Source organism: Rhizobium sp. 18055 (assembly GCF_902706285.1).
GTDB lineage: Bacteria > Pseudomonadota > Alphaproteobacteria > Rhizobiales > Rhizobiaceae > Rhizobium.
Genome location: NZ_CACSKD010000016.1, coordinates 55,472 through 111,580, shown reverse-complemented (window position 1 = coordinate 111,580; position 56,109 = coordinate 55,472). Strand labels below are relative to the sequence as shown.

The following is a 56,109-nucleotide window of genomic DNA, read 5'->3' as shown; positions in this document are numbered from 1 at the left end:
TCATGGCGGCACTTGCGGGCACGCCGTTTTCGATCGAGATGCTGATGACCATCGCCGCCGTCGGCGCCGTCATCATCCATGCCGGCGAGGAAGCGGCAACCGTGGTCTTCCTGTTTCTCGTCGGAGAATTGCTGGAGGGGGTTGCAGCAGGCAAGGCGCGTGCCAGCATCCAGTCGCTGACGACGCTGGTGCCAAAAAGCGCCCTGCTCGAAGACAACGGCACCACCCGCGAAGTCCCGGCCGAAACCCTTGCCGTCGGCGCCACCATCCTTGTCCGCCCCGGTGACCGCATCTCCGCCGACGGCACCATTCTGTCTGGCGAAAGCGCCATCGACGAGGCACCGGTCACAGGTGAAAGCACGCCGGTCCGCAAGGGCGAAGGCGACACGGTGTTTGCCGGCACGGTCAACGGCGACGCGGCACTGCGTGTGAAAGTGACCGCCGCTGCCGCTGACAACACTATTGCCCGTGTCGTCCGTCTGGTCGAGGAAGCCCAGGAGAAGAAGGCGCCCACCGAACGCTTCATCGATCGCTTCTCGCGCTATTATACGCCGGGTGTCGTCGTCGTCGCCGCTCTGGTCGCCATCCTGCCGCCGCTGCTGGCCGGCGGCTCATGGAACGAGTGGGTCTACAAGGGCCTGGCGATCCTTTTGATCGGCTGCCCCTGCGCACTGGTCATCTCCACTCCCGCCGCCATCGCCGCATCGCTGTCGTCAGGCGCCCGCCGCGGCCTGCTGCTGAAAGGCGGCGCGGTGCTGGAGACGCTTGACAAGATCAATGCGGTAGCGCTCGACAAGACCGGCACGCTGACGCAGGGCAAGCCTGTTGTCACCGACATCCTCAGCTTCGGCCACTCCGAGACAGAGGTTCTGACCAATGCCGCAGCGCTGGAGACCGGCTCCAGCCACCCGCTGGCGCTCGCCATCCTCAGCAAGGCCGCCAAGGATGCCATCACCATTCCCACGGCCAGCAACGCCAAGGCACTCGGCGGCAAGGGCGTGACCGCGACCGTCGAGGGCCGCGACATCTTCCTCGGCTCACCGAGAGCCGCAGCCGAACGCATCGCGCTGTCGCCGGAACAGCTGGCACAGATCGCCACGCTGAACGACCAGGGCAAGACCGTCTCCGTGCTGATCTCAGGTGGCGTGCTCTCCGGCGCCATCGCCATGCGCGACGAACCGCGCGACGACGCCGAGGCCGGCCTCAAGGCCCTCACCGACGCCGGCATCAAGATCGTCATGCTGACCGGCGACAACAGCCGCACTGCCAACGCCATCGGCCAGGAACTCGGCATCGAGGTCCGCGCCGAACTGATGCCCGAGGACAAGCAGAGGATCGTCGGCGAGTTGCAGCGTCAGGGCCTTAAGGTCGCCAAGGTCGGCGATGGCATCAACGACGCCCCGGCGCTGGCTGCGGCCGATATCGGCATCGCCATGGGCGGCGGCACCGACGTGGCGCTGGAAACCGCCGACGCCGCCATCCTGCATGGCAGGGTCGGCGATGTCGCCGCGATGATCGCGCTCTCGAAGCGCACCATGCGCAACATCACCCAGAACATCACCATCGCGCTCGGCCTCAAGGCGGTATTCCTGGTCACGACCATCGCCGGCATCACCGGGCTATGGCCGGCAATCCTTGCCGATACCGGCGCCACCGTACTGGTCACGATCAACGCCCTCAGGCTTTTGCGGCCAAAGTCATAACAGGCTTACCGATGTCTTAATTTGACCCATGGCGCCGCTTTTTCCCCTGATATTGTCGGGGAATCGGCACAACCATCCGCAGGGCGTGTATTTACCAAGCAATTCAACTAGATGCAAAATTAGGCATATAAACTTATCTTAAAAAGCAACGGCTGATTGAGAAGATTGCGAAACAGATGAGCTTCTAAGGGGGCGCTGTGCATTAAATTCGCAAGGCTCTCACATCATGCTCGAAGGCATCCTCCCAGGAACGACCACTTCATCCGGCAGCAGCGCTGCGAGCTCAGGCTCCTCTGCAAGCTCCGGCCAGACATCGACGACCCAGCCCGAATCCACATCGTCGCCAACGCCAGCAGACGATCCGGCCGCCTATCCGCCGGAGGAAACAGACGACGAAACCTACTCGGCCCAGGCGACAGCCACCGACGGCGACGAGACCCAGGAAGCCGGATCCGGCCAATCGGCGGACCAGACAGAAGCCACTTCCGGATCTGACCAGCCCTCAACCGGCGAGGCGCCATCCACCGAACAGCCGCCTTCCTCACCCACGACAACGCCTGACAGCAGCGAGCCGCAGGCCGCCGCCGGGCAACAGCAGGCCAGCCAGCCGGAAGCGAGCGATCAGACGGGAACGTCTGGCGCAGAGGATGCGGACGAGGCGACCGGGAAGCCGTCAAGCGACGTAAGCGCCAGCACCCCGACGGACACGCAGCAGACCACATCGGCCAATTCGGCCACCGGCAGTGGCTCCACCGCGCCCGCATCCGGCCACACCACAGACAGTGCCGCCACAACGCCTGCCGTGACCCCGACCGTTCCGCGGCAGACGACGAGCCCATCGTCCACATCGACGGCTGCCAGCAATTCCAAGACCGAAACCGACGAAGACAGCATCGACGTGACCGACCTGTTGAAGAAGCAGGCCGAACAGCAGCTTGAAGCGCAGCGCCTGACATCCCTGTTCTCGCAGTCCTCCAATGGCAACGCATCGCCGTTCCTGTCGCTCTTCGGCGTCCAGAGCGGCAGTGACGAGAGCCGTGTCGATATGGTGACGCTTCTCTACCAACAGTTCTGAGCGGGCCGGCTCGGCGCGCCGACACCGCCGAGCAGCACATCGCTTGCCGCCGCAAATAACAGAACCCGGCACGTCACCCTGTGCCGGGTTCTGTCGTCTTCACCGGTAGATCACAGGCGCGCCAGACGCGCTCGCATGGGCAAATTGCCGGCATTCTGGAACTTGCCGCCGGCTGACGAGTTAATGGCTTAGGAGGAGGAGTATCATGACCAATGATTTCAACCGCCCAGATGCGCTGGGCAGCAAGCCACCGAAGGGTTCGTCGAAGACCATGTGGGTCGTCGTTGCCCTTTTGGTCGTCATCGTCGCTTTGGCTGCGACCTACTGGCCAAGAGGTGGAACCGGTCCGATGGCAACCGCGCCGAAGACCACCGCGCCGGTCACCGAACCAGCCGCGCCGCCAGCCATGCAGGCCACCCCACCGGCCGCAACGCCGCCTGCAGCAGCCCCGGCGCCCGCGACTCCAGCACCTGCGACCCCGGCGCCTGCAACCCCGCAGTAAGCCTCGGTCAGATACGGACGCAAAGAACGAGCTCGCCAGATCTGGCGGGCTCTCTTTTGCATCAGAGAATCAGTTCTCCTGGAAGTCTCGTGAGCAAACCGCTGCCCCCTGCCTGATCCCTCCGCTGGTAACAGGAGCGAAGGCAGCGACGGCGCATCCTGTCACAGCCGTCTTGGCGCCGCGCCGGGCAATCAGTTCTGCCCGGCTTTGAGCACGCGGTGGGTGCTGTCATCAACGGCGTTGCCCATCTGGCGGCCGTCCTTGGCAAGACCATTGGCCGTATTGGCGCAGGACGACAGCGCCAGCAGCGATGTCAGGGCAATGGCAACGGCAAATCGTGTCATGAAAATCTCCTCGGGGATGGGCCGGAATGGCAACGCCCGCAGGTAGATAGCGCCCCGTCGCGAGCGATCAACGGCCTCGCCCGCGTCCAGAAACAGAAAACCCGGCACAGTTACCTGTGCCGGGTCTCTTCAATGCTTCCTTGGGAGGAATGCTCAATCTACAGCAAATACGAGCGGCTTGGCCTGTCGGATTGCTGCGTTGGCAGTTAATTTTGCCAGCACGTCGACGCCGAGCGGACCATCGACGTAGAGCAGCGCGATCGCATCGCCGCCCTGCTGGTCGCGACCGAGCTGGAAGTTGGCGATGTTGACGCCGGCGGCACCGAGCGTCGTGCCGATGAAGCCGATCATGCCGGGAACGTCGGTGTTGGTGATGTAGACCATGTGGCTGCCGACATCGGCGTCGAGATTGATGCCCTTGATCTGGATGAAGCGCGGCTTGCCGTCGGAAAACACCGTACCGGCGACCGAACGGGTCATCGTTTCGGTCTTCACCGTCAGCTTGATGTAGCCGTCATAGACGCCGGTCTTGTCGCGCTTGACTTCGGAGAGCACGATGCCCTTTTCCTTGATCATCACCGGCGCCGAAACCATGTTGACGTCGGAGACCTGGCTGCGGATCAGACCGGCCAGCGTTGCCGATGTCAGCGCCCGGGTGTTCATGCCGGCGGTGACGCCGTCGTAGAGGATCTCGATTTCCTTGATCGGCTCGTCGGTGACCTGGCCGACGAAGGCGCCGAGAACGTCGGCAAGCTTGATGAACGGCTTCAGCAGCGGCGCTTCTTCAGCGGTGATCGACGGCATGTTGATGGCGTTGGAAACGGCACCCTTGATCAGGTAATCCGACATCTGCTCGGCAACCTGCAGGGCAACGTTTTCCTGCGCTTCCGTGGTCGAGGCGCCAAGATGCGGCGTGCAGACGACGTTCGGCAGGCCGAACAGCGGGCTTTCCTTGGCAGGCTCGACTTCGAACACGTCGAAGCCGGCCCCGGCAACGTGGCCAGACTTGATCGCTTCGGCAAGCGCTGCCTCGTCAACCAGGCCACCACGGGCGCAGTTGATGATGCGCACGCCGGGCTTGGTCTTGGCGAGGTTTTCCTTGCCGAGGATGCCGCGGGTCTTGTCGGTCATCGGGACGTGCAGCGTGATGAAGTCGGCCTTGGCCAGCAGCTCGTCGAGCTCGACCTTGGTGACGCCCATCTCTTCGGCGCGTTCCTTCGACAGGAAGGGGTCATAGGCCAAAACATGCATGCCCAGCCCGATGGCCTTCTTGCAGACGATGCCGCCGATATTGCCGGCACCGATGACGCCGAGCGTCTTGCCGGTAATCTCGACACCCATGAACTTCGACTTTTCCCACTTGCCGGCCTGCGTCGAGGCATCGGCCTGCGGCAGCTGGCGGGCAACGGCGAACATCAGCGCGATGGCGTGCTCTGCCGTGGTGATCGAGTTGCCGAACGGCGTGTTCATGACGATGATGCCGCGGCGCGAGGCGGCCGGAATATCGACGTTATCGACGCCGATGCCGGCGCGGCCGATGACCTTGAGGTTGGTCGCGGCAGCAATCAGCTTTTCCGTCGCCTTGGTGGCGGAGCGGATGGCCAGACCATCGTAATTGCCGATGATTTCGGCGAGCTTGTCCTTGTCCTTGCCGAGCTGCGGCTGGAAATCGACGTCTACGCCGCGATCACGGAAGATCTGGACGGCGGTTTCCGACAGTTCGTCGGATACGAGAACGCGAGGTGCCATTGGGGGCTTCCTTCAAAAAGTTCAGCGATGGATGAAATCAGCGATGCGTGGCTCCGCCCGTTCGGCGGAGCCCTATGCGATCAACTCAGGCCGCAGCCTGGGACAGCGTTGCCTTCTGGGTCTCGAAAGCCCAGGTCAGCCACGGCATCAGCGTCTGCATGTCTGCCGTTTCGATGGTGGCGCCTGCCCAGATGCGAAGGCCGGACGGCGCGTCGCGGTAATGGCCGATGTCATATGCGACACCTTCCTTGTCGAGCAGGGAGACGAGACCCTTGGCGAAGTTCGCCTGGCCGTCGGCGTCGAGTGCCGCCACGTCCTTGTCGGTGATCTTCAGGCAGACCGAGGTGTTCGAAGCCGTCTCGGCCTTCACCGCCAGGTTGGCGATCCAGTCGTTGGCAGCCACGAAGTCGGCAATCACCTTGGCATTGGCGTCGGCACGGGCCATCAGGCCCTTCAGACCGCCGACCTGCTTCGACCACTGCAGCGCATCGATATAGTCCTCGACGCAGAGCATCGACGGCGTGTTGATGGTTTCGCCGGTGAATATGCCCTCGATCAGCTTGCCGCCCGAGGTCATGCGGAAAATCTTCGGCAGCGGCCAGGCCGGTGCGTAGGTCGTCAGACGTTCGACGGCACGCGGCGACAGGATGATGACGCCATGCGCGCCCTCGCCGCCGAGAACCTTCTGCCAGGAGAAGGTAACGACATCGAGCTTGGCGAAATCGAGGTTCTGCGCGAATGCGGCAGAGGTCGCATCGCAGATCGTCAGGCCCTTGCGGTCGGCAGGGATGAAATCGGCGTTCGGAACGCGCACACCGGAGGTGGTGCCGTTCCAGGTGAAGACGACGTCGCGGTCGAAATCGATGGTCGAGAGGTCAGGCAGCTCGCCGTAATCGGCTTCGATCTTGCGGACATCTTTCAGCTTCAGCTGCTTGACGACGTCGGTGACCCAACCGGCGCCAAAGCTTTCCCAGGCGACCATATCGACGCCGCGCTCGCCGAGCAGCGACCAGAGTGCCATTTCGACGGCGCCGGTATCGGAGGCAGGAACGATGCCGATGCGGTAGTCCGCGGGCACTTCCAGAATTTCACGGGTAAGATCGATGGCCTGCTTCAGCTTCGTCTTTCCGACTTTCGCGCGGTGCGAACGGCCAAGCGGCGCGTCGGAAAGGGCTTCAAGCGACCAACCGGGCCGCTTCGAGCAAGGGCCAGAAGAGAAATGGGTATTGTTCGGACGGAGGTCCGGCTTTGCGGTCTGTGTCATCTGCTATCCTTCCAGATAGATAGCCCTTCGTTGGGGAAGGGTGTCCCGCCGCCGTAGATACAGCTGTGTTCCGTCATCGTCAACGGAGAAGTGTCGCGGGCAGAGGAACTTTTGACGCAGGCGCGACGCAAGTGATCACGCACGAAAGCCGCCCGGTGGGGCGGCTTTCGATGATATCTAATATAACGAGCTGATCTTACTTGTAGACCGGCTGCTGCAGCGGAATCTCTGGCGCAGGCTCGTAGGACGCTGTCTGGCAGCCGCCGAACATGTAACGGGCGCCGACGCGTGCTTCGTGAACGTTGAAGCCCTTGTCGCGGCCTGGGCCGCCATTTTCGTTGTAGCCGAACATGTCGCCGCTGCCGACGTGCAGGAAGCGATAGCCGACGTCGGCCTTGACGTTGCAGGTCACATCGATCGATGCACCGGCCATCAGGCCGTAGCTGAAGCGCCAGCCGCCCTGACCGCCGTGGATGACGGTGTCATCGCAGCCATTGCCGCTGCCGCTGGTGTCGCAGGATGTGTTGCTCAGGTCTTTCCACTTCACGTAGGTGCCACCGATACCGGCGCCGACGTAAGGCGTGACATAGCCGTAGGTGCCGAGATCGACATAGGCGTTGGCCATCAGCGACCAGGCCGTCATCGACGAAAGATCGGTCGAGGAGCAGGTCACCTGGCAGGCGCCGAAGTCCGAGCCGCCGCCATTGGTCGAGCCATGGAAATCCGACTTGCCGAGATAGTCGAGTGTCAGGTCGGTACGGAGGTAGCTGTTGACCTGGTAACCGACACCGACGCCGGCCGTCCATGCGTCGTCGAGATCCGCCCTGTCGAAATCCGCTTCGCTGGCATTGCTGCCCTGGAAGTATTTCGCACCGCGAAGATCGTTGAAGCCATAGCCGACATCGCCACGAAGATACCAGCCGGTCGCTTCGGTCACGGCGACCTCAGGCGGGGCTTCGGCAATCGGTTCCGCAGGCATCAGGTCCGCGGCATACGCATTCGAGGTAATGAGCAAAGCGGCAAGAATGCCGGACAAGCTTCTCTTCATGGATCCCACTCCAAAGTTCGTCACGTGGCAGGACCAATCGCTGCCAGCTGGATACGTTTCGGTAAGGATAATGAAGTGGAAACGTTAAGGGCGGCTTAACCGTAATTCGCAAATATCAGCACCAGCTGGATTCTACTCCAAACCATTGAAAATACGCCATCTTATTTACAACCACGACGAGAACAACCAGGAAGAAGCCAAGCGCGCGGGCCGCCATGCGCTAAAACGAAATTTCGCCCGGGTTAACAAAGTTAATAGCGCCGCCCACGCTGCGGCCCTAGAATCAGGCATCGGTCGCATTTGTCTAGGCGACGACCGCTTGGAAGTTGGTAAGCGCTTCTGCCCTAGAGGAGGTGTGCAGATGTCGAAGCTCAACAGAGCTATTTCGTTCCAGGATGACCTTTCGCCGGTTTTCGAAGCCCTGTCCGCATGGTGCAGGGAACAGAAGTTCGGCCCCGACAGCCTGCAGGGTTGCGCCGCCGCTTCGCGCCTGCTTGACCTATTCGAAGACGGCTTCCTCACAACGCTGGCGCTGCTGGACGCCATGCGCCGGGAAGCCACCCGGTAAGGCAAATGCCCAGCCGAGGGCTGGGCATTGTAGAACCTATGAAGTCGCGGTGCGTGTTGGTCGCCGCGTCTGCGCAGGAGACAAGCTCTTACGCCGCCGTGCGAACGCTCGAGATCGTGCCGATCAGATCGTTGACGATCCGCTCGATCTGGCCGCGATCGTCGCCTTCCGCCATCACGCGGATCAGCGGCTCGGTGCCCGAAGGGCGGATCACCAGACGGCCGCTCTTGGCAAGCTCGGCCTCCGCCTCGGCAATCGCCTTTTGCACATGCATGTCCTCAAGCGGCTTGCCGCCGGAATAGCGCACGTTGCGCAGAAGCTGCGGCACCGGCTCGAACCGGCGGCAGATTTCGCTGACCGTCTTGCCGGTGCGCTTGACTGCCACCAGGATCTGCAGCGCCGCCACGAGGCCGTCGCCCGTCGTGCCGTAATCCGACAGCACGATATGGCCGGACTGTTCGCCGCCGACGTTGAAATTGTTCTGGCGCATATGCTCGACCACGTAGCGGTCACCGACTGCGGTCCGCACCAGGTCGAGACCCTTGCCCTGCAGGAAGCGCTCAAGCCCGAGATTGGACATCACGGTGGCAACGATGCCGCCGCCGCGCAGCTGCTGGTTCTCGGCATAGCTTTCGGCAATGACAGCCATCAGCTGGTCGCCATCGACGACAGCGCCGTTCTCATCGACGATGATCACCCGGTCCGCATCGCCATCGAGCGCAATGCCGATATCGGCGCGCACTTCATCGACCTTCTTCTGCAAGGCCACCGGGCTGGTGGAGCCGCAATTGAGATTGATATTGGTGCCATTGGGCTCGTTACCGATGACGACGACCTCGGCACCCAGCTCCCAGAGCACCGCAGGCGCCACCTTGTAGGCAGCACCATTGGCGCAATCGATGGCGATCCTCAGGCCCTGCAGCGTCACGTCGCGCGGCAGCGTGCGCTTGGCATGCTCGATATAGCGGTCGTGAACGCCATCGACGCGCTTGGCGCGGCCGATATCGTCGGACTTGGCCAACTGCGAGGTCAGGTCCTTCTCAAGCAGATCCTCGATCTGCATCTCCAGCTCATCCGACAGCTTGTAGCCATCCGGTCCGAACAGCTTGATGCCGTTGTCTTCGTAAGGGTTATGCGAGGCCGAGATCATCACGCCGATATCGGCGCGCAGCGAGCGCGTCAGCATGGCAACGGCAGGTGTCGGGATCGGGCCGAGAACGAAGGCGTCGAGGCCGGCGGCGGTGAAACCCGCGACCATGGCGTTTTCGAGCATATAGCCCGACAGACGCGTGTCCTTGCCGATAACGACCCGGTGGCGGTGGTTGCCGCGGCGGAAGATCGTGCCTGCCGCAATGCCGACCCGCATCGCGAGATCGGGTGTCATCGGGAACACGTTGGATTGACCGCGAATGCCGTCCGTGCCGAAGTAACGTCTTTTCATATGCACCCCTGTGCCTTGAGCGCGCCTGAGGCTGCGCATCACCGTGTCAGCAATTATGCACGCCGTGGCGTGTTCCCTCGCTATCGAGGCCTCCTGTCGAGGCCATCTTGTGACAGCGGAATGCCACAAATCGCGGCAAGCATCACGTCAATTACCGAGAAAACTGATTACATCCCGTTACCGTTGAAAAAGGCCGGACACCATCTCTGATGTCCGGCCTTTTGATGATTTCCAAAGAAAATCAGTGTGGTTGCGGCTCCAGGCCACCTTCCGGCTCGTCGCCCTTGGCAGGACGCGTGCCGGTCTTCGGCACTGCCGAGCCGCGGGTCGGTGTCGAGTCATCGCCAAGATCACGCGCCGGCTTTTCGCCGCGAATCAGGCCCTTGATCTCTTCGCCGGTCAGCGTTTCGTATTCGAGCAGCCCTTCGGCGATCGCCACGAAACCATCGTGGTTCTCGGTCAGGATGCGGCGCGCTTCCGTATAGGCCTCGTCGATCAGCTTGCGCACTTCCGTGTCGATCGTCATCGCCGTTGCTTCTGAGACGTTCTTCGACTGCGACACCGAGTGACCGAGGAACACTTCCTGCTGGTTTTCACCATAGGAAACCTGGCCGAGCGCATCCGAGAAGCCCCACTGCGTCACCATCGCACGGGCAAGCTTGGTGGCCTGCTCGATATCGGACGATGCACCGGAGGTGATGTTCTCCTTGCCGAACGTCAGTTCTTCGGCAACGCGACCACCCATCATGATGACCAGGCGCGACACCATCCACTTGTAGCTCATCGAGTAGCGGTCGCCTTCCGGCAACTGCATGACCATGCCAAGCGCACGACCGCGCGGAATGATGGTCGCCTTGTGCAGAGGATCTGCGACAGGCACCTTCAGGGCGGTGATGGCGTGACCGGCTTCGTGATAGGCCGTCAGCTTCTTTTCGGCTTCGGTCATGGCGGACGAGCGACGCTCGGCACCCATCATGATCTTGTCCTTGGCGTCTTCGAATTCGGCCATGGTGACGACGCGCTTGTTGCGGCGTGCTGCCATCAGCGCGGCTTCGTTGACGAGGTTCATCAGATCGGCACCGGAGAAACCGGGCGTACCGCGCGCCAGAACCTTGAGATCGACATTCGGTGCCAGCGGCACGTTGCGGGCATGCACCTTGAGGATACGCTCGCGGCCGACGATGTCAGGGTTCGGAACCACGACCTGACGGTCGAAACGGCCCGGACGCAGAAGCGCCGGATCGAGAACGTCGGGACGGTTGGTCGCCGCGATCAGGATGATGCCTTCGTTTGCCTCAAAGCCGTCCATCTCGACCAGCAGTTGGTTCAGCGTCTGTTCGCGTTCGTCGTTACCGCCGCCGAGACCGGCGCCACGATGGCGACCGACGGCGTCGATTTCGTCGATGAAGATGATGCAGGGTGCATTCTTCTTGGCCTGCTCGAACATGTCGCGGACACGGCTTGCGCCGACGCCGACGAACATTTCAACGAAGTCGGAACCCGAGATCGTGAAGAACGGCACGTTGGCTTCGCCGGCAACAGAGCGGGCGAGCAGCGTCTTGCCGGTGCCGGGAGGCCCGACCAGCAGCACGCCGCGCGGAATCTTGCCGCCGAGACGCTGGAACTTCTGCGGATCACGCAGGAATTCGACGATTTCCTCAAGGTCGGCCTTGGCTTCATCCACGCCTGCGACGTCATCGAAGGTGACGCGGCCATGCGCTTCGGTGAGAAGCTTGGCCTTGGACTTGCCGAAGCCCATCGCACCGCGCGAGCCACCCTGCATCTGCCGCATGAAGAACAGCCAGACACCGAGGATCAGCAGCATCGGCAGAAGCGTGCCGAGATAGCTCAGGAACCCTGAAGAACCGTCTGTCTCAGGCCGAGCCGAGACGAGCACGTTCTTGCTCTGCAGCCGATCGAGGAGATTGCTGTCGACCACGGGTGTATAGGTCTGGAAGGTGGTGCCGTTTTCAACATAGCTGCCGGAGACGCGGTTACCCGTGACGACGACTTCCTTGACACGGCCCGCATCCACTTCCCGCAGGAACTGCGAATAGGGGATATCACGCGAGCTGGTCTGCGCCGGCGACGTCTGGAACATACTGAAGAGGGCAATCAGCAAAAGAGCTATGATTGCCCACAAGGCGAAATTACGTAAATTAGGGTTCATCGAACTCCCCAGCACTGGCACGACCGCCTCATGGCGACCGTCTTATTTGGCTTCTAACATAGGATTGCCTCCGGCAGTTGCCAAGGCAAACCCATCAGTTAGATGGTTTTTCCGTCAATAAGACCTAAAGGCGGTTTTGGATAGGGGCGTGTTCCAAAAGCCGCCGCGACGTTGGTGGCGAACATGAGGTCCAATCGTGTCAAAAAGCGGTCGAACGGCGCGAAATAGGGTGTGATCTCGATTTGATCGGCGAGATCGCTGGAAACGGTGGAGGCGGAAATTTGTGGTTGCGCTGCGATGGCGCGTTTGACGGCGCTCTTGGGGAGGTGGGATAGGTCTTCCATGGAGAGTTTCTCTGTAATTCCCAGCGCGTCTACGCCCACGTCTCTCCGGTCCGTGCCCTCGACATCCTGCGCTTCCCCAGCCGCACCGGCAGCAGAGACCACCACATCCACGCCCGCGTGATTCTCCACCACATACCGCCCGTCCCACACCACGCGCTCACCCGCAGCAACCGCCAGCGGGAGCATGCCGCGGCTCTCGCGCATCACAAACAGCCCGTCACGCCTCAGATCGAACACCACCCGCCCCGCCGTCACCCGGCCGGGATGCCCGAGCGCCAGGAAATCCAGCACCCCCGCCATCGGCTCGGCTCCAAGCGCAAACGGCAGCCCGCCAAGCACCGCCGCCAGCCGCGCCAGCACATGCCCGAGCAGCGACCGCTCGACCGCAAGTCCTTCCGGCAAAACCTGCGCCAGCATGCCGCCATGCAAACTGACGTGCGTATCGAGCCACCCCGCTGCATCCGCATCGAGCACCGCCCGGGCCGTCGCCATCGCGCCGATCTCCGCAACGGAGATCCCCTCCCCCGACAGCGCCCGACGCATCCGCACCCGCTCGTATTTCGGATCCTCATTGCTCGGATCGTCGAACCACCTGACGCCGCGCTGCTGGAGCAAGGCGCGAATATCCGCCCGCAGCGAAAACAGCAGCGGCCGCACGACCCAGATACGCCGGTCGAACAGCACCGCATCGGCAATACCCGTCACGTTGGCAGCCGAGCGCTGCCCGCGCATCGCGAACGTCTCGCGCTGGTCGTCGAGCGTATGAGCGGTCACGATCATGTCAGCGTCGAGTTCGTCTGCGGCCTCGGCAAGCAGGCCGTAACGGGCATCGCGCGCCGCCGCCATGATCCCGGCCTTTGGCTTTGCGCCATGCCAGACCTTGGTGACATGCGCAACATCGAGCGACCGGCAGAGAGCAGCGACGTCGCGCGCTTCATCGGCCGATTCGGGGCGCAACGCGTGGTCGACGGTCGCGGCACAGAGGGAAATTCTGGAATTTGGTGAGGCCTTCAGCGCATCAACGAGCGCGACAAGCAGGCCGGTGGAATCGCTGCCGCCCGAGATCGCGACGAGAATGCGCGAGGGCTGGTCCAGCGAGGAGAGAAAGCGGCGTGTCGCCGTTTCAGGGGAAAGGGTGCTGTCCGGGCGCAAAACCGGAAAGCCTTAGCAGGACAGACGCTTCTGCTCGCTCGCGACCTTGGATATGACGGCACGCGAAGCCTTCGGATAACGCTTCGACACTTCCTTCAGCGTCGCGCAGGCAGTCTCCGTGTTGTCGAGAGCGGCCAGCGACATGCCAAGCTTCAGCAGCATCTCCGGCGCCTTTTCCGACGTGCCGTATTTCTGGTGGGCATTCAGGAAGGTCTTCGCGGACTCATTGAACTTGCCCTGCGAATAGAGCGCTTCGCCAAGCCAGAAATTGGCGTCGGCCGACCGTGCGCTGTTCGGGTACTGGCCGATATAGGCGGTGAATTCCTTCTCGGCCGTCGAATAGTCGCCGGAGAGAACATGGCCATAGGCAGCCTTGTACTGATCGGCCTCGCTGCCGAGCGAGGCGGTCTGCGAACCGCTGGCATCGACGTTCGGCGGCGGCAGTGGGCTGGAGCCGACTTCGGCGCCGGGATTGACCGAGCCGCCGACCGGATTGCCGTTCTGGTCGAACTCCATCGAGCCGAGCTGCTTCGGCGGCTGGCCGAGACCGTCGTTTTCGGGAACATCCGCCGAGGGCGCCGTTTCGGGTACCCTTGAGGTCTGGATCGTGCGGGCGATATCATCGCCGCCGCCCTGCGCCTGTGCCGATTGGCTGGACGCCGGGATGTCGGCTTCGCTCTTCTTCATCGGCTTGGCGCCGGTGCCGGCACTGCTGCCGCCCGACTTCTCGATTTCCTGGAAGCGGAATTCGTTGTCTTCCTGCGCCTTGCGGATGGTTTCCTGCATCTGCAGGAGCTGGAAGCTCATTTCCTCGATGCGGCCGTTCAGCTGGCGAAGCTGATCTTCGAGCTGCTGGATGCGCACTTCCGCACCACCGGCCGACTGCACGTTGATGACGGGCGCTTCCTGCGGCTGGCGATCGGAACTCTTGTTCCCGACATGCCAGCCGAATAGCGACGCCGCATGCGCCGACTGGCCAACCCCGGCCACCGTTGCAAGGCAAAGCATGCCTGCCACGACAAATTTCTTCATATGGTTCGTCCTGTCCCAGTGATTCTTCGCACCTCGATGGCACGAACAGGAGATTTTTCCAATTGCTTTCAAAAAGCAACGGAGTCTGGCCAAAGTGTGTTCAAAAAGAAAAGGCGGCCCGCGATGGAGCCGCCTTTCCAAATTGTAACAAAACCCGGCACTTCTGCGCCGAGCCGGCACTTACATGCCTGCGCCACCGAGAACGGTAACGGCGCGGCGATTCTGCGACCAGCACGAGATATCGTCGCAAACGGCGACCGGGCGTTCCTTACCGTAGGAGATCGTCTTCAGGCGCTGAGCCGGAACACCGCGCGATGCGAGGTAGTCCTTGGCAGCAGCGGCACGACGAGCGCCGAGAGCAAGGTTGTATTCGCGCGTGCCGCGTTCGTCGGCATGGCCTTCGACGGTGACAGCATACTTCGGATAGCGGCCGAGCCACTGAGCCTGACGGTCGAGCGTCTGGGCAGCGTCTGCACGGATCGAGGTGCTGTCGGTGTCGAAGAAGATGCGGTCGCCGACGTTGACGGTGAAGTCCTGTGCGGAGCCAGGCGTTGCGGCGCCGGCACCGAGGCCGAGGTCACCGGCGCTGTTGGCCATGTTCTTCTTGTTGGCGCAACCGGCCAGAGCCAGACCGGCGACAAGCGCGATCATGACGGGGTTGCGGGCGAAGTTCTGCATGCGGCTCATTGCCGGGGCGTGAATGCGGCTCATGGCCGGTCTCCTTGCGACTTGATTAAGGTTGCCGGACTGTAACCGTTCTCGGTTAATCGGCTTTCAAGAACTATGGTTAACGAATGGTTGATTTAACCCTCTGTCGCCCCAATCTAGGATTTTTGAGGCGACAACAAGGCAGGCACTTCGTCTCCTACTCCAGAAGCGGCGACCAGGCCGGATCGGAAGCGTAGGCAGGCGTCTTGACCAGCTGCTCGTTATAGCCGGACAGATCGATCGAATAGAGCTGCGGGCCGCCTGCCCCTGCCGCCTGGCGGAAGAACATCAGAACGCGGCCGTTCGGCGCCCATGTCGGGCCTTCATTGTGGAAGCCGGTGGTGAGGATACGTTCGCCCGAACCATCCGGCTTCATCACGCCGATCGAGAACTTGCCGCCCGACTGCTTGGTGAAGGCGACCAGATCGCCGCGCGGAGACCAGACAGGCGTCGAGTAGGAGCCGTCGCCGAACGAGATACGCGTCTGGCCGGAACCGTCGGCGCCCATCTTGTAGAGCTGCTGGCGGCCGCCGCGGTCGCTTTCGAACACGATCTGGCTGCCGTCAGGCGAATAGGACGGCGAGGTATCGATCGCAGCCGTGGAGGTCAGGCGCGTCGTGGTGCGCGAGCGCAGGTCCATCGTATAGATATTGGCATTGCCTTCCTGCTGGAGGCTCATCACCACCTTCTGGCCGTCTGGCGAGAAGCGCGGCGAGAAGGTCATGCCGGGGAAATTGCCGACCACTTCGCGCTGTCCGGTTTCCAGCTGCAGCAGGTAGACGCGCGGCTGCTGGTTGGCGAACGACATGTAGGTGACTTCCTGCCGGTTCGGCGAGAAGCGCGGGGTCAGGACAAGATCGCTGCCATTGGTCAGCATGCGAACGTTGAAACCGTCCTGGTCCATGATGGCGAGCTGGCGCTTGCGATCCTGCTTGCTGCCCGATTCCGAGACGAAGACGACGCGGGTATCGAAATAGCCCTCTTCACCGGTGATCTGCTTGTAGATGGCATCGGCGATGATGTGGGCGACGCGGCGCCAGTTTTCAGGCTGCGTGTAGAATTGCTGGCCGGTCATCTGGCTGCCGGCAAACGTGTCCCAAAGGCGGAACTCGGCACGCAGACGGCCATCGGCCTCCTGCGTGACGCGGCCGGTGACCAGCGCCTGCGCATTGATGACCTTCCAGTCCTCGAAGCGCGGAGCGGCATCGGGGTTGGAGATCTTTTCGATGAAGGCGTTCTTGGCGATCGGCTTGAACAGGCCGGAGCGCTGCAGGTCGGCGGCGATCACCTGCGACACCTGGGCGCCCATGTCGCCCTGCAGGAAGTCGGTGACGGCAATCGGCAGGGGCTCGACATTGCCCTTGTTGATGTTGATTTCGACAAGCGCGTAAGCGGGCGTGGCGATAACCGCGGTGGTTATCATGCCGACGGCGACCATCAAGGCGCGTAGGAAGGAACACTTGATCATGGAGGACAAGCCTTTCAGCATTTTAAAGGGCTAGATCGCTGGGGTCGAAGTTGATGATGACTTCGCCCCAGGCGTCATATTTGTCTTTTGGAAGATTGGAGAACGGTGCCGACTTCATGACAGCGCGCTTGGCGCCGCTGGCAAGCGCCATCCGGGTCGATTCATTCGTTCCGCCGACAGCTTCCACCTCGGGGGCGCCGATGATGTTGCCGTCAGGGTCAAGCTTCATATGGACGCGGATACGGACATCGGCCGCACCTTCCATGCCGGGGATGACCGACCAGTTGCCGGCAATGGCACTGCGCAGCGCATCCATTTCGCTCATCGACAGCTTGGAGCCGCCGGTCGCCTTCTTGGCGCCGAGCGAGGCAACTTCGGTCGAGCTCTTGGCGCCACCATTCGACGGGTCCTGCTTGTTCAGCAGGGCCGCGATATCGTCGGCGTTGAAATCGCTCTTCTGCGCAGAGGAGGCCTTGGCCTTTTCCTGCTTTTTGTCGGATTTTTTCTTGTCCGACGGCTTTTCGTCGGTCTGCGCCTTGTCTTCGGTCTTCTTCTCAGGCGGCTTTTCGGCCGGCTTCTGCTCCGGTGGCTTCACCTGCGGCTTGACGACGGGCGTCGGCACCTTGTCCGGCAGGGCCTCGGCATCCGGCTTCGGCGGCTCGGGCATGTCCTGCGGCTTTTCCTCGGCCTTCGGAGGCGTCGGTGTCGGCGGGGTGATCTCCGGCTTCGGTGGCGTAATCGACGCCACCTGCGTCGGCTCGACCACCGTATCTTCCTTCATGATGTCCTTCACCTCATTGGGCACGGGATCATTTTCGGGAAGCGGCTTGTCGGAGGCCTTCGGTGCTGCGGCCGACTCGTTGTTGTTTGGCTTGGCGTTGGGGATCGGCGGCGTCTTCAGGTCGACCTTGTTCTCGCCCATGTTCTCGGCGTTTTCAACATTGGTCGGCTTGGAGGTCGGCTTCGGTGCCGGCTTTTCGCTCGGCTTGGCCGTCTTGTCGCCCTGCTGCATCTGCGTCAGCTCTTCGACCGGCACCAGGTTGACCGGCATCGCCTCGAAATCTTCCACCTTGAACTCTGCCGGGGAGCCGATCGAAATCAGCGCCCAGGCGAGCAGAGCACAGTGCAGAACAGCAGATGAGACGATACTGGCCTTCATAGCGGTCTCTACGGAGCCTTCTTCTCTTGCGTGACGAGGCCGATGTTCTTGAAGCCTGCACCCTGGATGCGGGCCATGACGTCGGCGATCACGCCATAAGGCGCGGTCGCGTCGCCACGAACGAAGATGCGTTCATTGTAGCCGGTGGTGGCAATCGCCTCGAGCTTCGCGGCAATTTCCTCGACCGGGATCGGCGTTTCCTGCAGGAACGCGGTTCCGTCGTTCTTGACGGAGATGGTGATCGGCTGCGTTTCGGAATTCAGCGCCTTGGCCTGTGTTTCCGGCAGGTCGATCGGCACGCCGACCGTCATCATCGGGGCCGCGACCATGAAGATGATCAAAAGCACCAGCATGACGTCGACCAGCGGCGTGACGTTGATTTCCGAAATGACGCCGCCTCTGCGGCCGCCACCACGACGGCCACGACGGCCACCGCCGCCTCCGCCACCGCTTGGTGAACCCATACCCATATCGTTAACTCCGTTCCCGTCGTTTACTGCGCGGCCTGGCGCGGCTGCAGCTTCTCGTCAATTTGTCGCGAAAGGATGGCGGAGAATTCATCCGCGAAACCTTCCATGCGACCCGAGAGCTTGCCGGCGTCAGCGGAGAACTTGTTGTAGGCGATAACCGCCGGGATAGCGGCCACGAGGCCGATGGCGGTTGCGAGCAGCGCTTCGGCGATACCGGGAGCGACGACCGCGAGATTGGTGGACTTCGACCCGGCAATTGCCTGGAACGAGGTCATGATACCGACGACGGTACCGAACAGACCGATGAACGGGCCGGCTGAGCCGATCGTCGCCAGCGACCCGAGACGGGCCGAGAGGCCTTCCGATTCACGCGCCAGCGTCACGTCCATGGCACGGTCGATACGCATCTGCAGGCCGATCGGCGAGCGCGCACCGCGTTCGAACGACTTCTTCCACTCGCGCATGGCGGCGACGAAGATCGAGGCGAGACCGGTGTTGTTGCGTTCCGACAGCGAGCGATAGAGCTCCTCGAGCGACTGGCCCGACCAGAACACCTGCTCGAACTTGTCGAACTGGCGACGGGCGCGGCCAAAGGCCAGATATTTGTCGATGACGATCGCCCAAGTCCAGACCGAGGCTGCGATGAGCCCGAGCATGACCAGCTTGACGACGAGACCTGCCTGCATGAACAGCGACCACAAGCTGACATCCGTCGCTGCTGCTGCCAATCCTACTTGTTCCATTGATCCAAAATCCCCGAATCCAAACGCCCGGCACTTGACCGGGCGGCACAAAGTGATCTCGCAAGAATTGTCTGGCTGCCGCCGCCCAAAGCCCTGGTCAAGCTTCCAAGCTCTTATCCGCTTTCCTTGCCGTCAAATTTGGTCAAAGGAAGGCGTGCACCGCACAAACTCTGACAATCCGAGTAAGACACTATTATGGTTAATAGTTCGTTAGCGCCGGATCATGAAAGCGAAGCTATCGGCGAGAGAATAATCCCTTGGAGTACTTGGCCAGAACAAGGATCGATGACCAAAACAGCGCAAATCCTGCGCGCGAAAATTCCTTCACACGAAACTCATGTTTTTGCAAGGGGACTTTTTAGCCCTATTGGATCACCGCCTTGAGGCATTCACGCCTCGTCATCCATGCCCCCGGAGTGAGCTACGAGATACTCACCGAGATTGCTCTGCGCTGTTGAAGCCAGATTGTCCTCAAACCGCGATCATCATCTGCTTCGCCAACCCCTCCGGCAGGCGCCGCGGCCGGCCGCTGGCGTTGATCACCGCGATGATTACCTTGGCGGCGATCAGCAGCGTGTCGTCGCGGCGGATTTCCTGGGTCAGCACCATCTTGGCACCACCGGCCTTTTCGGTGCGGGTCATCACCGTCAGGATGTCATCCATCCTGGCCGGCGACTTGAAGTCGATCTCCATGCGGTGGACGACGAACACAAGGCCCTCCTCGTCGGCAGTGATCAACTCCCGCTGCTCGACGCCCAGGCAGCGCAGATAGTCGGTGCGGCCGCGCTCGAGGAAGTGCAGGTAGCGGGCGTGATAGACCAGACCGGAAAAATCGGTGTCTTCATAATAGACCCGCTGCAGCAACCGGTGGCCGGCTTCCGTGAGTTCGCCCGAGATCGAAAAACCGTTATCCGCCATAATTTTCTCCAAAGTCAGGTGCCCTGTTTGGCGCAACGGTTTCCGCCTTGCAAGCATTGAACAATTGTCACGCTTCCTAAGTATTTCTGATGAGACGCGACCGGACAGGAGACGAAGCCATGAAGATTGCAGTGATGGGCGGAGACGGATTTATCGGCTGGCCGACATCATTGCATCTGTCGGAGGCCGGCCACGACATCCACATTCTCGACAATCTCTCGAGGCGCTGGATCGACACCGAACTCGGCGTTCAATCGCTGACTCCTATGGACTCGATCCAGGAGCGCACCCGCATCTGGCACGCCGAGACCGGCCGCCGCATTCACTTCAATTTGATCGATCTCGCCAGGGATTACGAGCTTTTGAAGAAGTGGCTCGCCGAAAACCGGCCGGACGCCATCATCCATTTCGCCGAGCAGCGCGCCGCGCCCTATTCGATGAAAAGCGACCGCCACAAGAACTACACCGTCAACAACAACGTCAACGCCACCCACAATCTCTTGAACGCGCTGGTCGAACTGCAGCTCGACGCCCACCTGATCCATCTCGGCACGATGGGTGTCTACGGCTATTCGACAGTGGGTGCTGCAATCCCGGAGGGCTATCTGCCGGTCGGCATCGAGACCACGGATGGCGAGACCGTCAGCCAGGAAATCCTCTACCCGTCGAACCCCGGCTCGATCTACCACATGACCAAATGCCTCGATCAGACGCTGTTCCATTTCTACGCCAAGAACGACGGCATCAGGATCACCGACCTGCACCAGGGCATCGTCTGGGGCACCCATACCGAGCAGACCCGCCGCCACGAGCAGCTGGTCAACCGCTTCGACTATGACGGCGACTACGGCACGGTGCTGAACCGCTTCCTGATCCAGGCGGCGATCGGCTACCCCCTCACCGTCCACGGCACCGGCGGCCAGACCCGCGCCTTCATCCACATCCAGGATTCGGTGCGCTGCATCGAGCTGGCCCTCAAAAACCCACCGACGCGCGGCGCCCGCGTCGAGATCTTCAACCAGATGACCGAAACCCATCGCGTCCGCGATCTGGCCGAGATGACCGCCAGGATGACCGGCGCCGAGATCGCCTGGCTGCCCAATCCGCGCAAGGAAGCGCCGGAGAACGAGCTGATCGTCAAAAACGACAAGTTCCGCAAGCTCGGCCTCGACCCGACCACGCTGAAGTCAGGCCTGATGAGCGAGATCGTCGATGTCGCCCGCAAGTTCGCCTACCGTGTCGACCGATCGCGGGTGCCGGCAGTTTCGGCCTGGACAAAGGATATTGCGACGACGATCAATCACGATCCCGAGGGCAAACGGTTGAAGTCGGTGTCGTGAGGGTGGTGGCATGATGGGCACCCATCGAACCAGTAGCCCCCTCATCCCCGGTGCAACTTTTGCACCTGCCCTGCCTGCACCTTCTCCCCGCTGCGGAGAAGAGGGATGTGGCGGACGCACACCTGAGCGGAAAGCGAAGGGCACCAGCATCGAGGCCATCCCCGCATGACCACCCGCCACGCCTACGTCACCCTCGTCACCAACGCCGACTACGCCATGGGCGCCACGGCGCTGGCCCGCTCGCTGCGCCTGACCAACACCGCAGCCGAGATCGTCGTCCTCCACACCGGCGGCGTCGAACCAGCTGCGCTCCAGCCGCTCGAACAACTGAACTGCCGCCTCATCCCCGTCGAGCACCTGCCGCTGTCCGAGGCCTTCAACCAGCGCCACGCCCGCGCCAACCTCCACACGGCAGCCCCGTTCACCAAGGGCCGCAAGCCGGCGTTCCACTCTCCCCTCGACAATTTCTGCAAGCTGCGGCTCTGGGAGCTGACCGAATACGACAGCTGCGTCTTCATCGATGCCGATGCCATCGTGCTGCGCAACATCGACCGCCTGTTTGCCTACCCGGAGTTCTCCGCCGCCCCCAATGTCTACGAATCACTCGCCGATTTTCATCGCATGAACTCCGGCGTTTTCGTCGCAAGGCCCTCCGCCGATACCTTCAAGGAGATGCTGACCCGCCTCGACCAGCCGGAAATCCTGTGGAAACGCACCGACCAGACCTTCCTGCAGGCGTTTTTCCCGAATTGGCATGGCCTGCCTGTGTATTTCAACATGCTACAGTACGTGTGGTTTACCATGCCGGAACTTTGGGACTGGCAGAGCATTTCTGTCCTGCACTACCAATATGAAAAGCCATGGGAATCCGATCATCCCAAAGCCGACAGGCTGCGGCCGCTGATCGATCTCTGGCAGGCATTCTACACAGGCGATGACGTGCCTGACATCGCGGCAATGGCCAATCCGAAAGAGGCAGCATGAAGGTACTGGTATCGGGCGGAACAGGGCTTGTCGGTCGTTACATCGTCGAGGAGCTGCTTGGCGCCGGGTATTCGGTCATCATCGGCGGCCGTCATGCGCCGCTGCCGCGCGCCTTCTCCCGCCCCGTCGATTTCGCGCCGCTGTCGCTCGATCCCGGCAAGGATCACATCGAGGCCTTCGACGACGCCTACTTCTTCGTCCACGCCGCCTTTCACCACGAACCAGGCAGATACCGTGGCGGCGAAGGCGATGATCCCGAGACCTTCAGGCGCCTCAATCTCGATGGCACCGTGCGGCTGTTCGAAGCCGCCAAGCGCGCCGGCACCCGCCGCTGCATCTTCATTTCCAGCCGCGCCTGTTACGGCGAGCACCCGCCGGGCACGACGTTGACCGAGACCACTCCCGAAAAGCCGGAAACGCTCTACGGTCAGGTCAAGCTCGACGCCGAGCGCAGCCTCGCGCATCTGGCAGCGCCCGGCTTTGCCACCGCCAGCCTGAGATTGACCGGCGTCTACGGCGACCTTCGCCCCAACAAGTGGGACGCGCTGTTCGGCGACTACCTGACCGGCCGGCCGATCCCGCCGCGCGCCGGCACCGAAGTCCACGGCCGGGATGTCGGCCAGGCCGTGCGCGTCATGCTGGAGGCCGATAGCGGCCGGATATCCGGCCAGACCTTCAACGTCTCCGACCTCACCCTCGACACCTGGGATATTCTCGAACCGATCCGCTGGGAGCACGATTGCGCCAACCGGCTTCCGGCCGCAGCCGACAAGTCGCTGTTGACGCCGATGGACACGGCCAAGCTCTGTTCGCTCGGATGGCAGCCGGGCGGCTTGCCGCTGTTCGAGCAGACGATCCACACCCTTGCGACGCGAGACCTGCTGGCCGGTTGATCAGCGAACGTCGCATTCGCGCGTTGCATCGATCGCGGAGCAGCCTATGGTCCTGCGCAAAACAACGGGGCGGACGCCATGAACCCTAAAGACATCAAAGCCGCAATGCGCGCCGAACGGCTGGCGCTGCGCGATGCCATCCCCCCGGAACAACGCGCCGCGATGAGCAAGGCCATGGCCGATCACGCCGGCGACGCCATCGCCTTTGCGCCCGGCACCATCATCTCCGGCTTCCTGCCGATCCGATCGGAGGCCGATACCCGCCCGTTGATGACACGCTTTCGGGCAAGGGGTGCGCGGCTCTGCGTGCCCGCCATTCTCGACCGGCAGACGATCGTCTTCCGCGAACTGGTCGAAGGCGTGCCGCTGGTCGATACCGGGTTCGGCACCTCCGGTCCCGGGCCCGATGCTGCCATTCTCGATCCGGAGATCCTGCTGGTGCCGCTGTCGGCCTTCGACGCCCGCGGCCACCGGATCGGCTATGGAGCGGGCCATTATGACCGCGCAATCGACCGTTTGCAGCAAAAAGGCATGCATCCGAAACTGATCGGCATTGCATTCGACCGCCAGGAAGTGGCACATGTGCCCGACGAGCCGCACGATGTAAGCCTGGATGCCATCCTGACAGAAAGCGGCCTACGCTTTTTTGCCTCTTGGATTGGATAGCAATGCGACTGCTTTTTTTGGGTGACATGGTCGGTAAAACCGGACGCACGGCGGTCTGGAACCGCCTCCCCGGCCTGATTTCGGACCTGAAGCTCGACTTCGTCGTCGTCAACGGCGAGAACGCCGCCGGCGGTTTCGGCATCACCGAGGACATCTTCCTCGAAACCATCAATGCCGGCGCCGATGTGGTGACCACGGGCAATCACGTCTGGGACCAGAAGGAAGCCGTCGGCTTTGCCGGCCGCCACGACCAGTTCCTGCGCCCGGCCAATTATCCGCAGGGTACGCCCGGCCGGGGTTCCGGCGTCTTCTACGCCCGCAACGGCGCCCGCATCCTGGTTGCCAACATCATGGGCCGGGTCTTCATGCATCCCGAGCTCGACGACCCCTTCAAGTCGGCCGAAACCATCCTCGCCGCCTGCCCGCTGAAGGAACAGGCCGACGCGATCATCTTCGACTTCCATGCCGAAGCCACCAGCGAGAAGCAGTGCTTCGGCCACTTCGTCGATGGCCGCGCCAGCTTCGTCGTCGGCACCCATACGCATGTGCCGACAGCCGACCACCAGATCCTCAATGGCGGCACGGCCTATCTCTCGGATGCCGGCATGTGCGGCGATTACGACAGTTCGCTCGGCATGGACAAGGAAGAGCCGCTCAACCGGTTCATCTCCAAGATGCCGAAGGGCCGCATGGAAGCAGCCACCGGCCCGGCCACCATCTGCGGCGTCGGCGTCGAAATCTCCGATGCGACGGGTCTAGCCGAAAAGATCGCGCCGCTGCGCCTCGGACCAAGGCTTTCCGAAACCATCCCGGAATTCTGGCGCTAAACCGGGCACCCCATCCGCATGACGGAAAAGTGAGCATCGCGGCCCGGATTTGATCTGGACCGCCCAAGACCCATGCCGCATCCTTCGCTCTAGTGAGAGCGCTGGGGACGTGGCATGAAGCTGCAATTTCTTGTTTTCGCAATGACGGCCCTGTCGAGCCTGCTATCCGGCTTGCTGCCGGATTGGCTCGCCACCGGCACTGCCGAGGCCCAGGAAGCCCGCCGCAATGTCAGCCAGTGCCAGGCAATCGCCCAATCCATCCCCAGGGCGAGCTTCGCCAGTTTCTCCGGCCCGGCGCCGATCGTATCTGCGGCCATCGCCGATGAAACCGTCACCCTCACCTATATCGGCCACTCGACCTTCCTGATCGAAACACCAGGCGGCATCACCATCGCCACCGATTACAGCGGCTGGTATCCGACGCCGCAGCCGCCGATGGTGGCAACGATGAACCGCGCACATTCCTCGCACTATACGCTGACGCCGGACCCGGCGATCAAATCCGTGCTGCACGGCTGGAGCGACGTGCCGGGCGAAAAGGCGAAAATCGACACCGTCGTCGGCGACACCTACATCCGCAACGTCACGACCGACATCCGCAGCGGCTATGGCGGGCCGCAGCCGGATGGCAACTCGATTTTCATCTTCGAGGTTGCCGGCCTCTGCATCGGCCATCTCGGCCACCTGCATTACGAACTGACCGACGCCCACTATACCGAGATCGGCCGGCTCGACATCGTCATGGTCCCGGTCGATGGCGGCTTGACCATGGGTGCCGACAGCATGAGCCGGATCATCAAGCGCCTGCGCTCCTCGCTGATCCTGCCGATGCACCAGCCAAGGCCGCTACAAAGCTTCCTCGCCCTGTTCGGCCCGGATTTCGACGTCACCTACGCGCCGACCAACAGCATCAGCGTCTCGATGCGGACGCTGCCGCGGAAACCGCTGATCTATGTGGCCAAGGGGATGCAGTAGATGTTCACGGTCAAAGCGACAGGAGGATTTCTTCACTCGCCATCGCCGCCATCTCGTTCTTCGTGATCGAAATCAACATTGACATCAACACCCGGTGGCCGTTCACGGCCATGGCGGATCGAGAAAATGATGATTGCCTCCGGTCTGATTTCGTAATCGACAAGATACGGCCCCATGACAAACCTTAGAATGCCAGGAACCGGCATCTCCTCCGTTGCTCGTCCCATTCGGGAGAAGCGACCAAGTCCCTGACGCAGCCGTTTCAGGTCATCGGCAAACGATTGAGCGGCCCTGCTGCTCTTGGACTTCAGATATAGCGCTTCGGACTTGACGTATTCTCTGGCTGTTGGCGAGAGAATGACCTTCACGCGACGGCACCCTTGGCGATGGCATCAACCTCGTCGAGCACATCGTCGAAATCGCTTCCGAGCCCGGCATCCACATCGCGCCGGGCTCTGTCCAGCTCGATGATTTCACGACCTTCGGCTGCGAGGTAGGATTTGAGCGCACGGACGAAAACCCAGCTTCTGCTGCGATCGCAAATGCCGGCGATCTCTTCGATTTCGGACAGCACATCAGCAGGTAGGCGCATTGTAATCGGATCGGAAAGTTCACGATCGGCCATCGTTTTTACCTCCATTTGTAATACGAAGATAAGCCAGCGGCTCGATTGCGTCAAATCCGGCGCCCGCTTGCGAGCCAAAATGAAGCGACAAAAAAAGCCCGGAAGCCGACGCCCCCGAGCCTATCGTCATCTCCCCTCAGACCTCAGGCGAACTGCAGATGCTGCCGAACGCCGACGTCGGGCATCTTCTCATCATCGAGGTTCGCCTTGGCGATTTCCCAGCCGAATTTCAGCTTGCTGCCGGTCGAGACCCAGATTTCGGCGTCATCGACATGCATGGCGAGCATCGTCAGCTTCGGGTCCTTCTTACCGTCCTCGTACCAGGCCGAGACCACCGAGTTCCAGTATTCCTCGATCTTTGCGTGATCGGGCCGCACCTCGATCTTGCCGGCGAGGCAGGCGTGATAATCGTGATCCTTGCCGACCACGCAGAAATGCGCCCGTGCGCCTGATTTGATCGACCGAACGATATCGGCATCGGTTTTGGTGTAGAACCAGATGGTGTTGGTCTTCTCATCGGCATGCGGCGCCATCGGCTGCATATGCATGTCGACGCCATCGACGCCGAGCATGCCGGCGTGAATCTCGTTGACCTGATCCCAGAGCTGGCGTGCCGGGTGTTCCCGCGCCTCGTTGAAACTAGCCATAGCACTTCCTTCTGTTTCGATTGGTCCGTGGTTGAAACGTGAGCTTGGCGGCTTTGTTCCCCTGCGGGCGGGCAGATGCTACGGTCCGCAGCATCTGAGGACATGGGGATCATCATGCGGATGGCAGCCTTTCTGACCCTTGGGGTTTCTCTGGCCTTTTCTCTGGCATCGGCATTGCAGGCGCTGGCCGCCGACCGCAGCTTCATGCCAGAGGAAAACGGCCAGATCGTCTTCGTGACGCCATCGAAGAACATCGGCTGCACCTTTATCCCGAAGGGCGGCAGCGATGATTATACACCCGACGACGGTGGCCCCGAACTCGGCTGCGATCGCATCGAACCGAAGCACGTCCGGTTGATCCTGTCGGCCTCGGGCAAGGCCTTCCTGTTCGAGATGGAAGGTGACAGCGGTTGCTGCAGCGATGTCAACGTGCTCGGCTACGGCGAGCGCTGGCACGCAGGTCCCTTCACCTGCAGCTCGGCCGAGAGCGGCCTCACCTGCCGCCGTAACGATGCCCACGGCTTCTTCGCCAGCCGCAGGCGCTACACCGTCGATTGACGCGGCGCAGCATTTGCGGCACCCGCCCGATCCGCCGCTTTTCCCTTGAACACGCCCCGTTTCGCTCCTATAAGGCGGCCCATTCCGACAATAAGACGTGAACAGGGGTGCCATGGCTGGCCATTCACAGTTTAAAAACATCATGCATCGCAAGGGCCGTCAGGATTCCGTGCGTTCGAAAATGTTCTCCAAGCTCGCACGCGAAATCACCGTTGCCGCCAAGGCCGGTCTTCCCGACCCGACGATGAACGCGCGCCTGCGCCTGGCGATCCAGAACGCCAAGGCCCAGTCGATGCCGAAGGACAACATCGACCGCGCCATCAAGAAGGCTGCCGGCGCTGATGGCGAGAACTACGATGAAGTGCGCTACGAGGGCTACGGCCCGGGCGGCACCGCGATCATCGTCGAAGCCCTGACCGACAACCGCAACCGCACCGCCTCCAACGTCCGCTCGATCTTCACCAAGGCCGGCGGCGCACTGGGCGAAACCGGCTCTGTGTCCTTCTCCTTCGACCATGTCGGCGAAATCGGCTACAAGCTGTCGGCAGGCGATGCCGACAAGATGATGGAAGCGGCGATCGAAGCCGGTGCCGACGACGTCGAGAGCGACGAAGAAGGCCACTACATCACCTGCGCCTTCGAATCGATCGGCGAAGTCTCCAAGGCGCTCGAAGCGACGCTTGGCGAAGCCGAGACCGTCAAGTCGGTCTGGCGGGCCCAGAACAACATTCCCGTCGATGAAGAACGCGCCCAGTCGCTGCTGAAGCTGATCGACAGCCTCGAAGACGACGACGACGTGCAGAACGTCTTCTCGAACTTCGAAGTCTCCGAGGAAGTGCTGGCCAAGCTCTCGGCTTGATCCGCCTCTTATCCGTTTCAAAAAGCCGGCCCCGGAAACGCGGCCGGCTTTTTTTGTCCACAGGCGCAGCCGCGCCAATTCTCACAACCTGCCGCCATCAGGTAACACGTCCGTGAACTGCAGCCCCTTGTTAAGCTCTCGGTAACCCTGCCCGCTTTGAATGCGCCGCATTCGCTCCAGCCGGTCTGCCTCAAGGCCAGCCTCACTTACATCTCTCGGCGGGAAATCGACCCATGAAAAAACTAGCCCTTTCGCTCTCCTTCGCACTCGCAGCCATGCTTTCAGGCACCGTTGCCGGCACATCTGCAGCCCATGCACAGCCATCCATGGTCAAGCAGTTCAACGACTGGGGCGTCTATTCCTACGACCGATCGGGCAAGACGGTGTGCTATATCCTGACAGTGCCGAAGACCATGCAGCCTGCTGCCGTCGATCACGGTCGCAACTATTTCGTCATCGGCAAGGCACCGGGCTCGCGCACCAACTTCGAGCCGCAGGCGATCATGGGCTATGAGCTGAAGCCCGGCTCGCGCGCGAAAGTGCAGATCGGCGACAAGGAATTCACCATGTTCACCAAGGGCACCTCCGCCTGGGTTCTCGAAGAAACCAAGGAGCCCGACCTGATCGATTCCATGCGCGGCGGCAGCGACATGACGGTCGATGCCGTCTCGCGCCGCGGCACGGCGACCAGCTACACCTATTCGCTGAACGGCGTCAGCGCCGCCCTCAAGCGCATGGCGCAATGTAACTGAGCGTGCAGCGGACAATGCCCCGCACAGCAGAAACCGAGGCGAGGCCGGCGCCGGCCCGCCTCGCCCGCGGTTGGAAGAGAACGCTGGCCTTCTGCGCCATCGGCCTGGCCCTCGCCTGCCCTGAGATCGCCGCCAGCCAGCTGCAGCAGAAGCCGGTAGCCGCAGATCAGCTGTCGAAAGGCCCGAGGGGACGCGAAACCGGTCTCAGCGTCCCGCGCTTCGTCTCGCTGCGTTCGCGCGAGGCCCGCATGCGCATCGGCCCGTCGCTGGATTACGGCACCCAGTGGATCTACCGCGTCGCCGGCCTGCCGCTGGAGATCACCGCCGAATACGGCAACTGGCGCCAGGTCCGCGACAGCGACGGCGTCTCCGGCTGGATGCACCGCGCTTTGCTCTCCAGCAAGCGCACCGCGCTCATCGGCCCCTGGATCGCCTCGAACGTCCCGATCCGCGCCGAACCGACGACGTCTGCGACAACGCTGGCGTCGCTCGCTGCACGGGTCCGGCTTTCCATCGACAGCTGCGACGGCCACTGGTGCAAGGTCGAGGTAACAGGCCATCATCTGGAAGGCTTCGTCAGGCAGACGAACCTCTGGGGCGTCTATCCCCGCGAGACCGTCAAATAGCCAAGCCCCGCGGCACGGCGTGCTGCGAGCTGATATTGATAAAAGCTCGATCTTTAGGAGACGTCGCTGGTCCTGTCGGGGAGATAGCCCGTCTTCAAGCCGCAGCGCGCATGAAATTGCCGAGCCCGGCAAACAGCTCGACCGACTTCAGCCGCGCCTCGATATCGTGAACAGGCATCGAGATAATCACTTCGTCGGCCTGCGTATCGCGCAGGAATTCGCTGAGCTTGGCTTCCGCCGTCGCCGGCGATCCGACCACGGCGTAGCGCAGCGTATGCTCCACCGTCATCTTCTCCATCGGCGACCAGAAGCCCTCCATATCGGCAAGCGGCCGCGGGAACTGGCCGCGTACATTGCGGCGCAGGTTGACGAACTGCTGCTGCGCCGAGGTAAAGTGATAGGCGGCCTCCTCGTCGGTATCGGCAACCGAGCCCATGACGCCGACCATCGCATAGGGCTTGTCGAGCACCGCCGACGGCTGGAAACGGTCGCGATAGCTATCGAGCGCCTCCATCAGCGAATCCGGCGCGAAATGCGAGGCAAAGGCATAGGGCAGCCCGAGCATGCCGGCGAGCTGCGCACTGTAGAGGCTGGAGCCGAGCAGCCAGATCGGCACATTGGAATTCATCCCCGGCACCGCCAGGATCGCCTGGTTTTCGACCGGCGCGCCGAGCAGCTGCTGCAGCTCGACCACATCGTTGGGAAAGCTGCCGGCATCGAGATTGCGCCGCAGCGCCTGCGCGGTGCGCATGTCGGTTCCCGGCGCCCGCCCGAGCCCGAGATCGACACGCCCCGGAAACAGCGCCTCCAGCGTTCCGAACTGCTCGGCAATGACAAGCGGCGAGTGGTTCGGCAGCATGATGCCGCCCGACCCGATCCTGATCCGCTTCGTCGCCGCCCCGACATGGCCGATGACGACGGCGGTTGCCGCACTGGCGATGCCGGGCATGCCGTGATGCTCGGCCAGCCAGAACCTGTTGTAGCCGAATTCCTCCGCCTTCTGCGCCATCCGCGCCGAACTCTTCAACGATTGCGTGATCGTGCTGCCTTCGGCAATCGGTGAAAGATCGAGGATCGAGAAGGGAACCATGGCGCGGCCTGTCGGTGGTTGGAAGGACAGGTCTATGTAGGTGTCCGGGCGGGTTGTGCCAAAGGGTGGACAGAGAAAAAGACAGAGGCCGGCGATCTCCCGGGAGTTCTGCGCGAGCAATCCGCACCCGCAGGGCAACCAGCCCTGCGGGTGCGTCCTGTTGAAACCATCTTGTCAGGCAGCCTTGGCAGCCGCCACGCCGTCGAGCCTGGCAATGGCATCGACCGGCAGGACGAGGTCGGCGACTGCCAAATTTTCGCGGAGATGCCCGCGCGACGAGGTGCCGGGGATCAGCAGGATATTCGGCGCCCGTTGCAGCAGCCAGGCAAGCGCCACCTGCAGCGGCGTCGCGCCGAGCGTAGCGGCAACTTCAGAAAGCGTCGAAGACTGCAGCGGCGAGAAGCCGCCGAGCGGGAAGAACGGCACATAGGCGGTGCCTTCTGAAGCGAGCTGTTCGATCAGCGCATCATCTTCGCGGTGGGCAAGGTTGTACTGGTTCTGAACGCAGACGATCTCGGTGATCTTGCGCCCCTCGGCGATCTGCTTTGCGGTGACATTCGACAGGCCGATATGCTTGACCAGGCCCTGGCGCTGCAGCTCGGCAAGCGCCGTCAGCGGCTCTTCGAGCGATCCTTCGGCCGGACCATGGACATCGAACATGGCCCGCAGATTGACCACCTCGATCACGTCGAGCCCGAGATTGTCGAGGTTGTCATGAACGGCCCTGGTCAGCGCGTCCCTCGAGAAGGCCGGGTTCCACGATGCATCTGCACCGCGCGTGGCGCCGATCTTGGTGACGATCACCAGATCGTCGGCATAGGGATGCAGCGCCTCCCTGATGATCTGATTGGTCACATGCGGACCGTAGAAATCGCTGGTATCGATATGATCGACGCCGCTTTCCACCGCTTCGCGCAGCACGGCGACCGCCTCGGCGCGATCCTTTGGCGGGCCGAAAACGCCCTTGCCGGCGAGCTGCATCGCGCCGTAGCCGAGCCGCTTCACCGTGCGGTCACCAAGCGTGAAAGTACCGGACTTTTCGAGATTGGACATGATCTGCCTCCGTTTAAGATGAACAAGACATAGGCCAGCTTTGTTCACGCGATAACCGGATACAATCCGCACGGGCTGTTCGGAATTCCGGACAATGATCTAGCCAGGCTCGATTGCGCGGGGGACGGCCACCGCCCGTTTGAACCGCAAGCCGAGCACCAGCGGCACGCTGATTGCGTAAACGACAACCACCGTCAGCCAGATGGCGCCCGGCCAATGCGGCCTGACGACAAAATAGAAACTTGAGAACCCGAGCGGCGTGACGATCGAGGCGAGGCTGACCGCCGACGCCAGCACGCCCTGAAACCGGCCCTGCTGGCTCTCGTCGACCTGCCTTGTCGCCAGCGACTGCAGCGCCGGCACGCCGATCCCACCAAGCGCGAAAACCGGCATGATCGCGAAGATCATCCAGCCCTGCGTGGCAAACGCCATGACGACAAGGGCGAGGCAGGCGCTGGCGACGCCGGTCAAAATCGCACCGCGCTCGCCGAGCAGCGACACGGCAGGGCCTGGGAGAAAAGCCTGGGCCAGCGTCTGGCAGACGCCGAACGTGCCGAGCGAAAAGCCGATCCACAGCCCGTTCCACGCGAAGGTGTCGCTGCCCCACAGCGCCCAGCAGGTGCCGTAGACCTCGCCGGTGGCACTGAAGACGAAGAAGATGGCGACGATCGGCAGCAGGCTCTTCATCGAGAAGACCCAGCGCAGCGGTCGCAGCGGGTTCAGCGCCGCGAGATCGATCTTCTCGCGCGTCGGCCTGCGCGATTCCGGCAGCATGAAGAACGCCAGCAGTAGATTGCAGCCGTTCAGCACGGCGGCTGCCACAAACGGCAGCCTTAGCCAATAGTCACCCAACGCGCCGCCGAGCACGGGGCCGATGATGAAACCGATGCCGAACATCGCGTTGACGAGGCCGAAGCGCCGGGCGCGCTTGTCCTGCGGCGATATGTCGGTGATGTAGGCCGACGCCACGGAGACGTTGGCACTGGTGATCCCGGCAATGGCACGGCCAAGCAGCAGCATCCACAGACTGGGCGCGAAGGCCAGAAACAGGTAGTTGACGGCAGCACCGGCGAGCGAAATCAACAGCACCGGGCGCCGCCCGAGACGATCGCTCAACGACCCGAGCACCGGTGCGAAAACGAACTGCATGGTGGCGTAAAGCGCAGTCATGATGCCGATGTAGGACGCCACGTTCCGGGCTTGTGTCACCTCCTGCAGCAGCGACGGCAAAATGGGAAAGATAAGGCCGATGCCGATGGCATCGAGCACGATAGCGGTAAAAATGACGACAAGTGGTCTGTTCATGGCGTGGTCCTGACGACGCAAGCATGCAAGCGCCGCTCGGCGCCGATGGCGTACGATTGGGCCTGACGTGCAGGCGGTTCATTCTGGGAAACGCTGGCCGATCCGCGCGCAAAAGCGCAGGGATGGCGTGTGCTTGACCGCCTGGACGACAATTCGTCCACCTGTTTACTCCGCCACTGAGCGGATCAAGGTAAGCAGTCGCTTTTCGCGATAATCGTCATTTACGCCAGACGGCTTTATGCGGCAAGTGTCATTTTCGTTGGTGGACTGTCCACGGCGTCGCCGCCGACGTCGAATGGAGGTCCCCTCAGGCCGCCCTGCCCGACAAAAACGCATCCTCGGCCAGATAGTCGAAAGCATCATTCGGGTAGGCAGCAAGGATCGGAAACGCCTTCTTCCAGTCGCCATTGCTTTCACTCACCAGCCAATTGCAGGTCGCCGCGACACAATCCTCATAGCGTGCTGCCGCTTGATAGCCCAAGGCGGTTGCAGCCTCTGTGTCGAGCGTAAACGGCGCCGGCACCGACCAGGGAGACCAGCCAATCGACGCGTCCGCGACATGCTCAGGAAGACCGATCGGCAATATCCTCCCCGCGTAACCGAGATGCCCCGCGATCAGGCCGCCAATCTCGAAAACCGTATGGGCGACCGGGTCAGCAATATTCAGGATATGCGTCTGCGGGCGATCGACAACGATGCCGGTCAATCGAGCGATATTGGCAACCGCTGTCGTATGAAATCGGCTTTGCCCCCGGTGGGTCAACGGTATCACCGGACGCCTGTCGAGCATCCGCTTAACGAACCACCATTCGCGCGGATGGGTCGAATAGGGACCATGGATGGCGCCTGGTCGCAAGACGATGACAGGCCTGGTGGCGCCCTCCAGCAGGCGGCGTTCGAGTGCAACCTTGCTGGTTGAATAGGTTTGCGGGCCGGGCTCGACGGTCGGCTGCGTTTCCCTGATCGGCGCTGGAAAATCAGGAAACCCGCCCTTCGCCGCCTCATCGAGTGTCCGCCCGGCATAATCGCGATAGACGCTCGATGACGAGATCACGACGAAGGCACCCACGTCGCTCTCGGCTTCAAGTAACTGATCCGCATGCGCTTTCCCATACGCAACCGTATCGATCACCGCGTCGGCCCCGCCCGACAAGGCCGTCACCAAGGCCCCAGGCTCCTCCCGATCCAGCACAACCATCCTTGCCCCGCGCGCGACCAGACCGGCAGCGCCAGGCCGCATGCCACGGGACGACAGAGTTACCGTCCACCCGCGATCGAGAAGCTCCGAAGCAACTGCCCGACCGATCTGCCCGGTACCGCCGATGATGAAAGCATGCCTTGGCATTGGGCCCTCCTTGTTCTCGCGCTGGCAGTCTGAACGGCAGGCCGGTCAATGCTGCGAAAGCCGATACAGCACCATAACGAAAGCGTTAGCTGACGATCCATTCCAACAGGGCATTCTGCGCATGCAGCAAGAACGCCTTCGCCTGCCGGCTTTGACACGCCGCGTGGTTCATGGCGTCGGTGGTCACTTCCTGCCCTCTCGAAACAGGCGGGCACGGCAGGAAGATCAGGTCGTCGCGATCGCCGTCCAGCTCGGATGCCGAGATCCGATATCCGCTCATCTGCTGTGCGCTGGCCTCGTCCGGCCAGCTATCGGTAATGATGACATCAGCGTCCGATAGCTCCGCCATATCGGTACTCACCCGGAAATTGGCCCGCAAATCGGCATTGAGCAGTGCGGCGTCGCGCACATGCCATGTCTCGGGATAGACCTGCACCACATCAAGAGGCAGCGAGATGGAGGCCTCGACCCAGGATCGCAGGATATTGGCATCTGGCGCCACGCCGACCACCTTCAGCCGACCGATGCCGCCTCTTTTCCGATTGATGTAGGCGAGATCGCCGAGCGTTTCGCAAGGATGGTTGGACTGGGTGCGCGCGTTGATGACGGCGGCATCGGCTGCGGCAGACAGGGCCTTGAGCGCATCGAGTTCCTTCGTCCTGATGACCATCACATCGAACCAGTTGTCGAGATAGCCTGCCAGATCGCTGGTTGCCTCGCGGACGTTGAAATTGATCGGCGCATGAACGCAGATGCCGCCCATGGCCTGTATCCCAAGATCGAAGGCAGTCGTATTTCGCCATCCGCTGTCGTCGGCAATCAATGCGACGTGCTTGCCCGCCAGAGCCTGCGGCATCCGCCGCTGCGCCCAGGCATCCGCAAGCACACCGGCGCGGTCGATCAGATCGAGCGCGACAGAGGCTGGCAGCTGGTGAAATTCGAGAAAGTTCTTGCGGTCGATGGCAGTCACGGTCATGCCTAAAATTGTTGTCGAAGAAAAGCGCCGCACATTGCGGTTCAGTCGTCCAAGACAGTAACCCGTCGATCACTACTGATACAACTGTGTAAGCTCCCCCCTAAGTCGCCGGCAGCCTTGCGGTGGGCTTGAACCCTGCCCCCGAGAGATACCATACCACCGAGAACAGAACGATGCCGCCGCCGGCAAAGACCGGCAGGCTGATCTGTTCGTCGTAGAACAGCCACACCCAGAACGGGCCGAGCACCACATCGAGCAGCGAGATGAACCCGGCCTCGCCCGAGCCGATCAGCCGCGAGCCCATCAGCACCAGAACATAGGCGATACCCGTCGTCAGGATTCCGTAGAGCGCGCAGGCAAGCAGCTGCATCGGTGCGGGAATGCTGTGCTGCATGAATGGCAGGGCAATCACCACGCATGCGGCCGCACCGCAGGCGGTCATCAGCGTCGTGTCCATCGATGGATAACGCTTGGCAATGACCAGTTGCGAGGCGAAACCCGCAGTCATCGCAAAGGCCGCGACAAGCCCGAGCAGGTCGCGCGCGGTGACGGCAGCACCGACAGTGACCGCAATGCCGCAAAAGGCCAGCAGCCCGGCGACGATGAAACGCATCGTCACACGCTCGCCAAACCACAGGAAGGCGATCGCCGTGGCGAGGAAAGGCAGGGCTGCATAGATCGTCATGACATTGGCGACCGATGTCCACTGCAAAGCCGCGATATAGGAAATCGCCGCGATCACCGAAACGGCGCAGGCCCCGACGCCCGGCCAGCCGAAGCTTCGCGAAGCGCTGCCGCGTTCGACGCGGTTGCGGATCAGCATGAACAGGCCGAGAGTGACGGCGGAAAAGGCAGACCGCCAGCCGACGATCGACCAGATATCGAGATCGGCCATCCGCACGAACAGCCCGGCCGTGCTCCAGAGAACGGCGGAAGCGGCAACGAGTGTGATGCCAAACAATCGATTGGATGCTAGTTTCATCGCAACATCACCAAGGAGGCTCCATGCCACACCCAACTAGTAGACCAGTCGTCTAGAAATGGCTGGCCAATCTGCGACACGCGAGAAACTTGTTTCCGAGGGCATCCGGCAGATGCTTGCCCATGGCTACGAGGGCATTGGCATCGGGCCGATCCTGGCATCCGTGAAGGTTCCGAAAGGCTCGTTCTACCACTTCTTCAGGAGCAAGGATGACTACGTCATTGCCATCATCGACGCCTATGAGGAGCATTATCGCACGCTGCGCGAGACGATCTTCGGCGACACCGGACATAGCCCGCTTGCAAGGCTCGATGTCTATCTCGAAACCCTGGAGCGGGAACTGGTCGATCAGCACCCGTCCGGTGGCTGCCTTTACGGCGTGCTGGCCCAGACGATCACCGCACGCAATCCCGCCATTCGCGACAGGTTGTCGGCATCGTTTCAGGCCTGGGAAACCAGCCTTCGACAATTGCTGGCTTTGGCGAAGGACGCAGGCGAGATCGCAGCCGGCAGCAATGTCGCCGATCTCGCCGCCGGTCTGGTCGATGCCTATGAAGGTGCATTGATCCGGATGAAGGCAACCGACGACCGTCAGGCCTTCACCCGCTTTCGCACGGTGTCGGTGCCGAGACTGACCGGCGCGTCGATGCTCTGACACCGGTCAGGCTGCTTGGTTGGCCCTGCCGTCGGCGGAGGGGCCCTACCCGCATCCTATCTCCGGTGCCGGAGAACGTGCACTTCGGCGCTGTGCTGGTGCTCGCTTTGCGCCAGGGTGAAGTTGGCAAGCTGCCGGTCCATCTCCACCGCCTCGGTCGCCAGCAGGTGGATGGCGGCGGTGCTTTCCTCGACCATGGCGGCATTCTGCTGCGTCATTGTATCGAGTTCAGCCACTGCGGTGTTGATCTGCCGCAGCGTGTCGGCTTCTTCGCGCGTGCTCTCCATGATGTCGCTGATCCGGCCGTTGATCGCCTCGACATGATCGCCGATGCCGGTGAGCGCGACGCCTGCCCGCTCCACCAGCGAAACGCCTGCTTCCACCTCATGGGTGGATTTCTGCAGCAGGTTGCCGATTTCCTTGGCAGCACTCGACGACCGCTGGGCAAGTTCACGCACCTCCATCGCAACCACCGCAAAGCCCTTGCCCGCCTCGCCCGCACGCGCCGCCTCGACGCCGGCATTGAGCGCCAGCAGATTGGTCTGGAAGGCGATGGAATCGATGACGGAGATGATCGAGTTGATCTGCCGCGACGAGGCCTGGATCGCCTCCATCGCCGCGATCGTCTCGCGCATGATCTGGCCGGAGCCGGTCGTCTCGCGCTTGGCGTCGCGGGCAATCCGCTCGGCCTCTTCGGCACGCTCGATCTGCGAGCGGACCGACTGGGTGATCGCAGCGATGGCGCTTGCCGTCTCTGTAATCGACGCTGCCTGCCGCTCGGTGCGGCCGGCGAGTTCGTCGGCGCCGGTGCGCATTTCTTCCGAGCCGGCGCGAACCGCCATCGAGTTTCCGCCGATCGCCGTCATCGTCCCGCTGAGCGCTGCCAGCGCCTGGTTGAAGTTGACGCGCAGGCCCTCGAGTTCGTTCGGGAAGCGGCGGTCGATCTGGTAGGCGAGATCGCCGTCGGCCAGATGCAGCAGGCCCTCGTCGATGGCTTCCACCACCTCCTGCAAGGTTTTCGCCTCCGCTTCGCGCTCGGCCATGTGCTGCTGGCGGTCGCGATCGGCGCGCGCCCGTGTCTCGCTGCTGGCGGCTTCGAGTTCGCGGCTTTCGATCAGTGATGTCTGGAAGCGCGCCAGGGCCTTGGCCATGGTGCCGATCTCGTCGCCACGGTTCTGGCTGCCGATCTCGACCTGAAGATTGCCATCGGCCACATCCCGGGTCACGCCGGCAAGCCTGGCAAGCGGTGCGAACAACAGCCTGGTGATCATCAAGGTCGCGATCGCCATGACCACGAGCACGACGCAGCCGATCATCGTCAGCAACGTCGCGATCTCCAGCGAGCCGGCATTGATCTCGCTGAGACGCACGCTCTCGACCAGAAGATAGCGATCACCCTGATAATCGACGCTCCTGACATAGGCCCGCGCGGCGCCATCGGCACGGCTGAAGTCATCGACCGACATGCCGGCACTCGAGAACGCATCCTTGAGGAAGGTGAAAGGTGCCGTGTCGAGCGTCGCAAGCTGGCCCGCACCATTGACGGTGATGGCGGAACCGTCGTCGGAGACGATCGCCGCCTGCGCCGTGCTGCCGGAAACGATGCCCTTGGAGAGGATACCGGCGAAGATATCGTCCCGCACCTTGAACAGCATGACGCCCTTCGGCTGGCCGAGCTTGACGATCGGCACCGCGTAGAAGATCGCCGATGCACCGCTTGTCGCATCGACGCGCAGGCCTGAGAACCCGGCAGGCGCTGCATCGTCCGTTGCCTTGGCGGTGTTCTCGATAGCTTTCGCAAAGGCTATGCCGGCCCCGGTTGACTTCCAGGCGTCGGTCTTCAGGTTCTCGGCGAAATCATCGTTCTTCTTGTAGGAATAGAGCACGAAGCCATCGAGATCGGCGATCAGCAGATCGCTGAACGGCGTGTTCTCCAGATCGCGTGCGACCTCGCTTTGGGTCTTCTCATGGTTGGAGTAGTAAAAGCCGCTCGGCGCATCCGGCTTCGCCAGCTTTTCGCGCTCGCCGGCCGGGTTCGGATTGTTGGTGATGAACACCTTCTTCAGCTCGGCCCGGGCATCGCCGGAGGTCTTCTCGATAGTCTTCCAGCCGCTCTTCAGGCTGGTGATCGACATCTGCAGCGCTTCGATGCGCGCAATCGAATTCGCCTGGTTTTCCAGCTGTGCCAGCTGGTCGTGCAGCATGTCGCCGCGAAAGATCAGCACGCTCTCCTTGGCCTTCAGCGCCTGATCGGCGGAGATACGGCTGCTGGCGAAATAGGCGAGACTGTTGATCACTGCAATCGACAGCGCAGTCAGCAGAATGAATGTCGCGATGACCTTGAAGGACAGCGACTGAAACAGTTTGGTCATGAAAAATCGAACCCCTTCCCGAAAGGCTCATACCGGCCGGACGCTCGCACGCCCCTTCGGTGAGCCTGAACACAGAACACGGGGAGCCTTCACTCCGAAAAGCTGGCTCCTCTCACATCTTGGGGATCATAAGTTACCAACGGAATTTAAATTCACGTAAACGCCGCGCATCAAAAACAGCGGGATGTTTTTGTTTTGTTCACTTATCGATGGCAGTTATTCTGCATCTGCAATAGGGTGAAGCATGCAAAACGCGATTCGTATCATCGGCATTGACCCCGGGCTGCGCCGCACCGGCTGGGGCGTGATCGAAACCCTGGGCAATTCGCTCCGCTTCGTCGCCTCCGGCACCGTCACGTCAGATGGCGACATGGACCTCGCCTCGCGCCTCTGCCAGTTGCATGATGGCCTGGCGGAAGTGGTGCATAGCTACCAGCCGGATGAGGCAGCCGTCGAGCAGACCTTCGTCAACAAGGACGCGGTGGCAACGCTGAAACTTGGCCAGGCCCGCGGCATCGCCATGCTGGTGCCTGCCCGCGCAGGCCTTCAGGTCGCCGAATATGCGCCGAACGCCGTCAAGAAAGCTGTCATCGGCGTCGGCCACGGCGAGAAGAAGCAGATCCACATGATGCTGAAAATCCTGATGCCGAAGTCCGAATTCAAGGGCGACGACGCCGCCGACGCACTGGCCATCGCCATCTGCCACGCCCACAACCGCGGCAGCAACCGCATGCGCATGGCAGCGCTGGCCGGGTAGTTTGTTCTTGACTTGTTCATGCAGTAATGATTATTCTTACCGCAACACTGGAGCAAGCCGATGCGCGTTACGTCGAAGGGCCAAGTCACCATTCCCCGCGACCTGCGAGAACTCGCAGGCATCGAACTGAACAGCGAAGTGATCTTCTCTGTCGAAGGCGGAAAACTGGTGCTCGCGCCGAAGAACGGCAAGCAGGAACTGGAAGACCGAGGCCGCCTCCACCGCTTCATGAGCGCACTCGACAGGCTCGAAGGCACCGGCGACCAGGATGTGGATGCGGAAGCGCTGATGTCGATGACGCGGGACCGCTGATGCCGACCTTGATTGACACCAATATTCTGGTCGATCTGTCGATCCCGACTTCCGACTGGCACGACTGGTCACGCCAGCGCGCCATGGAGGCCTTCAGGAATGGCCCTGTGCTCATCAACCCGATCATCTATGCGGAATTCTCGGTGCGCTATCGCGACATGGACGAGGTCGATCGCCTTCTGCCGCAGAACGAATTCCGCCGCGAGAACCTCCCGTGGCCGGCCGCTTTTGCAGCCGCCGCAGCCTTCCGGATCTATCGCAAATCGGGCGGTGGCCGCGAGAGCATCCTGCCCGATTTCCTGATCGGCGCCCATGCCGCCATCCGTGGCTATACCGTGCTGACGCGAGACCCGAAGGGCTATCGCTCCTACTTCCCCTCGCTCGACCTCATCACTCCCGACACCCATCCCCTTTAACATTCACGCGGCGGACCTCATTCATGATCGGCAAGCTCAAAGGCACCATCGACGAAATCGGCGACGACTATGTGCTCGTCGACGTCCATGGCGTCTGCTACGTCGCCTTCTGCTCGGCCCGCACCCTGTCGCGGATCGGCTCGGTCGGCGAGGCCTGCATCCTGTTCATCGAGACTTATGTGCGCGAAGATCAGTTAAAACTCTTCGGCTTCATGACGGCGCTGGAACGCGACTGGTTCAACCTGCTGCAAAGCGTCCAGGGCGTCGGCGCCAAGGTGGCGCTTGCCATTCTCTCGACGCTGACACCCGGCGAACTCGCCAACGCCATCGCCCTGCAGGACAAGACGTCCATCTCGCGCGCCAACGGCGTCGGCCCGAAGGTCGCGGTACGCATCGTCACTGAGTTGAAGAACAAGGCCCCGGCCTTCGCCGGCGAAGCATCCGCGAATATCGGCCTCAAGCAGGAACTCGGCGAAGGCGTCGCCTCGGCCCCGGTGGCGGACGCGGTCTCGGCGCTGACCAATCTCGGATACTCCAGGGACCAGGCGGCCAACGCGGTGGCTGCGGCGATGAAGACCGCAGGAGATGCCCCCGACAGCGCCAAGCTGATCCGATTGGGGTTGAAGGAACTGTCGCGATAGGCAGTCTTGCCAAGGCGGCGGCGCCTTACTATTGTGGAATTGTAAGGCAGGTCGAAACGGAGCGGCGCCATGGGTTTCAACATCACCATCACCTCCAAGGGGCAGTTGACCATCCCCAAGGATCTGCGCGACCAACTGAACGTCAAAGCCGGTGACAAGTGCTATGCTTGGGTTCGAAATGGCGAATTGATCATGATCCCGCGCAACAAACCGCTCAGTGAACTGTCCGACGTGCTGGGTCCGTCGCCAGCCGGCACGCAGCTGTCCGATCGCAGTGTCGATGACGTCGTCATGGATGCCGCCGTGGAACGCTATGAAAACGCGACCCGAAAGAGCGGTGGTGCATGACGGCACGCCTCGGCATCGACACCAACGTCCTGCTACGCATCGCCGTTCCGGATGATGCCGCACAGGCAGATGCCGTCGCGAGTCTCCTCAAGCGCCTTCAGGTAGACGGTGTCCTCTTCGTCAACGTCTCTGTCGTTCTGGAGGCCTATTGGGTGCTGAACCGCAAGTATCACTATCCCAGAGATCGCATCCTCGATTTCATCCAGGCGATCCTGGAACGCCGCGAATTCGAGGTAGCTGCCTACGAGGCGATCGGCAATGCAGTCTATCTCTGCCGCATGACCAACGTCGATTTCGCCGATGTATTGCTCAGCGAAATGAACCGTCTCGACGGTTGCGCCAAGACCCTTACCTTCGATAGAAAAGCCGCCTCGCGCGTCCCCGGAATGGAACTCCTCGCATGACCGACCCAGCCCGCCTGATCACCCCGGAAAAGCGCGGCGAAGACCTCGACATGACGCTGCGGCCGCAGACGCTGGACGACTTCACCGGCCAGGCCGAAGCCCGCGCCAATCTGAAGATCTTCATCGAGGCGGCGAAGAACCGCGGCGAAGCGCTCGATCACGTCCTCTTCGTCGGTCCGCCCGGCCTCGGCAAGACCACCCTGGCGCAGATCATGGCCAAGGAACTCGGCGTCAATTTCCGCTCGACATCAGGCCCTGTCATCGCCAAGGCCGGCGATCTGGCCGCGCTGCTCACCAATCTCGAAGAGCGCGACGTGTTGTTCATCGACGAAATCCACCGCCTCAGCCCGGCCGTCGAGGAAATCCTCTACCCGGCGATGGAAGACTTCCAGCTCGACCTGATCATCGGCGAAGGCCCGGCGGCACGCTCGGTGAAGATCGACCTGTCGAAATTCACCCTGGTCGCCGCCACCACCCGCATCGGCCTGCTGACGACGCCACTGCGCGACCGTTTCGGCATCCCGGTGCGCCTCTCCTTCTACACCGTCGAGGAACTGGAATTGATCGTGCGCCGTGGCGCGAGGTTGATGGGCCTGCCGATGACCGATGAAGGGGCCCGCGAGATCGCCCGCCGCGCCCGTGGTACTCCACGCATCGCCGGACGCCTGTTGCGCCGCGTGCGCGATTTCGCCGAGGTCGCCAGGGCCGAGGCCGTCACCCGCGAGATCGCCGACGAGGCGCTGACCCGCCTCTTGGTCGATAATCTCGGCCTCGACCAGCTCGACAAGCGCTACCTCAACATGATCGCCGTCAATTTCGGCGGCGGGCCCGTCGGTATCGAGACCATCGCCGCCGGCCTGTCGGAACCGCGCGATGCGATCGAGGACATCATCGAGCCCTACATGATCCAGCAGGGCTTTATCCAGCGCACCCCGCGCGGCCGCGTCCTGACTGCCACCGCCTGGAAGCATCTCGGCATGCAGCCGCCGAAGGATCTGGAAGCCGCGCAGTTCCGCCTGTTCCAGCAGGACGATTGAGCCGGGCGCTGGTCACGAAAGACGAGGAGGAGACATCCCATGCCAAGCTTCGACCCCTGCCGGTCCTTCCGCAAGCTCGCCTATAACAACGCGCTCGCCAATCTGCGCCTGCACACCGCCTGCGGCCTGCTGCAACCCGGCGAGTTCGACGCCACCCGCGTCAGTTTCTTCCCGTCGATCTGCGCGACGCTGAACCATATCCTGACGGTCGACTGGTTCTATGTGGATGCGTTGGAGGGCGGGTCGCTCGGGGCCAAAGCCTGGGAGATCGAGCAGCCCTGCCCTGATATCATTACGCTGACCACGGAACAGGCCGTGGTCGATGCAAGATTGGTGACGCTCTGCGAGGCGCTGTCGCCTGAAAAGCTCGTCGCCACTATCGACATTCACCGCGCCGACCGTATCCAGCAGGAGCGGATGGAAGATGTGCTTGCGCATCTGTTCCAGCACCAGACCCATCACCGCGGACAGGTGCATGCGATGCTGGCGGGCACCAGCGTCAAGCCGCCACAACTCGATGAGTTCATCGTCGCCGACGACGCAAAATTCCGGGGCGACGAACTCGCCGCCCTCGGATGGAGCGAAGACAAGCTGATGCGCTGAGCGTCAGTCCTGCAGCCGCGACTTCAACCCATCGACGATGGTCTTGGTCAGAAGCTCGTAATTCTCGTCGAAGTGATGATCTCCGGCGAGCGCGATGACCTGGACGCCGCTGTCCTTCAGGTCGGGACAAGCAACTTCGTCGTCGTCTTCCTTGCCATAGATGCACTGCACGAGCTTCGGATCGACGGTCTTCAGGTCGTTGACCGGATCGCCGCCTGCTCCTTCGGTCTTGGCGCCGAGCCAGCCCATCACCGAGATCTGGTAATCGACCTCATGCGACAGCGACAGCAGCGAAATCTGCGCGACCGCGCTCTTCGGCGCCGCCTTCAGCTTGGTGAACGCAGCCGGCACCACGTCGGCACCGAAGGAATAGCCGACCAGAAGCACATGCTTGACCTTCCACTGCTTGCGGTAGAGCTCGATGATCCGGCCGAGATCGTCGGCCGTTTCCTGCGGCTTGCGCTCCGACCAGAAGTAGTGGAGCGAGTCGATGCCGACGACAGGAATGCCCTGCTTCTGCAGCGCTGCCCCGACTTCCTTGTCGATATCACGCCAGCCGCCATCGCCCGAGTAGATCACCGCCATCGTGTCGAAGGCAGGCTTGGCGTCAAGGATGGTGAGCGGCAGGCCAAGCGGATTGTCGGCGGCAGCCGATGCGGCGACCAGCTCGTCGAGCGTGTCGCTGAGCGTGGTCTGCGCATCGTCGCTGGCATCGCGGATATCGATGTCGGAGTGCGCCTTCTTCAGCTCGTCCACATGCGCGCGACCGTCCTTGCTGGCAGCCGCGGTGAAGGCGGCGATGACAGGGTTCGGCAGGGCGATATCGCTGAGGCCGTAGATCATCCGGTCGCCGACGGTCTGCTTCTTGGCCGGCGTGCAGAGTTCCTGAGTCAGCGGAATGCCGGCGAGCGGGTCGATCGCCAGCGTCTGACCGATGGTGGCATCCGGCGTCTGCGCCGCAATCGCCAGCGCCAGCGCCCCGCCCTCGCCGACACCGGCAATGATCGGCAGGTGATAGGGGCTATTGCCGGCGGCGCGCTGCACCTGCTGGCTGAGCGACTCGATGTCGGATACCAGATAGACGCAGCCGTCATTCTCGCTGACGTCATACTTCCGGAGCGCATCGATGTAGGACGGAAAATCGACGCCGATCACGACGCTGCCCTCGGCAACCAGCTTGTCGGCCTCGGCCTTTTCATTGTCGCCCCAGCCGGCGGCGTCCGAAATCAGCATGACCGCACCCTTCACGCCACCTTCGGGAAGGAAGATGTGTGGCGAGGGAATGAGCCCGGTTTCGAATGTCTGTGTTGTTTCGATTGCGGCATAGGCCGCAGGTGCTGCCAGCGACAAGGCGCAGGCGGCGGCCAGTAGGTATCTTTTCATCATTTCCTCACGACCCCTTTCAATCCGCCGCCGATCAGGAGCGTTGCGTCCATCAATGCGATCATCGGATTGCCTCCTCCGGATACCGCAAGATAGCGCGGATGCCATTGCGGGTGAAACTTGGACTTGAAGGCCCGAAGGCCCTTGAAGTTGTAGAACCGCTCGCCGTGCTCGAACACGGTGCTGCCGATGCGGTCCCAGACCGGGGCTGCCTCGCGCTTCGACATGCCCGAAAGCGGCGCCATGCCGAGGTTGAAATGCGAGAAACCCTCGTTGCGCAGATACTCCATGATCTGCACGAACAGGAAGTCCATCGATCCCTTCGGCGCATCCGGCGAGAAGCGCATCAGGTCGATGGTCCCCTCGTCCTTGGCGCCGGTGATCAGGATGTTGGCAAAGGCAACGATCTTGCCCTCGAGCTTCAGGATGCCCACCGGCTGGGCGAGGATATAGTCGGGCTCGAAGGCGCCAAGCGAGAAACCCTTCTCCTTGGCATTATGATCGGCAAGCCAGGCATTGGAGACAGCTGCGAGCTCGTCCATCACGCCGGGCACGTTTTCAGGCGCAATCACCTCGAACGTCAGGCCGTCGCGCTGGGCGCGGCTGGCGGTCTGGCGCAGGTTCGCCCACTTGCCGCCCTTCATCTCGAAGGCCCCGAGATCAGACACTGCAAGCTCGCCGAGCTTGAAGGCCCTGAGGCCGGCATCGGCACAGTGCGACAGCAGCGCCGGAGAGATCTGGTAGAACACTGCGCGGCAGCCGGCAGCCCGTGCCGTCTCGACGAAGCGCCAGACAAGCTCCGGCATGGCGCTGCGATCACCGACCGGATCGAACAGCGCGATCCAGGAGCGCCCCTGGCGGCCGTACATGATGAAGGCATCGCCCTTTTCCGAAAACATCACGCTCTTGTCGCCCATGCGCACCAGATTGGCGTCGGCATAGCGCTGTCTCTCGACGATATCGACCGCGCGCGCCAGCGCGTCTTCGGAGGCAGGCTCCGGCTTGCCGGTTGCCGGGCGCAGCAGGCTGAACACGGCAATCGCCGTGGAGATGATGGTGATGCCGAGCACGGCGCGCAGACCGCGCGGCGCCTCCTCGGCAAATTCGAACTGCCACCAGAGCTCGTTGCTGTAATCGACGTCGCGATAGACGAACAGCAGGATGACGATGGCACCGATGCAGACCACCGCAATCGCCATCAGCCACGAGGCCGTCAGCGTCTGGGCAAGAAGCGAGGCGCGGCGGCGAAACAGCCGGCGACTGACGAACAGGCCGAAGATCAGGAAGCCGAGGAAGGACGCCTCGACCAGCGCCACCGCCTTCAGCAGCGATAGCATCAGCGCTGCGGCAGCGGAAAAGATCGAGATCCACCAGGCGCCGTCAAGCTTCTGGCCAAGACCGCGCGCGGCCACCACCAGCGCCAGGCCGGCAAGGCTGGAAAGAAAATGCGCGCCCTCGACGATCGGCAACGGCAGGTAGTTGGACAGGAATTCCAGGTTGGAATCCGGCGTCGGCGTGACGCTCGAAAAGATCAGCATGACGCCGAGCAGAAGCGCCAGCGTCGACAGCAGCTGCGGCATCAACCTTATGCCGATCCGGCGGAAGCCCGACGCGACAGGATGGTCGGCAAAACGGCGAAGCTCGGTCGCGGAGACGGCAAGGACAGCGAGCAGCAGCGGCACGACATGATAGATCAGGCGATAGAGCACCAGCGACCCGAGCACCGCATCGATATTCACCGCACTTCCGAGGGCCGCGATGATCACCGTTTCAAACACGCCGAGACCGGCCGGCACATGGCTGAGAACGCCGAGACCGACCGCGATCGCGTAGACCGCCAGGAATACGGGCCAGCTGATCGCCGTCTGCGGCAGCAGCACGTAGAGCACCGTGGCAGAGGCTGCGATATCGAAGGCGGCGACCAGGAACTGCCGCGACCATGTGGCCGAATCCGGTAGACGGACCGAGAACCGGCCGACACTGACCGAGCGGCCATTGCGGCCAAGCACCACGCCGGCAGCCAGCACCAGCACGATCGCGCCGCCGACGAGGCGCAGAACCCAGCTGCTGACGCTGATCAGTGGCGCAATTTCATCGGCAATCGCCAACAATGCGATCGAGCCGACGCCGGCAAGGCCGAGACCGAAGGCAACCGTGACGAAGGCGATGACGCGGCCGATATCCTCGGGCGTCAGGCCGAGCCTGGAATAGGCACGATAGCGAATGGCGCCGCCGCTGAGCGCGCCGAAACCGGCAGTGTTGCCGACCGCATAAGCGCTGAACGCGGTCAGCGCAACTTGCGGAAACGGCAGCTTCTTGCCGATATAGTCGATGGCGTTGACGTCATAGAACACCAGCGCCAGAAAGCTCAGCGCCGTGAAGAACAGCGCAAGCACGATCGAGCTGACCTTGGTATCGGCAAGCGCCTGCACCACGTCGTCGTAGCGCACCTCTGTGGTTAACTGCTCGATCGCGAAACCGACCATGCAGAAAACAGCGAGCGTCGCCACCGCCGCAAGATGGGTCCGGTATCGGCTGAAAAATCCGGCGACCGCGGATTCTTCCATTACTTCAATCTCTTCCAAATCGGCGTGCTTCGACATCTGTTACCGTCGTAAACTTCATATGGGCGGGAATCATGTTCTGAACATCTAACATAGCCGGCATGTAACTTCTTGAACGCAAGTCCCCGAATACATGACAACGCTACCCCAGCGCCGCTTGATGACGTCTGCTTCATCTTTAATTGGGGCATTTTTGGCGCGAACCTTGGGTTTGCGCATTGCATTTTGGCAGGGCCAGCGATCAACGACGGCCAATGGCCGCCGCAACCCTTCCGCCTTCCGACTTAAGCCGCAGGTTCGGCGCCCGGATCATGCTTCTGCACGGCAAACCGCGCCGCCGCCGCTTTCGCATCCGCGTCGCTATGCTCGCTGGAAACCTGCAGCGTCGGCACGGCAAATTCGATGCCGTTTTCCTTGAAGGCGGTTCGGATCATCGCCAGCGCATTGCGCCGGATGACGAACTGCTCGCCCGGCTTGGTCATCATCGCCAGCCGGATGACGATGGCGAACTCGCCGAACTGCTCGACCCCCTTCATCTTCAGCGTCTCGATGATGTGAGGCGCATAGTCGGGATTGTCGAGCAACTGCTGGCCGATCTGCTTGATCACCTTCTTGGCCAGCACCAGATCGGTGTTGTAGGTAACGTTGAGCGTGATCTTGTCGATCGTCCAGTCGCGGTTGAGGTTCTTCACCGCGCCAAGCTCGCCGAACGGCACGGTGGTCAGCGGTCCGCGATGGTGGCGCAGGCGCACCGAGCGCAGGCTGAAAGCTTCGACGACGCCCTTGTGGCTGCCGCTCTCGATATATTCACCGATCCGGAAAGCATCGTCCCAGAGATAGAACATGCCGCTGATCACATCCTTGACGATGGTCTGCGCTCCGAAGCCGACGGCAACGCCGACCACGCCGGCACCTGCGATCAGCGGCCCGATCTCGACGCCGAGCCCTGACAGCACCATCAGCACCGCAATCACGGCAATCACGACGGCAAGGATATTGCGGAAGATCGGCAGCAGCGTCTGCAGCCGCGCGCGGCGCGCCTTTTCCTCGTCATTGGCGGCCGTATCAAGCGGCGAATCCTCCAGGCGACCATTGATATAGGCCCGCGCCAGATGCCAGAGCAGGTCGGCCGCCAACAGGATGACGATGCCGCCGATCGAGCCGCGAACGATGCGATCGATCATGGTATCGCCAGCCGCCATCCGGTCCGCGGCAAAGCCGAGGACGCGACCGAGCCAGACCGCGGCAACGGTGATGATCGCCGCGCGCACGCCACGATCGAGCAGCACCGTGGCAATCCGGCGCTTGGCCAGGAACCCCGCTTCCGCCTGATGCAGCGACCGCACCGCAAGTGTCGCGACGCGCAGCGCCCGCGGCAGCAGCAGCAGATAGATACCCACCCACAGGACCAGATTGAGCCCGGCCACCCAGAGCAGCCAGAGCGTCAGGAAATAGATCGTCAGCAGCCAGGACGCGGTCGTGCTCTTCTGTCCGTTCTCGGCCGGGCGCGACCAGACCGCCTCGGTGGCGATCACGAGCAGGCCAAGCCCCAGCGTATAGGCGGCCAGATAGCGCGACCCGCCGGAAAAACCGAGCGGCAGCATCAGCTGGATCAATACCCAGCCGAAAACGAAATAGATGATGAAGATGGCGCTGCGGCGGAACCAGAACAGCGCCGTCGCCCGCGACACGTCGCGCTCTCCACCGACCCTTGGCAGCGTCACCAGCGCCACCAGCAACCGGCCGAACGAGATGGTGAAACGCGCGACCAGCAGCCCGATGGCAACGGCAATAGCAAAGGACTGGCTGATCGGCGGCCAGTTGAAGATCACCAGCGGCACGAGCGTGGCGACACCGAACACCAGCGCCGGCACCAGGCGGTAGACCAGATTGCTGGCCGCGTGATGCGCCACGGTGACGACCGCGCCGTCCTCCCGCCGGATGCGCGGCTTCGGCACGATTACCCGAAACAGCATCTCGGCCAACGGGCCGGCAAAAAACAGGGCGAGAAGCTCGAGCGTGACCAGCACCCAGCCGCTATGCTCGACGTCGCGCTCGACCAGCGCCGACGCCGTCTCGACCTCGGTGGGCAGGGCCATGGCAGCACCCGAAACCAGATCGAAATGCGTGCGCGCATGGCCAAGCAGCTCCGACAGCACCGACATCTGATCGGCGGACATGTCGCCGGCGCCAGCAGGGGCCGCCTGTGTCTGCGTCGTCATCCACTGCTTGACCGCAGGCGTTTCCATCAGCTGCATCATCTGCCGCACTTCGGCGGGCGGCGGTGCGGCAGATTGGGGTGGAGCCTGAGCCGGCACGGCTGTCTGTGCCGCGGCACTGCCGGCGCCCGTCACGACCAAAACAAGCAACAGGAACTGCCTCAGAACGCGCGCGCAAAAACCAAGCAACATCAACCGGCCCCTCCAGTATTTGCTCCACCTTATATTGACTTGTGCGAAAGAAAAGCCCGCGCAGCGTGCGGCTGCGCGGGCTTCATGTGCATTCGTGCGGAATGGTTTATTCCTTGGGCTTTTCGACGTGACCGCCGAAGCCGGCGCGCATCGCCGACAGCACCTTGTTGGCGAATTCGTCGTTGTCGCGCGAGGTGAAGCGGCCGTAGAGCGCAGCACTCAGAACCGGCGTCGGCACGCTTTCGTCAATCGCCGCCATGATCGTCCAGCGGCCTTCGCCGGAATCCGATACGCGGCCGGCATAGGCGCTGAGCGCCGGATCGGCATGCAGCGCGTCGGATGTCAGGTCGAGCAGCCAGGAGGTGATGACGCTGCCGCGGCGCCACACTTCGGCGACGTCCTGCAGATTGAAGTCGTACTGGTAGTGCTCAGGATGGGCGAGCGGCGCGGTTTCGGCATCCACCTCATGGCTGTCGGCACCGATATTGGCACGCTTGAGGATGTTCAGGCCTTCGGCATAGGCGGCCATCAGGCCGTATTCGATGCCGTTATGGACCATCTTGACGAAGTGGCCGGCACCGTGCGGGCCGCAATGCAGATAGCCCTGCTCGGCCGTGCTGCCCGGCTGCGCGGTGCGCTGGGCCGAAGGGGCAACGTCGCCAACGCCGGGTGCCAGCGACGCGAAGATCGGCGACAGCGACTGGACGATGGGCTTCTCGCCACCGATCATCAGGCAATAGCCGCGCTCGAGACCGAATACGCCGCCACTGGTGCCGACGTCGACATAATGCAGGCCCTTGGTGATGAGTTCGCCGCCACGGCGGATATCGTCGTGGTAATAGGAGTTGCCGCCGTCGATGATGATGTCGTCGCTGTCGAGCAGCGGCGCGATCTGGGCGATGACCTTGTCGGTGATCGCGGCCGGCAGCATCAGCCACACGGCGCGCGGGCGCGAGAGCTTCGAGATGAACTCTTCCAGCGAGGCACTGCCGATGGCGCCCTTGCCGACCAGATCGGTGACGTTTTCTGTCTTTGCGTCATAGACAACGCACTCATGGCCATCGCGCATCAAGCGCTGGACCATGTAGCTGCCCATACGGCCCAAACCAACCATGCCAAGCTGCATCTCATAATCTCCTGCGAATTGAGAATCTAATCGATATTATTGCGAATAACTACCACTCGCACTGCAGCAAGCAAGCGAAGTCTCCGTCACATTGCCGGGAACGTCAACGCATGCGGCTTCAGCCACGGCCAGAACCGCGGAGACACAGGGCATTCCGGCCGATTCGGAGGCCTGAAAAAATATCGCGATTGTCAATTGCCGCACTTGGCGCCCATCACGCGGCTCATTGCCGCAGCGCAACAACGACGCGTCCGCTGGTGGCATCGCTGAGCATGCGGGCAATCTCCGGCGCCTGCACCTCCGATATCGCCAGCGCCAGCCGGGCGCCAGCCTCCACAAAAACCTCGCTGAGGACGCGAACGCCGGGCGACGTCGCAAGCTTCGCCTTGACCAGCGCCAGATCCGAGAAATTCACCGCGATATCAGCCTCGACGGTCGCCACCAGCTCGACAAGCGCTGCCGCCCGCAGACAGATGGACGCCGTGCCGCCATAGGCGCGGATCAGCCCACCGGTTCCCAGAAGCACGCCGCCGAACCATCGGGTAACCACGACGGCGACGCTGTCCAGCGATTGCCCGTCGATCGCCTGCAGGATCGGCTTTCCGGCCGTACCGCTCGGCTCGCCGTCATCGTTGAAACGATAACTCTGCCCGATCCGCCACGCCCAGCAATTGTGATTGGCATCGGGATCGCCGTGTGCCGCCAGAAAATCCCTGGCGTCTTTTTCCGAGGCAACAGGCGCTGCCACCGCCCGAAACCGGCTCTTCTTGACGATCTGCTCTGATGTTTCGAGGCGGGTGAGTGCGAACATGCCATTGCCATATCGCCGCCACCCAGCGATCCGCAAGCAAAACCATCGCCCAAGGCACAGCGCCTGCACCCGGCCGCAAACGCAAAAACGCCCGCTGCGATCAGGCAACGGGCGTTTCAAGCATCGGCTGCTCGCAGGGAGCAGCAATAAAGGTGTTAGCGAGTGGCGTCGCGGGCAACGCGCTGGATGTCGCCACGGTCGATGCCGAGGTCGTGCAGTGCGCGGTTGGACATGCGGCCGAGTTCGGTAACCGTCTGACGATACTTGCGCCAGTTATTGAAGGAGCGTGCTACGTTCATGATGATCCCCTTTCCTAGGGCTTGCCAGCGCTAGGCAGCGTGTTTGCTGCCTGTGTCTCTCTGTTGATGTGAATATACGGATGAACACGCGGATCGAACAGCGCTAAAGCATCAACACACCAATGCGCAGAACGCATAGCTTAGGTAGCTATGCTCAATATTTTTGCGCTTAGAATAGACCGTAAACGTTTTATGCGGCACCGCAGCACCACCGCTGCGATGCCGGCGCTCCCGAGGACAAGCGAATTAGCAGATCATTAAACCGTTTTAAACAGTTGAAATTGGCGAAAATCGCCGAAATTTCAAGGATTTCAACATGCTCGCTGGCACGACCGAGCAAATTGCGCTCAGTGCATATGTCATTTCCATGAAGAAAGCCGGTGCGCGGGCGCGCCCGACCGCCCCCAATAATGGTTCGGACGCGGGGCTGAAACAGGGCCGGATCGCATTGTCAGCGCCGTCTCGATAGGTCAAAAGCCTGCCCGTCCCCAACCGCAGCGCGACAAGCCGCCCCCGGCACCGCCGCGACAGGTAAGCGACCGCCGGCCGATAGCGGACGACGACCGACAATAAATTGGAAGCCGACGCAGACAATATCTGCGCAACAAGGAATGACATGAAGAAGACCCTGATCGCCGCAGCCGCCCTCGCCGCCCTGCTCTGCGGCACCGCAGCCCATGCCGGCGATTTCGCCATCACCCCGATGAAAGATGGCGACACCTTCATCGGCTGCCTGGCGCAGAACACCACGGCTGGCCTGGGCTACCTTGCCGTCGGCGACAAGCTGGCGCTGTTTGCCAACACCGACAAGTTCGCCATTGCCAAGGGCGACCAGGTCAAGGGCACATGGTCGGTCGATGGCGGCACCGCGGCCGATTTCTCCGCCACCGCCGATAGCGACCACACGGCGACGATCGACGTCCCGAACGCATCGGAATCCGTCGTGGCGCTGACCACCGGCAAGGAACTGACCATCAAGGCAAACGGCACCGAGGCGACCCTGCCGCTCGAAGGCACCGAAGAAGCCTTCACCGAACTGATGGCCTGCATGCAGTCGCAGGGCGCCGAATAAGCCATCGGCGGGGCGCAGTCACCTATTCAAGGCGCCCCGCCCGACCGCATGCCTCGCGCAGTGCGCAATAAGTGGCTAAGCCACCAGCGTATTTGGCTGTAGCCCGTTGCCCGGCGCGACATTGTTTCTGCCCCTGCGTTTTGCTTCGTAGAGCGCATCGTCGGCATTTTGCAACAGCTTTTCAAACGTCATGTCGCCAGGTTGCGCCGAAGCCACGCCCAGACTTGCTGTCACGCAGCCGATCTCGATTCCGCAGTGGCGCAAGGCAAGGTTCTCTATCGCCGTGCGTATCCGCTCCGCCATTGCCACCACCTGCAGGGGCTCGAGTCCGTTCGACAGCACCAGTATTTCCTCGCCACCAAAGCGGAACACCAGATAGGCGTCACCAACCGTATCGCGGATACAATCTGAGACGGAGCGTATGCAGGCATCCCCTTCGATATGGCTATGCACGTCGTTGAACCGCTTGAAATGATCGATGTCGAGCAGGATCGCGGAGACGACCGGCTGGGCGGCCGCATCGTTCCATATCGCATCGCTGATCCGCGCCAGCGAGCGCCGGTTCAACAATCCCGTCAGTTCGTCGCGATCGGCGTTGTCTTCAAGCTGCCGATAAAGAAGGCTGCCCCGCAACTGGTTGAGAAAATTCCGCCGATCCGTCCGTTCCAGGAAATAGGCGCTGACCGCCAGGAAGATCGACAGGGTCAGATAGAATGTAACGATGCCGGCATAGGTGACTGCATCAAAGGCGCCGGTCATCCGCGCTGTTGTGAAATGTGCCGCGCACATCAGTGCCAGTCCGACGAGCACCGCCGGGAAACGCGGCCGGAGCGCGATGACGAAGAATAGGAAGGCTGCGGAATTGTAATTCTGATAGACAAGAAGATAAGGGCTCGCGCTATTCGTGGCAGCAGCCATCGGCAAGGTGACGCCCATCACGGCGACGACAACGGCCAGAAGATCGTAAAGTCGTGCGTTAGGCCAGCGGCGTACGGCCAGCGCACAGCCGATCACCAGCGGTGTGAACATCAGGAAGCGAACCGCGACAAGCTCCTCAAGCACATCCGGCACCATCGCACGATCCCCGAAATAGACCAGATCGTAGATGAGCACGCCGACCACGCCCCAGATCGCGATGAGCCGTACTCTTGCTGCAACGTAGTCTTTCCGGAACAGTGCCTCTATGTCAGGCGTGAAGCGAAGAGGTCTGAAGCCGCGTGCGATCTCGCCCTCCACTTGCTCCAGCGTCACAATGGTCATGGCAATACTCCGGCTCTAAAAATTCTCAGCTCTAAAATCGTCTTTAAAACTGCGCCAGAAAGCTGAATATTGGTCTAAAATCGGGATGGTAATTTTCAGCAGTAGCCAGAACGCTTGTGCAACGGGAATGCCGAGCTTTCAGTTCGACGTCATCGGCCTCGGTGAACCGACGAAAAGAGATTGACCTGGACCGATCCCAGACCGGGCGGATGCCGGTCCGATGGCAAGGTCCTGCAGACGACATGGTTGTCAATGTCCGCATCTGTCCACCGCCAAATATCGGGGGCAGCAGCTATAGATCAAAGCAGAGATTGAAGTGCGATCCGCGGCAACCGGTGGATTTTTACGATCCTGGGTGCCTACAAACGTAGGTGGGCGCCATATGTCCAAGCCCACGGGCCTGGCCAGGGACAGCTCCCTTTGGATCGAGTATGGCCCCAGGGATTGTGGTTCCTGTCGAGAGGCGCAGATCGCAACTGCTATATAAGGCTGATCGATGGGCGACGCCAGAGGGGGACGCCCCAGGTCCCTGATTTAATTGAGCGGGACGTTCATGTGTCTTTGTCCAAGCTTCAGTTCAGCGCCGCCGGCGCCCGGCCGTTCAGCTTGTCGGTAATCCCCCGCAGCTGGCCGCTGACCTCGACGATCGCTGCCGCAATGCTCTCTTCCGTCCGCGTCGTTGCCGCCAGCGCCGTGTCGCGATTGCTGCGCAGGCTGTCGAGCTCGCTCTCCAGGCTGGCCACGCGTCGCGTCAGTTCCGAGATCTCGTCGGTGATCATGATCCCGGCCATCACGGTGATCCGGAGATCGCCGATTTCGCCGAACTGATCCTTGAGATGGCCGACATAGCGGTCGAAGCGGGTGGCGAGATCGGTCAGGTGATCTTCCTGCCCTTCCTCGCAGGCCATGCGATAGGCCTTGCCGTCGATCGTTACCGTTACCTGCGCCATATCAAATGCCTTTCACTAGCGGTCGAGAACCGCTCGGATCGTCTCCATCGCCGTCACCAGCCGCCGCGACACCTCGCGATTGACCTCTTCCAGCCGGTTGGCGCGGAATTCGGCCTGGTCGAGCTCCTGCGCCAGCTTCGAGCGATCGGCATGCACGCGGCGTACCTCGCCCTCGATCTCTCCGGTTTCGCGCTGGCGGTCGAGCCTGGCGTCAACGGCGTTGTCGAGGCCGGAAATCGCCTGTCTGAGCTCCGCGAGCGCTGCATCGATGGTTTTGTCTGTGGACGTCATGTCTCTTCCGGTTCCCCGCCAAGACCCGCGAATCGG

General features: G+C 62.1%; 57 protein-coding genes and 1 other RNA gene (1 of these 58 running past the window's edge). 24 read left to right on the top strand and 34 right to left on the bottom strand.

Going from position 1 to position 56,109, the window contains the following annotated elements:
* From GVL52_RS23145 to GVL52_RS23135, 3 genes are all read left to right on the top strand, one after another.
* Positions 1-1,703, top strand: the 3' portion of a protein-coding gene (locus GVL52_RS23145) for a heavy metal translocating P-type ATPase (RefSeq protein WP_160011485.1). The gene continues 601 nt to the left of window position 1, outside the view; 1,703 of the gene's 2,304 nt are visible here — the last part of the coding sequence; its start codon lies off the left edge, out of view; it ends in the stop codon at positions 1,701-1,703.
* Positions 1,704-1,929: 226 nt separating this feature from the next.
* Positions 1,930-2,778: a hypothetical protein gene (locus tag GVL52_RS23140; protein ID WP_160011421.1), complete on the top strand. Its 849-nt coding sequence runs from the start codon at positions 1,930-1,932 to the stop codon at positions 2,776-2,778.
* Positions 2,779-2,983: 205 nt separating this feature from the next.
* Positions 2,984-3,280 carry a dynamin gene (locus tag GVL52_RS23135; protein WP_160011419.1) on the top strand — a complete coding sequence of 99 codons (297 nt, stop codon included), beginning with the start codon at positions 2,984-2,986 and terminating at the stop codon, positions 3,278-3,280.
* A gap of 191 nt (positions 3,281-3,471) precedes the next feature.
* Here GVL52_RS23135 and GVL52_RS23130 read toward each other — a convergent pair whose 3' ends face one another.
* The 4 genes from GVL52_RS23130 to GVL52_RS23115 form a co-directional block, all read right to left on the bottom strand.
* Complete coding sequence (locus tag GVL52_RS23130) at positions 3,472-3,624, bottom strand: hypothetical protein (protein WP_018899610.1); 153 nt, start codon at positions 3,622-3,624, stop codon at positions 3,472-3,474.
* Between the two features lie 153 nt (positions 3,625-3,777).
* Positions 3,778-5,373: a phosphoglycerate dehydrogenase gene (serA, locus tag GVL52_RS23125; protein WP_160011417.1), complete on the bottom strand. Its 1,596-nt coding sequence runs from the start codon at positions 5,371-5,373 to the stop codon at positions 3,778-3,780.
* Positions 5,374-5,458: 85 nt separating this feature from the next.
* On the bottom strand, positions 5,459-6,637 hold the full coding sequence (locus tag GVL52_RS23120) for a phosphoserine transaminase (RefSeq protein ID WP_160011415.1): 1,179 nt from the start codon (positions 6,635-6,637) through the stop codon (positions 5,459-5,461).
* Between the two features lie 196 nt (positions 6,638-6,833).
* Positions 6,834-7,685, bottom strand: a complete 852-nt coding sequence (locus tag GVL52_RS23115) for an outer membrane protein (RefSeq protein ID WP_160011413.1) — start codon at positions 7,683-7,685, stop codon at positions 6,834-6,836.
* Positions 7,686-8,046: 361 nt separating this feature from the next.
* Here GVL52_RS23115 and GVL52_RS23110 point away from each other — a divergent pair, with 361 nt between their 5' ends.
* Positions 8,047-8,253 carry a hypothetical protein gene (locus GVL52_RS23110; protein WP_160011411.1) on the top strand — a complete coding sequence of 69 codons (207 nt, stop codon included), beginning with the start codon at positions 8,047-8,049 and terminating at the stop codon, positions 8,251-8,253.
* A gap of 88 nt (positions 8,254-8,341) precedes the next feature.
* On the opposite strand, the gene glmM is transcribed toward GVL52_RS23110, so the two are convergent.
* The 10 genes from glmM to ybgC form a co-directional block, all read right to left on the bottom strand.
* Positions 8,342-9,694, bottom strand: a complete 1,353-nt coding sequence (gene glmM, locus GVL52_RS23105; protein WP_160011409.1) for a phosphoglucosamine mutase — start codon at positions 9,692-9,694, stop codon at positions 8,342-8,344.
* A 241-nt stretch (positions 9,695-9,935) separates the two neighbouring features.
* Positions 9,936-11,864, bottom strand: a complete 1,929-nt coding sequence (ftsH, locus tag GVL52_RS23100; RefSeq protein WP_160011407.1) for an ATP-dependent zinc metalloprotease FtsH — start codon at positions 11,862-11,864, stop codon at positions 9,936-9,938.
* Between the two features lie 98 nt (positions 11,865-11,962).
* Positions 11,963-13,360, bottom strand: coding sequence for a tRNA lysidine(34) synthetase TilS (gene tilS / locus GVL52_RS23095; protein WP_160011405.1), 1,398 nt, complete (start codon positions 13,358-13,360; stop codon positions 11,963-11,965).
* 12 nt (positions 13,361-13,372) lie between these two features.
* A complete protein-coding gene (gene ybgF, locus GVL52_RS23090) occupies positions 13,373-14,392 on the bottom strand; it encodes a tol-pal system protein YbgF (RefSeq protein ID WP_160011403.1) in 1,020 nt (339 codons plus the stop codon).
* Between the two features lie 180 nt (positions 14,393-14,572).
* Complete coding sequence (pal, locus tag GVL52_RS23085) at positions 14,573-15,103, bottom strand: peptidoglycan-associated lipoprotein Pal (RefSeq protein ID WP_160011401.1); 531 nt, start codon at positions 15,101-15,103, stop codon at positions 14,573-14,575.
* Positions 15,104-15,257: 154 nt separating this feature from the next.
* Positions 15,258-16,568 (bottom strand): Tol-Pal system beta propeller repeat protein TolB, encoded by a 1,311-nt coding sequence (gene tolB, locus GVL52_RS23080; RefSeq protein WP_160011399.1) that lies wholly within the window; start codon positions 16,566-16,568, stop codon positions 15,258-15,260.
* A gap of 22 nt (positions 16,569-16,590) precedes the next feature.
* A complete protein-coding gene (locus GVL52_RS23075) occupies positions 16,591-17,727 on the bottom strand; it encodes a hypothetical protein (protein ID WP_160011397.1) in 1,137 nt (378 codons plus the stop codon).
* An 8-nt stretch (positions 17,728-17,735) separates the two neighbouring features.
* Entirely contained in the window at positions 17,736-18,197 is a 462-nt protein-coding gene (gene tolR / locus GVL52_RS23070) for a protein TolR (protein ID WP_160011395.1), read from the bottom strand.
* Positions 18,198-18,220: 23 nt separating this feature from the next.
* Positions 18,221-18,940 carry a protein TolQ gene (tolQ, locus tag GVL52_RS23065; RefSeq protein WP_160011393.1) on the bottom strand — a complete coding sequence of 240 codons (720 nt, stop codon included), beginning with the start codon at positions 18,938-18,940 and terminating at the stop codon, positions 18,221-18,223.
* A gap of 471 nt (positions 18,941-19,411) precedes the next feature.
* Complete coding sequence (gene ybgC, locus GVL52_RS23060; protein ID WP_160011391.1) at positions 19,412-19,858, bottom strand: tol-pal system-associated acyl-CoA thioesterase; 447 nt, start codon at positions 19,856-19,858, stop codon at positions 19,412-19,414.
* 119 nt (positions 19,859-19,977) lie between these two features.
* Here ybgC and GVL52_RS23055 point away from each other — a divergent pair, with 119 nt between their 5' ends.
* From GVL52_RS23055 to GVL52_RS23030, 6 genes are all read left to right on the top strand, one after another.
* Positions 19,978-21,198: an NAD-dependent epimerase/dehydratase family protein gene (locus GVL52_RS23055; RefSeq protein ID WP_160011389.1), complete on the top strand. Its 1,221-nt coding sequence runs from the start codon at positions 19,978-19,980 to the stop codon at positions 21,196-21,198.
* A gap of 165 nt (positions 21,199-21,363) precedes the next feature.
* Positions 21,364-22,182, top strand: coding sequence for a glycosyltransferase (locus GVL52_RS23050; RefSeq protein ID WP_160011387.1), 819 nt, complete (start codon positions 21,364-21,366; stop codon positions 22,180-22,182).
* Positions 22,179-23,075, top strand: a complete 897-nt coding sequence (locus tag GVL52_RS23045) for an NAD(P)-dependent oxidoreductase (RefSeq protein ID WP_160011385.1) — start codon at positions 22,179-22,181, stop codon at positions 23,073-23,075. The genes GVL52_RS23050 and GVL52_RS23045 overlap by 4 nt, the downstream gene beginning before the upstream one ends.
* A 78-nt stretch (positions 23,076-23,153) precedes the next feature.
* Positions 23,154-23,741 carry a 5-formyltetrahydrofolate cyclo-ligase gene (locus GVL52_RS23040; RefSeq protein WP_160011383.1) on the top strand — a complete coding sequence of 196 codons (588 nt, stop codon included), beginning with the start codon at positions 23,154-23,156 and terminating at the stop codon, positions 23,739-23,741.
* A gap of 2 nt (positions 23,742-23,743) precedes the next feature.
* Positions 23,744-24,568, top strand: coding sequence for a TIGR00282 family metallophosphoesterase (locus GVL52_RS23035; protein ID WP_160011381.1), 825 nt, complete (start codon positions 23,744-23,746; stop codon positions 24,566-24,568).
* 114 nt (positions 24,569-24,682) lie between these two features.
* Positions 24,683-25,543 carry an MBL fold metallo-hydrolase gene (locus GVL52_RS23030; RefSeq protein WP_160011379.1) on the top strand — a complete coding sequence of 287 codons (861 nt, stop codon included), beginning with the start codon at positions 24,683-24,685 and terminating at the stop codon, positions 25,541-25,543.
* 32 nt (positions 25,544-25,575) lie between these two features.
* On the opposite strand, the gene GVL52_RS23025 is transcribed toward GVL52_RS23030, so the two are convergent.
* The 3 genes from GVL52_RS23025 to GVL52_RS23015 form a co-directional block, all read right to left on the bottom strand.
* Positions 25,576-25,911: a type II toxin-antitoxin system RelE/ParE family toxin gene (locus tag GVL52_RS23025; protein ID WP_160011377.1), complete on the bottom strand. Its 336-nt coding sequence runs from the start codon at positions 25,909-25,911 to the stop codon at positions 25,576-25,578.
* Positions 25,908-26,168, bottom strand: a complete 261-nt coding sequence (locus GVL52_RS23020) for a CopG family ribbon-helix-helix protein (protein ID WP_160011483.1) — start codon at positions 26,166-26,168, stop codon at positions 25,908-25,910. Before GVL52_RS23020 ends, GVL52_RS23025 begins: the two co-directional genes overlap by 4 nt.
* Before the next feature lie 143 nt (positions 26,169-26,311).
* Complete coding sequence (locus tag GVL52_RS23015) at positions 26,312-26,815, bottom strand: pyridoxamine 5'-phosphate oxidase family protein (RefSeq protein WP_160011375.1); 504 nt, start codon at positions 26,813-26,815, stop codon at positions 26,312-26,314.
* Positions 26,816-26,935: 120 nt separating this feature from the next.
* Between GVL52_RS23015 and GVL52_RS23010 the strand changes: the two genes are divergently transcribed.
* The 4 genes from GVL52_RS23010 (at position 26,936) to GVL52_RS22995 (ending at position 29,610) form a co-directional block, all read left to right on the top strand.
* A complete protein-coding gene (locus GVL52_RS23010; protein WP_244619258.1) occupies positions 26,936-27,373 on the top strand; it encodes a hypothetical protein in 438 nt (145 codons plus the stop codon).
* Between the two features lie 112 nt (positions 27,374-27,485).
* A complete protein-coding gene (locus GVL52_RS23005; RefSeq protein WP_160011373.1) occupies positions 27,486-28,232 on the top strand; it encodes a YebC/PmpR family DNA-binding transcriptional regulator in 747 nt (248 codons plus the stop codon).
* Positions 28,233-28,465: 233 nt separating this feature from the next.
* On the top strand, positions 28,466-28,984 hold the full coding sequence (locus GVL52_RS23000) for an invasion associated locus B family protein (RefSeq protein ID WP_160011371.1): 519 nt from the start codon (positions 28,466-28,468) through the stop codon (positions 28,982-28,984).
* 14 nt (positions 28,985-28,998) lie between these two features.
* On the top strand, positions 28,999-29,610 hold the full coding sequence (locus GVL52_RS22995; RefSeq protein ID WP_160011369.1) for an SH3 domain-containing protein: 612 nt from the start codon (positions 28,999-29,001) through the stop codon (positions 29,608-29,610).
* Positions 29,611-29,704: 94 nt separating this feature from the next.
* Here GVL52_RS22995 and GVL52_RS22990 read toward each other — a convergent pair whose 3' ends face one another.
* The 6 genes from GVL52_RS22990 to GVL52_RS22965 form a co-directional block, all read right to left on the bottom strand.
* On the bottom strand, positions 29,705-30,700 hold the full coding sequence (locus GVL52_RS22990; RefSeq protein ID WP_160011367.1) for an LLM class flavin-dependent oxidoreductase: 996 nt from the start codon (positions 30,698-30,700) through the stop codon (positions 29,705-29,707).
* A gap of 174 nt (positions 30,701-30,874) precedes the next feature.
* A complete protein-coding gene (locus GVL52_RS22985; RefSeq protein WP_160011365.1) occupies positions 30,875-31,753 on the bottom strand; it encodes an aldo/keto reductase family oxidoreductase in 879 nt (292 codons plus the stop codon).
* 99 nt (positions 31,754-31,852) lie between these two features.
* A complete protein-coding gene (locus GVL52_RS22980; protein ID WP_160011363.1) occupies positions 31,853-33,058 on the bottom strand; it encodes a TCR/Tet family MFS transporter in 1,206 nt (401 codons plus the stop codon).
* Positions 33,059-33,365: 307 nt separating this feature from the next.
* Positions 33,366-34,403 carry an NAD-dependent epimerase/dehydratase family protein gene (locus GVL52_RS22975; protein ID WP_160011361.1) on the bottom strand — a complete coding sequence of 346 codons (1,038 nt, stop codon included), beginning with the start codon at positions 34,401-34,403 and terminating at the stop codon, positions 33,366-33,368.
* Between the two features lie 85 nt (positions 34,404-34,488).
* Positions 34,489-35,379, bottom strand: coding sequence for an ornithine carbamoyltransferase (locus tag GVL52_RS22970; RefSeq protein ID WP_160011359.1), 891 nt, complete (start codon positions 35,377-35,379; stop codon positions 34,489-34,491).
* A 100-nt stretch (positions 35,380-35,479) separates the two neighbouring features.
* Entirely contained in the window at positions 35,480-36,361 is an 882-nt protein-coding gene (locus GVL52_RS22965; RefSeq protein ID WP_160011357.1) for a DMT family transporter, read from the bottom strand.
* A gap of 58 nt (positions 36,362-36,419) precedes the next feature.
* Between GVL52_RS22965 and GVL52_RS22960 the strand changes: the two genes are divergently transcribed.
* A complete protein-coding gene (locus GVL52_RS22960) occupies positions 36,420-37,016 on the top strand; it encodes a TetR family transcriptional regulator C-terminal domain-containing protein (protein ID WP_160011355.1) in 597 nt (198 codons plus the stop codon).
* A gap of 56 nt (positions 37,017-37,072) precedes the next feature.
* On the opposite strand, the gene GVL52_RS22955 is transcribed toward GVL52_RS22960, so the two are convergent.
* Positions 37,073-39,388, bottom strand: coding sequence for a methyl-accepting chemotaxis protein (locus GVL52_RS22955; protein ID WP_160011353.1), 2,316 nt, complete (start codon positions 39,386-39,388; stop codon positions 37,073-37,075).
* A gap of 244 nt (positions 39,389-39,632) precedes the next feature.
* On the opposite strand from GVL52_RS22955, the gene ruvC reads away from it, so the two are divergent.
* The 8 genes from ruvC (at position 39,633) to GVL52_RS22915 (ending at position 43,906) form a co-directional block, all read left to right on the top strand.
* The gene (gene ruvC / locus GVL52_RS22950) at positions 39,633-40,145 is read left to right on the top strand and encodes a crossover junction endodeoxyribonuclease RuvC (protein WP_160011351.1); all 513 of its coding nucleotides are present in this window, start codon (positions 39,633-39,635) and stop codon (positions 40,143-40,145) included.
* Positions 40,146-40,205: 60 nt separating this feature from the next.
* Positions 40,206-40,457, top strand: coding sequence for an AbrB/MazE/SpoVT family DNA-binding domain-containing protein (locus tag GVL52_RS22945; RefSeq protein WP_160011349.1), 252 nt, complete (start codon positions 40,206-40,208; stop codon positions 40,455-40,457).
* Positions 40,457-40,873 carry a type II toxin-antitoxin system VapC family toxin gene (locus GVL52_RS22940; RefSeq protein WP_160011347.1) on the top strand — a complete coding sequence of 139 codons (417 nt, stop codon included), beginning with the start codon at positions 40,457-40,459 and terminating at the stop codon, positions 40,871-40,873. Before GVL52_RS22945 ends, GVL52_RS22940 begins: the two co-directional genes overlap by 1 nt.
* A 23-nt stretch (positions 40,874-40,896) precedes the next feature.
* Entirely contained in the window at positions 40,897-41,514 is a 618-nt protein-coding gene (ruvA, locus tag GVL52_RS22935; RefSeq protein WP_160011345.1) for a Holliday junction branch migration protein RuvA, read from the top strand.
* Positions 41,515-41,583: 69 nt separating this feature from the next.
* Complete coding sequence (locus GVL52_RS22930) at positions 41,584-41,862, top strand: AbrB/MazE/SpoVT family DNA-binding domain-containing protein (RefSeq protein ID WP_160011343.1); 279 nt, start codon at positions 41,584-41,586, stop codon at positions 41,860-41,862.
* On the top strand, positions 41,859-42,266 hold the full coding sequence (locus GVL52_RS22925; RefSeq protein WP_160011341.1) for a PIN domain-containing protein: 408 nt from the start codon (positions 41,859-41,861) through the stop codon (positions 42,264-42,266). Before GVL52_RS22930 ends, GVL52_RS22925 begins: the two co-directional genes overlap by 4 nt.
* On the top strand, positions 42,263-43,303 hold the full coding sequence (gene ruvB, locus GVL52_RS22920; RefSeq protein WP_160011339.1) for a Holliday junction branch migration DNA helicase RuvB: 1,041 nt from the start codon (positions 42,263-42,265) through the stop codon (positions 43,301-43,303). The genes GVL52_RS22925 and ruvB overlap by 4 nt, the downstream gene beginning before the upstream one ends.
* 39 nt (positions 43,304-43,342) lie before the next feature.
* A complete protein-coding gene (locus GVL52_RS22915; RefSeq protein WP_160011337.1) occupies positions 43,343-43,906 on the top strand; it encodes a DinB family protein in 564 nt (187 codons plus the stop codon).
* A gap of 3 nt (positions 43,907-43,909) precedes the next feature.
* On the opposite strand, the gene GVL52_RS22910 is transcribed toward GVL52_RS22915, so the two are convergent.
* From GVL52_RS22910 to GVL52_RS22885, 6 genes are all read right to left on the bottom strand, one after another.
* On the bottom strand, positions 43,910-45,292 hold the full coding sequence (locus tag GVL52_RS22910) for a virulence factor family protein (protein WP_160011336.1): 1,383 nt from the start codon (positions 45,290-45,292) through the stop codon (positions 43,910-43,912).
* Positions 45,289-47,892: a bifunctional lysylphosphatidylglycerol flippase/synthetase MprF gene (mprF, locus tag GVL52_RS22905; RefSeq protein ID WP_160011335.1), complete on the bottom strand. Its 2,604-nt coding sequence runs from the start codon at positions 47,890-47,892 to the stop codon at positions 45,289-45,291. Before mprF ends, GVL52_RS22910 begins: the two co-directional genes overlap by 4 nt.
* Before the next feature lie 245 nt (positions 47,893-48,137).
* The gene (locus GVL52_RS22900) at positions 48,138-50,264 is read right to left on the bottom strand and encodes a mechanosensitive ion channel family protein (RefSeq protein WP_160011334.1); all 2,127 of its coding nucleotides are present in this window, start codon (positions 50,262-50,264) and stop codon (positions 48,138-48,140) included.
* Positions 50,265-50,370: 106 nt separating this feature from the next.
* Complete coding sequence (gnd, locus tag GVL52_RS22895; RefSeq protein WP_160011333.1) at positions 50,371-51,390, bottom strand: phosphogluconate dehydrogenase (NAD(+)-dependent, decarboxylating); 1,020 nt, start codon at positions 51,388-51,390, stop codon at positions 50,371-50,373.
* A gap of 223 nt (positions 51,391-51,613) precedes the next feature.
* A complete protein-coding gene (locus tag GVL52_RS22890; protein ID WP_160011332.1) occupies positions 51,614-52,201 on the bottom strand; it encodes a YigZ family protein in 588 nt (195 codons plus the stop codon).
* A 155-nt stretch (positions 52,202-52,356) separates the two neighbouring features.
* On the bottom strand, positions 52,357-52,500 hold the full coding sequence (locus GVL52_RS22885; protein ID WP_160011331.1) for a DUF1127 domain-containing protein: 144 nt from the start codon (positions 52,498-52,500) through the stop codon (positions 52,357-52,359).
* Positions 52,501-53,116: 616 nt separating this feature from the next.
* On the opposite strand from GVL52_RS22885, the gene GVL52_RS22880 reads away from it, so the two are divergent.
* The gene (locus GVL52_RS22880; RefSeq protein ID WP_160011330.1) at positions 53,117-53,572 is read left to right on the top strand and encodes a hypothetical protein; all 456 of its coding nucleotides are present in this window, start codon (positions 53,117-53,119) and stop codon (positions 53,570-53,572) included.
* Positions 53,573-53,647: 75 nt separating this feature from the next.
* Here GVL52_RS22880 and GVL52_RS22875 read toward each other — a convergent pair whose 3' ends face one another.
* The 4 genes from GVL52_RS22875 to GVL52_RS22860 form a co-directional block, all read right to left on the bottom strand.
* Complete coding sequence (locus GVL52_RS22875; RefSeq protein WP_160011329.1) at positions 53,648-54,832, bottom strand: GGDEF domain-containing protein; 1,185 nt, start codon at positions 54,830-54,832, stop codon at positions 53,648-53,650.
* Between the two features lie 316 nt (positions 54,833-55,148).
* Positions 55,149-55,307, bottom strand: a non-coding RNA gene (gene ssrS, locus GVL52_RS22870) — 6S RNA.
* A 97-nt stretch (positions 55,308-55,404) separates the two neighbouring features.
* On the bottom strand, positions 55,405-55,782 hold the full coding sequence (locus GVL52_RS22865) for a cell division protein ZapA (RefSeq protein WP_160011327.1): 378 nt from the start codon (positions 55,780-55,782) through the stop codon (positions 55,405-55,407).
* Between the two features lie 15 nt (positions 55,783-55,797).
* Positions 55,798-56,073, bottom strand: a complete 276-nt coding sequence (locus tag GVL52_RS22860) for a DUF4164 domain-containing protein (protein ID WP_160011325.1) — start codon at positions 56,071-56,073, stop codon at positions 55,798-55,800.
* Between the last annotated feature and the right edge of the window lie 36 nt (positions 56,074-56,109).

Bases quoted from the DNA above. Each gene is read 5' to 3' on its own strand.
- GVL52_RS23140 (WP_160011421.1), top strand. From the start codon at position 1,930: ATGCTCGAAGGCATCCTCCCAGGAACGACCACTTCATCCGGCAGCAGC.
- GVL52_RS23135 (WP_160011419.1), top strand. From the start codon at position 2,984: ATGACCAATGATTTCAACCGCCCAGATGCGCTGGGCAGCAAGCCACCG.
- GVL52_RS23130 (WP_018899610.1), bottom strand. From the start codon at position 3,624: ATGACACGATTTGCCGTTGCCATTGCCCTGACATCGCTGCTGGCGCTG.
- serA (WP_160011417.1), bottom strand. From the start codon at position 5,373: ATGGCACCTCGCGTTCTCGTATCCGACGAACTGTCGGAAACCGCCGTC.
- GVL52_RS23120 (WP_160011415.1), bottom strand. From the start codon at position 6,637: ATGACACAGACCGCAAAGCCGGACCTCCGTCCGAACAATACCCATTTC.
- GVL52_RS23115 (WP_160011413.1), bottom strand. From the start codon at position 7,685: ATGAAGAGAAGCTTGTCCGGCATTCTTGCCGCTTTGCTCATTACCTCG.
- GVL52_RS23110 (WP_160011411.1), top strand. From the start codon at position 8,047: ATGTCGAAGCTCAACAGAGCTATTTCGTTCCAGGATGACCTTTCGCCG.
- glmM (WP_160011409.1), bottom strand. From the start codon at position 9,694: ATGAAAAGACGTTACTTCGGCACGGACGGCATTCGCGGTCAATCCAAC.
- ftsH (WP_160011407.1), bottom strand. From the start codon at position 11,864: ATGAACCCTAATTTACGTAATTTCGCCTTGTGGGCAATCATAGCTCTT.
- ybgF (WP_160011403.1), bottom strand. From the start codon at position 14,392: ATGAAGAAATTTGTCGTGGCAGGCATGCTTTGCCTTGCAACGGTGGCC.
- pal (WP_160011401.1), bottom strand. From the start codon at position 15,103: ATGAGCCGCATTCACGCCCCGGCAATGAGCCGCATGCAGAACTTCGCC.
- tolB (WP_160011399.1), bottom strand. From the start codon at position 16,568: ATGATCAAGTGTTCCTTCCTACGCGCCTTGATGGTCGCCGTCGGCATG.
- GVL52_RS23075 (WP_160011397.1), bottom strand. From the start codon at position 17,727: ATGAAGGCCAGTATCGTCTCATCTGCTGTTCTGCACTGTGCTCTGCTC.
- tolR (WP_160011395.1), bottom strand. From the start codon at position 18,197: ATGGGTATGGGTTCACCAAGCGGTGGCGGAGGCGGCGGTGGCCGTCGT.
- tolQ (WP_160011393.1), bottom strand. From the start codon at position 18,940: ATGGAACAAGTAGGATTGGCAGCAGCAGCGACGGATGTCAGCTTGTGG.
- ybgC (WP_160011391.1), bottom strand. From the start codon at position 19,858: ATGGCGGATAACGGTTTTTCGATCTCGGGCGAACTCACGGAAGCCGGC.
- GVL52_RS23055 (WP_160011389.1), top strand. From the start codon at position 19,978: ATGAAGATTGCAGTGATGGGCGGAGACGGATTTATCGGCTGGCCGACA.
- GVL52_RS23050 (WP_160011387.1), top strand. From the start codon at position 21,364: ATGACCACCCGCCACGCCTACGTCACCCTCGTCACCAACGCCGACTAC.
- GVL52_RS23045 (WP_160011385.1), top strand. From the start codon at position 22,179: ATGAAGGTACTGGTATCGGGCGGAACAGGGCTTGTCGGTCGTTACATC.
- GVL52_RS23040 (WP_160011383.1), top strand. From the start codon at position 23,154: ATGAACCCTAAAGACATCAAAGCCGCAATGCGCGCCGAACGGCTGGCG.
- GVL52_RS23035 (WP_160011381.1), top strand. From the start codon at position 23,744: ATGCGACTGCTTTTTTTGGGTGACATGGTCGGTAAAACCGGACGCACG.
- GVL52_RS23030 (WP_160011379.1), top strand. From the start codon at position 24,683: ATGAAGCTGCAATTTCTTGTTTTCGCAATGACGGCCCTGTCGAGCCTG.
- GVL52_RS23020 (WP_160011483.1), bottom strand. From the start codon at position 26,168: ATGGCCGATCGTGAACTTTCCGATCCGATTACAATGCGCCTACCTGCT.
- GVL52_RS23015 (WP_160011375.1), bottom strand. From the start codon at position 26,815: ATGGCTAGTTTCAACGAGGCGCGGGAACACCCGGCACGCCAGCTCTGG.
- GVL52_RS23010 (WP_244619258.1), top strand. From the start codon at position 26,936: ATGGCAGCCTTTCTGACCCTTGGGGTTTCTCTGGCCTTTTCTCTGGCA.
- GVL52_RS23005 (WP_160011373.1), top strand. From the start codon at position 27,486: ATGGCTGGCCATTCACAGTTTAAAAACATCATGCATCGCAAGGGCCGT.
- GVL52_RS23000 (WP_160011371.1), top strand. From the start codon at position 28,466: ATGAAAAAACTAGCCCTTTCGCTCTCCTTCGCACTCGCAGCCATGCTT.
- GVL52_RS22995 (WP_160011369.1), top strand. From the start codon at position 28,999: ATGCCCCGCACAGCAGAAACCGAGGCGAGGCCGGCGCCGGCCCGCCTC.
- GVL52_RS22990 (WP_160011367.1), bottom strand. From the start codon at position 30,700: ATGGTTCCCTTCTCGATCCTCGATCTTTCACCGATTGCCGAAGGCAGC.
- GVL52_RS22985 (WP_160011365.1), bottom strand. From the start codon at position 31,753: ATGTCCAATCTCGAAAAGTCCGGTACTTTCACGCTTGGTGACCGCACG.
- GVL52_RS22980 (WP_160011363.1), bottom strand. From the start codon at position 33,058: ATGAACAGACCACTTGTCGTCATTTTTACCGCTATCGTGCTCGATGCC.
- GVL52_RS22975 (WP_160011361.1), bottom strand. From the start codon at position 34,403: ATGCCAAGGCATGCTTTCATCATCGGCGGTACCGGGCAGATCGGTCGG.
- GVL52_RS22970 (WP_160011359.1), bottom strand. From the start codon at position 35,379: ATGACCGTGACTGCCATCGACCGCAAGAACTTTCTCGAATTTCACCAG.
- GVL52_RS22965 (WP_160011357.1), bottom strand. From the start codon at position 36,361: ATGAAACTAGCATCCAATCGATTGTTTGGCATCACACTCGTTGCCGCT.
- GVL52_RS22960 (WP_160011355.1), top strand. From the start codon at position 36,420: ATGGCTGGCCAATCTGCGACACGCGAGAAACTTGTTTCCGAGGGCATC.
- GVL52_RS22955 (WP_160011353.1), bottom strand. From the start codon at position 39,388: ATGACCAAACTGTTTCAGTCGCTGTCCTTCAAGGTCATCGCGACATTC.
- ruvC (WP_160011351.1), top strand. From the start codon at position 39,633: ATGCAAAACGCGATTCGTATCATCGGCATTGACCCCGGGCTGCGCCGC.
- GVL52_RS22945 (WP_160011349.1), top strand. From the start codon at position 40,206: ATGCGCGTTACGTCGAAGGGCCAAGTCACCATTCCCCGCGACCTGCGA.
- GVL52_RS22940 (WP_160011347.1), top strand. From the start codon at position 40,457: ATGCCGACCTTGATTGACACCAATATTCTGGTCGATCTGTCGATCCCG.
- ruvA (WP_160011345.1), top strand. From the start codon at position 40,897: ATGATCGGCAAGCTCAAAGGCACCATCGACGAAATCGGCGACGACTAT.
- GVL52_RS22930 (WP_160011343.1), top strand. From the start codon at position 41,584: ATGGGTTTCAACATCACCATCACCTCCAAGGGGCAGTTGACCATCCCC.
- GVL52_RS22925 (WP_160011341.1), top strand. From the start codon at position 41,859: ATGACGGCACGCCTCGGCATCGACACCAACGTCCTGCTACGCATCGCC.
- ruvB (WP_160011339.1), top strand. From the start codon at position 42,263: ATGACCGACCCAGCCCGCCTGATCACCCCGGAAAAGCGCGGCGAAGAC.
- GVL52_RS22915 (WP_160011337.1), top strand. From the start codon at position 43,343: ATGCCAAGCTTCGACCCCTGCCGGTCCTTCCGCAAGCTCGCCTATAAC.
- GVL52_RS22910 (WP_160011336.1), bottom strand. From the start codon at position 45,292: ATGATGAAAAGATACCTACTGGCCGCCGCCTGCGCCTTGTCGCTGGCA.
- mprF (WP_160011335.1), bottom strand. From the start codon at position 47,892: ATGTCGAAGCACGCCGATTTGGAAGAGATTGAAGTAATGGAAGAATCC.
- GVL52_RS22900 (WP_160011334.1), bottom strand. From the start codon at position 50,264: ATGTTGCTTGGTTTTTGCGCGCGCGTTCTGAGGCAGTTCCTGTTGCTT.
- gnd (WP_160011333.1), bottom strand. From the start codon at position 51,390: ATGCAGCTTGGCATGGTTGGTTTGGGCCGTATGGGCAGCTACATGGTC.
- GVL52_RS22890 (WP_160011332.1), bottom strand. From the start codon at position 52,201: ATGTTCGCACTCACCCGCCTCGAAACATCAGAGCAGATCGTCAAGAAG.
- GVL52_RS22885 (WP_160011331.1), bottom strand. From the start codon at position 52,500: ATGAACGTAGCACGCTCCTTCAATAACTGGCGCAAGTATCGTCAGACG.
- GVL52_RS22880 (WP_160011330.1), top strand. From the start codon at position 53,117: ATGAAGAAGACCCTGATCGCCGCAGCCGCCCTCGCCGCCCTGCTCTGC.
- GVL52_RS22875 (WP_160011329.1), bottom strand. From the start codon at position 54,832: ATGACCATTGTGACGCTGGAGCAAGTGGAGGGCGAGATCGCACGCGGC.
- GVL52_RS22865 (WP_160011327.1), bottom strand. From the start codon at position 55,782: ATGGCGCAGGTAACGGTAACGATCGACGGCAAGGCCTATCGCATGGCC.
- GVL52_RS22860 (WP_160011325.1), bottom strand. From the start codon at position 56,073: ATGACGTCCACAGACAAAACCATCGATGCAGCGCTCGCGGAGCTCAGA.